The sequence below is a fragment of the Frankia sp. CeD genome (assembly GCF_000732115.1).
Taxonomy (GTDB): Bacteria; Actinomycetota; Actinomycetes; order Frankiales; family Frankiaceae; genus Frankia; species Frankia casuarinae.
The window spans coordinates 24,721-82,391 of the sequence record NZ_JPGU01000006.1 but is presented as its reverse complement, the minus strand read 5'-3'; the positions used below and the strand labels follow the sequence as shown (position 1 = coordinate 82,391).

Here is a 57,671-nt window from a genome sequence, read left to right as displayed (position 1 = left end):
CGGTCTCGTCCTGGATCGAGCGTTTAAAATCGTCGTCGGTGAAGGTCAGCATGCCGCAGTCGGTGTGGTGGATCAGGATGATCTCGCGGGTGCCGAGCAGGCGCTGGCTGATCGCGAGGGAACGGATCTCGTCGTCGGTGACGACGCCGCCGGCGTTGCGGATGACGTGAGCCTCGCCGTCGCCCAGGCCAAGGATCGCGTAGACGTTGAGCCGTGCGTCCATGCAGGCGACGGCGGCGATGTGCTTGGACGGCGGCAGCGGAAGCGGCCCGGCGAAGGTCTTCGCGTAGGCGGCGTTGTTGGTCAGGTAGTCGTCGGTGACGGACATGGGTCCTTCCCGGGGGCGGATCGGTGGTGGAGGCCGGAGGTTCAGGCGGGATCCGCCGGTTCAGGCAGGATCCGCCGTGCCGGTCCAGGAGGCACGGAACGCCGCGGTGGTCGCGGCGACGGTGGTGGCGACCTCGGCCGGGCTGGCCGGGTTCGGGGCATTGTCGAACAGGGCCGCCAAGCCCGCGACGGCCTTCTCCGCGCGGGGGCGCCAGTTTTCTTCCCAGGCGGCGAGAACCGCGGCGTTGTCGGGGCGTCCGGCGATGGCGTGGCGGGCCAGGGCCGCGCTCCACGCCCGGCTGCGGGCGCCGTCGACGCCGGACTCGCGCAGCAGCTGGGCGGTCAGGCCGTCGCCGTTGGCGTCCGCGAGATCGGCGAGGGCGGTCTTGAGCAGGGTGTCGAGCGCCGGCTTGACGACGAGGTTCAGTGCCGTGAAGGCCTCCGCCCAGTCGTAGGCGACCAGCAACCGCTCCAGCGCCTCTCGGGCGGGTTGCCAGGCCGGGTCGTCTTCCCAGAACCGTCGGGTGACCCGGCTGTCGGCGAGGTCGGCGCCGTGGACCAACGACAGCGCCTTGGCCCGGTAGGCGATCCACTGCAGAGCGCGCAGTTCGTCGGCGGCCTGGAAGAACGCGGCGTTGCTGACGTAGGCGCTGGGTCCGAGTTGGCCGACGTACAGGCTGGTGATCTGCAGCACGTGGAACAGGTAGCGGGCGGGCAGGTAAAGCCGCGCGAGGACGCCCACCCAGACCGGGTCCAGGCCGGCATCCGCATCGAGGGCCTCGAAGTGGTCGACGACACCTTCGGCGTAGATCTCCCGGTCGTGCTGCAGGGCGATGTAGCGGCGGTAGTTGAGCTGGGCGGGGNCGCGGAACTCCTCCCAGTCCACGCCCCGCAGCGGCGAGCCCTCGCGGTAGCGCAGGTACCACCGGTTGATCGGACTGTTGGGATCAAGGTCGAACGGGGCCGGCTGCCGCCCGAAGTGGTAGTGGAAGTGGCCGGTGACGGTCTCGTACTCGTTGGGCTTGCGGCGGGCCCCGTCGAACACACTCCAGGNGCGCAGAGGCCTCGCCGTGGGGGNGGNGGNCATCCTCAGTCCTTCCGGTCCAGGTACCAGACGAGTTCGTCGTCGCTCACGTACCGCATCCGCCCGGCAAAGCCGGCGAGGGCGGGTTCGAGGGTGGCGAGCGGGACGGACCGGCCGGCGGCCTCCTCCAGGCTGGTGCGGGTGACCCGCAGGAAGCGGGGCGCGTTGATGCGCACGTAGCCGTTGCGGTCCTCCACGACCAGCGTCTGGTCGGGGTTGTCCTTCTCGATCGCGGCGTGCAGTGCCTCGACGACGTCCGGATCGAATCCGCGGACGATGGGGCCTACCAGGCGGCTGGAGTCGGCGGTCATGAAAATCGTCTCCCCGTCGGGGCCGCGGTCGCATCGCCACGGCAGCGGTGGTAGTGACGTCGGCCGTCGGGTGGGATCCCGACAATGATCCGCTCGCCGTCGGCGCGCACCGGGAAGCTGTACAGCCGGCAGTCGCTCGGGTTGAGGCTCTCGCCGGTCGCCAGGTCGAACTCCCAATGATGCGCGGCGCAGGTGAGCACCCCGTCCTCGACGGCGCCGTTGACCAGCGGGAACCGCGAGTGCGGGCACACCGCCTGGTACGNCCGTAGCGCCCCGCCGGGCAGGTGTGCCAGCAGCACCTGCTCGGCGCCCGCGGTCACCTCGAGCACATCGCCTTCCCACACCTCGTCCAGCGAGGCGACGTCGGTCCACGCCACTGTGGTGCCACCCGCCGACGCACCACCCGCCGACGCACCACCCGCCGACGCACCACCCGCCAACGCGCTACTCATCGAAGAAGGCTTCGACATGGTCGAGCGGGCCGACGCCGGCCTCGCCGATGCGCGCCTCGCGGGCGAGCACCTGACCGTTGTGGCGGATCCCCACCGGCGCGTCGCTGGCCGGCAGACGCCGGCCCACAACGTGGTGAGCGATCTTTTGGCCGACGACCTCGACGGTGTCGGCGTCGTCCACCGCCACCAGCAGCGACACGAAGTCGTGTTCGAAAACCGCGCTCAGCGGCAGCAGAGCCATCGGGCCCCCTCGGAGTGCTCGTGGACGTACTCGTGGACGTACTCGTGGCAGTGCTCCCGCGCTCCGGGGGTCACCTGTGCCCAAGACGTCATCGCCGTGCCGCCCTGGCGCCGGTTGCGCCCGCCGCCGCGGCCTGCGCCCAGGCGTAGCCGGTGGCATCCTGTCCCTGCTCGGCCGGCGACAGCCCCATGTAGGCGAGCACGCCGCCGAGGTCGGGCGGGCTGATCTCGCCGGCGAGGAACCGGTCCACCAGCGACCGGTGCCCGGCGAACCGCTCCGGACGCCGCGCGAAGATCCACTTGCAGGGTTCCGAGCAGAACAGGTAGTCACGGCCCCCGTGGGTGTGGCGCAGCGGAGCGGCCGAGGCCAGCGCGCCGGCCTCCACGCCGGCGGCCCGCACGATCGGCAGCTGGCACAGATTGCACACCAACGGCAGCGTCTCCGGGAAGGTGGCCTCGACCTTCCCCGCGCGGATGTTGTCGCCGATGACATCCCAGTACTTGCCGAACGTGCGGTTCCAGCCCGGGTACTTCTCCTCCAGCCACACCCGCTCGTCCGCCGAGACGCCGGCGTCCGGGTTCCACCAGACCGTCGGCCGCCAGTTCCACACCCCGAGGTGAATCGCGTGGTGGTACCAGGTGAGTTCGTTGACGAACTCCTCCCAGTACCACGGATACTCCAGGCCAAAGTCCCGGAACTGGTCGGAGAACTGCTTGATCACCCACTCTTCGATGAATTCCTTGAACGACATCGTCCGATGCTCGAGCGGGGTGTAGTAGTCCATCGACAGGCCGGTCAGCAGCGCNAACACCCGCCATGACCGCCAGAACATGTGATCGATGAGGAACTGGCCCCAGTCCTTGTGGCCGCCCTCGGCAAGGATCTTGATGGTCGGCTCGCCCTGCTGGGCATGGCGGGCCTCGTCCGTCTGGATACTGGAGATCAGCGATCCGAACTCCAGGTCGCCCACCTTGATCGCGTCGGCCGCCATGCCGAGGAACTGCAGGTTCGTGAAACCGGTCTCAAGGGTGAAGGTGAGCTGCAGCGCGATCGACAGCGCGTCGTTGGCGACGAACATGTCGTCGAACAGCTGCCGGACCGCGAGCACGATCCAGTCGTTCGTGTGGAACGCCTTGAGCGCCCAGTCGGCCCGCGGCTCCTTCCCGATCAACCCATAGGGGAAGAACGCCTGGATCTGGCCGTGCCGGACCTCGTCGAGCGTGCCGAACGTCGCCGTATTGCGCCACGCCGCCGCCCGCCCGAACCGGCCCATCCGCGCCTCACCGATGGAGGCGAGGTACTCCGGCATCGTGATCGCGCCGTAGTGCGCCAGGATCACCGACTTCCATCCCGGGTCGAGCTTCTCGAACAGCGCCGAGCGGGCGATCGCGTTCTTGACCGAGTACGTCGTGGTGTCCTTCGTCACCTGGTTGTGCACGTACTCCCGATAAGTGATCTTGTATGGCTCGTCCCAGGCCAGCCACCCCTCGGCTGGGACCCGGCCCGTCCCCGACAGCTCCTCTGGGAAGACGTCCTGCTCGGACACATAGCCAAACGACCAGTTGGTGTCGCGGGCAAGATCGTACCAGTCACTGCGGGCAAGCTTCGGCATGCTCGCCTCCTTGGTGTTCCCCCACGGACGCGAACCGAACCCGCCCGGTCCGGCGACGCTCCCGCGCCGCACGGCCCAACCCGGCATCGGCCGCTATCTCGACAATTTCAGTCGACAAGGAGAACTATGTGCGGGACGACCTTTGATGTCAAGGACTCCTAACGATCCGGTCCGGGCGGATCGGATTGCTAAGGTCCACTCGCGGGTTCCGACCTTCCCCGTTACGACCCTCGCGGCGGGTCGGCCGTCGCGAACCCGGGAAAGTCCCAACGGCAGGAGGCAGCGGTGCTGGCGATACACGCGGCGTTCGGACCGTGCGCGTGAGACCGCCCGGCACCCCCGAGGAACGCCACCCCGGACTCGACGCGAAGATCGTGGCCGCCCTCGACCGGATCGGCGAGGCCCTGCAGGTGCTCGCCCGCCGCCTGGCCGAGGCGCACGACCTGNCCCCCNCCCAGCTTCGGGTCCTCGCCCGCATCTATGCGGGACCNCCCCCGCCGGCCCGAACCAGCGCGCTGGCACGTGAACTCGACGTGGCCGACCCCACCGTCAGCGACGCCGTGGCGGCCCTGCGCCGCAAAGGGCTCGTAGGCCGCCAGCAGGACCCCGCCGACCGGCGTCACTACCGGCTACACCTCACCGCCGACGGCCAACGGACCGCGCACGCGGTCTCCCGGTGGACCGCCCCGGTCGAGGTAGCGACCTCCAGGATCCCCCGCCCGGACGGCGAGCACCTGCTCGCAACCCTCCTGGACCTGCTGGAATGCCTGCACGCCGAACATCTGATCAGCGTGACGCGCGCGTGCACCACCTGCCGGCACTTCNANCCCGCNCCCCGCCACGCCCGACCCGCCCGCCACGCCCAACCCACTGTTCACCGCTGCGCGTTCTTCGACTACCGCCTCGGACCGTCCGACATCCGGGTCGACTGCCCGGAACNCCNCNCCCAGGAGGAGTTCNCCCGCCGCGGCGCCGCGGGCGGCCGGTAACACCGAACGGGGCCAACCGGGTCATGCACGTCAACGTCCACAGCGCCGCGGTCGGCCTGCCCGACGGCACGCCTGCGGGGTCCGTTGTCGACAGCTCACCGATCAGCTGCGCGAGGAGGGGGCCTGCGGGCCCATCATCACGAGACACTAGTCGGGGTAGGGCACCTCGGCGCGTGCCTTCTGGAGTGCGGCGGCCCACCAGGCAAGCTGGTTGAACAACGTCTTGGCGTAGCCGGGAGCGTCGGGATCAGCTGGCCGGCCAGCATCCCAGTTCACGAAGTAGTTCGGGAATGCCAGCCCGTCGCGAATGGTCACCGCGTGCAGCTCGGTGAGGACGTTCTCCAGGTGCAGGACCGCGTGCCGACCACCCGCCGCGCCGCCGTAGCTGACAAAAGCGACCGGCTTCGCGGTCCACTGGGTGAAGTGCCAGTCGATGGCAGCCTTCAGTGACGCCGGGTAACTATGGTTGTATTCGGGGGTTACTAGGACGAACGCGTCCGCGGCGTCGAGTCGCGCGGTCAGGGGNGCCATGCCCGCCGGGCGCGGGTATGAGTCTCCGGCGTACTTCGGCGACGCGGCGGGCAGGGATAGGGGGATCTCAAAGTCGGCGAGGTCGACGACCTCTACGTCGAAGCTCCCATGCGCGGAGGCCTGTTCGGCGACCCATGAGGCCACGACCGGTCCGAACCTCGCCTCGCGCACGCTGCCGACGACGATGACAAGTTTGCTGGTTTCGCTCATGCGTCACATGTTCGGTCGCGCCGGCAGCGGCAGCCAGACCGAGCGCAGGCTGGCCCTGATAGGGCCAGCCTCGGACGGCGTACCGAGGCCGTGCCGGTCTTACAGTGAAGAGCGTGAGTACGCCGCTGGGTGACTTCCTCCGCGCCAGGCGCGATGCCACCCGGCCCGAGACGCTCGGCCTGCCGGCAGGCCCCCGGCGCCGCGTCCCGGGGCTACGGCGGTCGGAGCTGGCTTCGCTGGCAGGAATCAGCGTTGAGTATCTCGTCCGGATCGAGCAGGGGAGCGACCGCAACCCATCGGCCTCCGTCGTCAACGCGCTCGCCGACGCGCTGCGCCTCGACGTCTCCGAGCGGGAGCACCTGCGCTACCTGGCCAAGATCGCCGCTGGCGTGTGTATCGGCCCGCTCACCCAACCTCGGCTGGAGGTCAGGCAGACAGTGCTCAAGCTGCTCGACCAGCTCGAGCCAGGGATCGCACTGGTCACCAACCGCCTGGGTGACATCCTCGCGTACACCAGTGGCTTCGACCTGGTCGCCCGACCGTCGGGGCTGCTCGATACCGACAGGCCCAACCTCACGCGCTTCGTCTTCACCGACAGGCGCGCCCGCGAGGTCTTCCCGGAATGGGATCAGATCGCCGACGAACGAGCCTTCGACCTGTGGCACGGCCCGTCGGCCGAGCGCTCGGCCCAATTCAGGGCGGAACTCGCTCCGGTCGCCGGCGACGACTTCACCCAGCGACTGAACCGGCACGCGCTACCACGGCGCGGTCCGCTGCGGTGGACACACCCCGTGGTTGGTGAACTGCGGCTTGACCGCGAGGTCCTGGAGCTCCCACCCGCCGATGCTCAGCAGCTGGTGGTATTCCTTCCCGCCGACGACACGACCGCCGACACGTTGAACCGGTTGCGCAGGAGGGGCGGTACCAGCCTGCGTGCCGTCAACTGAGCAAATATGGCGGCACGCCGCCACTCTTATCGAAGTCAAGCAGGTCCAGGTGTCCCCGTGGAGCAGTACCCGCGGGGGCTCGGTGTTCTCCGGCATCTGATCGCCGCGATCGNCCGACCTGCCAGCATGATCGATCCTGGGCTCGCCCGCCACATCCGCGACGACTGTCCGATACGACACTGACGTAACGGTATGGTTGGTTTTCGTGGTACCGGAGCGCCAGGAAGGACCGAGGGACCCGATGGAACGTGCAGCGTGACGGCCCGGCAGCGAGGTCGGGCCGGGTACCGGGCTCGCCCGGGCAGGCCGTTATGGATGCCGCTGACCGCACTGACGATGGTGATGGCTGTTGTGCTGGGCGTGGCGGCCTGCTCGGATCAGCCCGAGCGTCCCCGCGCTCCGCGGCCGTCACCAACCACCACGCCCCCCTCCGCCGTGGAGCCGGCACCGTCCGGGCTGGGCTGGGTATCCGGCGCCAATGGAAACTTCCCGGCAGACGTGACCGCGTGGGCGGCGTGGACCCGCCGTCCCGTCGACCTCGCGATCGTTTTCACGGACCGCGCCAACTGGCCGAGCATCACCACGGCGTCCTGGCCGGTCGGGGCGTTCACCCGGGCAGCCTTTCCCGGGGAGCTGTCGGTGGCGCAACCGCTGTACCCGCAGAACGGCAATGAACAGGCGTGCGCTCGCGGTGAGTACGACGGCTACTGGGCCCAGTTCGGGCAGACTCTGTCGAAGTACGGCCGCGGCGACGCCTACGTGCGCCTCGGCTGGGAGTTCAACGGGGACTGGTTCTGGTGGCACGTCNGGGATCCGCAGGCGTGGAAAAGCTGCTTCCAACACGCCGCCACCGCGATCCGGTCGACCGCTCCGCACGTGAAGATCGACTGGAACATGACCGCGCACCGCGACAGCCTGCCCGGCAGCGGCGCGGACGTCTGGTCCGCCTACCCCGGCGACGCCTACGTCGACGTCGTCAGCATCGACTCCTACGACTCCTATCCGGCGTCCACGACGGAGCAGGTCTGGACCCGGCAATGCCAGCAGCGTTCCGGGCTGTGCACCGTCGCCGCCTTCGCCCGCGCCCACGGCAAGCGGTTCGCCGTCCCCGAATGGGGACTGGTGCGCTCGACCGGCGGTGGCGGCGACAACCCGTTCTACATCGAGAAGATGCACGAGTTCTTCGCGGCGAACGCCGGACTCCTCGCCTACGAGGCCTACTACAACAACGCGGAAGCTGACAACGTGCAATCCTCCCTGCACAACCCGAACCTGAGCCCGAACAGCTCCCGCCGCTATCTCGGCCTGTTCGGAAAGGACTGACGGCGGCGCCGGCGCGGACGTGGCCGTCGGCGACGTGTCCGCCTGCCAGCAAGCCGAGGGTGATCCCCGGGGGCTCTGTTGCGTTACGGGGAAGCTGGGCATGCCAGCGGGCCGGGGCGTCTGTCGGTCAGATAGCGGTAGCGAGTTCGGTGAACGCGGCGGCCAGCCTCAGCTGTGGGTTGCTGTCGATCCCGAGTTCGGAAGTGGCCGCGGCGGACGTTCTGGACTAAGGCGTGTCCGGCGCTGAGAGTTTGGACCGAGCGCAGCCATTTCAGCCCGCGCGGCGTCGTGCTTTGAGTCGGCCGTGGTCGGCTTCGATCCGGTTGTTCTCCCGGGCGGCGTCGACATGGCAGGCATCCCAGGCAGCAGCTCGTCGAGGAGCCTCGGGTAGACAGGTGCCTTATCGGTGGTGATCGCCACCGGCCGCCGACCATGCGTCAGCGCCCGAACGAACGAACCGTCAGGACCGCGACGGCGCCCGCCAACTGCTGGTCGACCACTACTTCACCGCCCCCAGCTGCCGGTTCCTGTTCGTGGACGACGTAGCTGAGGACAGCCTTGACCGGGGCATGCCGGGAAGGGCGGGAGCAGTCCTGACGTACGCGGGTCTTCGCGTCCGAGAGTCGTAGGCCCAACGCTACCGGCCACCGGACAGCCTGCTCACGTTCCTCGACAACCTCTGTCCTGTCTGGTGGCGGGCAGGTTCGTGGCCGGCCGAGGGCCGTGGAGCGGGACGGAGGTCTCGTAGTAGTCCGAGCATACGGCGGGTTCGCCGGCCGGNTCGTGACCTGGGCCGCCACCGTCATGAAGACCACCGTGGAGATCGTCCGGAAGAAGGAAGGACAGAAAGGCTTCCAGCCGCTTCCGAAGCGGTGGGTGGTGGAACCGCACCCTGGCCTGGATCGCCGGCCACCGCCGCCTCGCTCGGGACTACGAACGCGACCCGGCCAGCTCTGCCACCTTCGTCCACTGGGCCATGATCCGCACCATGGCCCGTCGTAAACATTCAGCTTCATTGTTGATGTTGCTGTGAGTGGTTGGCGCTCGTTCCGGGTCCGACTGTTGGCTGATGTGTGGCGCATCGGATCTGGTGCGTGTGGTGATGTGGTGGGGTGCCGCCGCCGGAGGAGATGTCGCGTGAGGANCTGGTTGCTCTCGTGGTGGCGCGGGCGGGGCTGATCGAACAGCTGCGGGCCGGGATCGCCGAGCGGGAGGAGCGGCTGGCTGGGCAGGAACGTCGGGTCGAGGAGCTGGCGGCGGAGGTCGACCGGTTGAGGCGGGCGGGCTCGCGGAACTCGGGGAACCCGTCGTTGCCGCCGTCGTCGGACGGGGTGCTGCCGGGCCGGGTGGGGCCGAACCGGGCTGAGCGCCGTGCCGCCGGGGGCGGGAAGAAGAAACGTGGTAAGCAGCCGGGCAGGACGGGTGGACGCTGGCTTGGCGGGAGGACCCGGACCCCGGGTCGAGGCGCATTTTCCGGTCGGGGTGTGTGACTGCGGGGCGGCGCTGGCCGGGGCGAGGCCGGCGGGGGNCGCCCGTTCGCACCAGTCCCACGATCTCACCCCGGCCCGGGTCGACCGTGACCCAGCATGATCTCTACCGGGTCGTGTGCGGCTGCGGGCGCCGTCATGTGGCCGCCCGGCCCGGCGGGGTGACCGGGCTCGGCGTCGTAGCCCGCCGCCTCGACGATCTTGACCTGCTCCGCGAGGTCCTCGCCTACCTGGTGCTTCTCACGGAGCCGATCGACGGCCTGCCCGGCTGGTGGTGCCCCCACGGCCCAGCCGCACGAAGGCCGGCCCGCCCGGTGGGCATGGCAACCACGGGATCGCCCACGGCATCACGGGCCCCGCCGCGCTTCTGGCCCTCGCCCTGCTCGACGGCGTCCGAGTCGACGGACAGGAACAGGCGCTCAGGACGATCTGCCAGTGGCTCGATACCTGGCGGCGGCCAGCCAGCGAAGGATCGTGGTGGCCGGAGTTCGTCACGCTCGACGACCTCGACCGCGGCGAGCCCCGCCAACGCGGCCCGCTGCGGCCGTCGTGGTGCTACGGCGCTCCGGGTATCGCCCGCACCCAACAGCTCGCCGCCCGCGNCCTCGGCGACACCACCCGCGAGCACCTCGCTGAAACGGCGTTCGCCGCCTGCATCCGCGACCCGGCCCAACTGGCCCGGCTCACTGAACCCGGCCTCTGCCACGGGACCGCCGGGCTACTCGCCACCGCACGCCGGATCGCGGCCGACGCGCGAACCCCTATCGCCCTCGCACCGCTGCTGCGTCTGCACCAGGACACCGCCGCTGCGGCGGACGCATCCCCTGGCTTCCTCGACGGGTCGGCCGGGGCCGAGCTCGCCGTGGCCGGGACCACGACGTCTTGGGACGCCTGCCTCCTGCTTTGCTGACCGGAAGGCCCGACATGCACGAGACCCCATGGAAACAGCTGAACATCCGCTACCCCGGCCCGCAGCCCCGCGGGCGGGAAGACCAAGCCATCGGTCACCTGGCGCGCATCCTGCCCCGCGCCGAGGCGGACGGGCTCATCACCTCCTGGTTCTTCATCCGCAAGGGCGCCTGGCGCATCCGCTACCTGACCGCGCAGGACACGGACGGCCAGTACGACACGACCACCGACCGCCCCCACGCGCTGCTCACCGATGGAGTCCGCTGGACCGCCGACATCTACGAGCCAGAGGTCCACGCCTTCGGCGGCCCCGCCAGCATGAACGCCGCCCACGAGCTGTTCCACCACGACAGCAACCACCTGCTGTCGTTCCTCGCCACCAACCCGACCGACCGGCGCGAACACTCCCTCGTGCTGTGCACGGCGCTCATGCGCACCGCAGGACTCGACTTCAACGAGCAAGGAGATGTCTGGGCACGGATCGCAGAGCAGCGCTCGGTCTTCGCCAACCCGCCGTCGGACCCGCAGGTCTGGGCCTCCTTCACAGGCGACGTCCACCGTCTCCTCGTCGGCGAAGCCCGCGCAGACCTCCTCGGCAGCTGGCTCGACGCGTTCGAGGACGCGGGCGGAACGCTCCGGAAGCTCCGCGAAGAGGGCCAGCTTACCCGTTGGATACGTGCCATCATCGCACTACACGTGATCTTCCACTGGAACCGGCTCGGCCTCCCCGCCCGCGCACAGGCCATCCTCGCGACTGCCGCCCGGCAAGCCGTCCTCGGTCCCGCCCATCACCTTGATCGGCTACGCCCTGACCATCCCCGGCTCCTACGCTCAGGGTCCGCCCTGTGACACCTTCTAGCGTCGCCGTGCGCGCCGCCGTAGGGAGACTTCGTCGATGGGTCCCGGCGTCAGACCTCGCCAGCCTGCGGGGGCCCGAGATGGCCGGTCACTTCCACCCAGTCGGGCTCACGGTCCGTGCCACGGGCCACGACGACCATCAACCGCCGCCCGACGGCAACCTGGAGCCGATCGAAGTCGCGGCTGGCGGCGCCACGCTGCCGGCGGTAGGCGCCCAGCTGCGCGGGTTCCAGCGGCCGGTCGAGGACGCCGAGGAAAAGGCGCAGGTTGGAAGGGCCGACCAGATCCGCGGTCACCCACTCCCCGCGCACGGTCCGGCCGAAGGCACCATGTTCCCGGCCCCGCGTCGGTGGCGGCGCGGTCGCGAACAGCCGATCCTCAAGCGCCGCCGCCCTCGCCATGGCCCGGTTCCGATCCGGCGGGATCTGCCCTGCCCGAGCCGGCCCGCTGGGCGCATCAGGACTCGGCGCGTACGAAGCCGCGCTGGCCGGGGGCCTGATATCGAACAGGTCGACATCGTCGGTGATGACTGCGTTACCGCCGTCCCGGACGAGCTGGTAGCCGTCGACGGCGGAGTCCGCGATGGACGGATCGAATCCGGCGCGGACCAGGTCAGTCCGCTGGCGACCAGCGCCTGTTCGCCGGCACGGTGCCTGGGCGAGGGCAGNTTGTCGGCGTCATCGGNTTTCCCGCCGATGGCGGACAGCTTGACAACCTTCCGGACGCCGTAGGCACGGGCCGCCTGAATCATGGCCAGGTCATGCTCGGCGACCGAGCCGGTGGGGCTCGGAGCGGTCAGCAGGAAGACGCTGTCCACACCAGCGACCGCGCTGTGGAGCGAGTCAGCACGTTCGAAGTCGGCCTGCACGACATCGATCAGCGCGCCATCAGGAAGACGGAGACGGGCTGGTTCTCGCGTCATCGCCCGAATCCGAGCGCCCCGGCCGACTAGGAGGCGCAGCACCTCGCGACCGACGGTGCCGGTCGCACCAGTAATCAAGATCATGGGACCATCGTGGTGGCGACGGACCGCGGTTTCTAGGAAATTCCGGCACACCGGTACAGGAGTTGACCTACGAGAAGCCCCGTCCCCAACGACTACTGTGGTCACCGGCCTCACCCGGGCCGCCTACCACCCGAGCAAGGCCATCCCTCTGTGCATCCAGGTGCGGATCACCATCGGCTTCGTGCCGACGGTGCTCGGGATCGCCGCGGCCTGGGGGCCGGCAGCGACCTGGCCTGCCTGCCGGTCTTCGTGTTCTGCCTGCTCCTGCAGCGCCACATCGTCGGGGGCGTGGCGCGGCGAGGCTCACAGTCGGCTTGTCGACGTCCTGCTCGGCCATGCTCAGCGGGCGCGTCCGCAGCGGCACGATACGTCCCGCGCCCGAGTGGACCACTGCCCCTCGCGGTGCGGAGCTGCCCGCGATGATGAAATGACCGGCCGGCGAGCCGGCGTCGACCGTGTCTCTACTCTACCAATGACAGATACCCTGATCTCCCAATAGCAGCAGGCCGTCAGGTCTGCCAATCCGACCGCCAGCAGGGAGCACCGCACCACGCGGATCGCGATCGTGTTGGACGGCTTGCGCGTGGCGCGTGGCGCGTGGCCGAGGGCCATCTCATGGCCTGGGCGACGGTACTCGGATCGCCGCGGGTAGGCACCGGCCGCCCATGATCCTGTTTACCCGACGGCACGGCGGATGCCGCCGATGACAAGACGCAGGCCGAAGTCGAAGTGCTCCTTCTGGTGCGGAGCAGGGAGATGGTCGAGCGCAGCGAACAGCTGCGGGTGACGTCGTGGACCGACCGGGCCAATGAGCCGTGCGGCGCTCGCGGACGGATCGGGCAGAGCGGCGGCGAGTTGTTCCTCAGTTGTTCCTCAGTGCTGTGACTGACCACGTAGTAAGTGATCGTGTCCGTCGACCACGCGGCATCTCGGCTGGACAGTCCCCCCACGCGGAGAGCGGAGACCAATTGTTCGCCGTACGCCAGCGCGTCGGGCAGGGGAAAGAAGACGCCCGCGAACAGCCGAGCACCGTCGCGGCGAGACAGCCGTGCCTCGTGCAGACGATGAGCGAGTTGGGCGACCTGGTCGTGCCAGGGCTGGCGCTCGTCGAGGTCTGACGTCACTCCGGCCAGCAGCGCGTCGACCATCGCCTCCAGCAGCAATGGCACCGGCAGCGAACCACCGCCGGAACGGCACGACAACACAAACCCCGGATTCACATCAATCAATCACCAGCATTCGACCCGACCGCCAACCGCGACGATGGGCCGGTGAACTCATAGCTGACGCACAGGTGCCGTAAAGGCCAGGTTCAGCTATCCCCGCGATGCTTGCCGCCGTGCAGAATCAGTTGCCATCCGCGAACGGCGGCTCATGATCTCTCCAGTCCGGCTGATCGCGCGCCACCGGTGGGTGGTCGCCACGGTCACGGCAGTCGTCGTCGCCGCGGCGGTCACGACCTACGTGTTCACCCGCGGCGGTTCGTCCGGGCCGGCCGCCTCCTCGTCGCGGACCGTCGCCGCCAGCATCGGGACCATCAAACAGTCGATCACGACGACCGGAACGATCGAACCAGCCACCGAGGCAGCCCTGAACTTCACGGCGGCGGGGAAGGTCACCAGCGTCCTGGTGGGCGAGGGCGACCCGGTTAACGCCGGCCAGCCGCTGGCGACCATCGACTCGGCGTCGTTGACCGCGAGTCTCGTCCAAGCCAAGCTAACGCTGGCGAACAGCCAGGCCAAGCTAGCCTCCGACCAGGACTCCGGGGCGTCCAGCACACAGCTCGCCGTCGATCAGGCCTCGGTGACGACCGCGACCGACGGGGTGTCGACCGCGCAGGCCGCGCTGGACGGCGCGACTCTCACCGCACCGGTCAAGGGTGTCGTGGCGAGCCTGTCCCTGGTGGTCGGCCAGCAGGTGGCGGCATCCTCCGGCGGGAGCGGATCAGGCCAGTCCGGCGGATCCGCGAGCTCGGCAGGCGGGTCCGGATCGGGCGGCGCCGCCTCGTCCGGCCTGGGGNCGGCCGCCGGGNCGGGGNCGGGGNCGGGNTCGGGGNCGGGNTCGTCCGGCTCGTCGTCCGGCGCACAGATCCTGGTGATCAGCACCGACTCGTGGATCGTAAACGCCACCGTGGACTCCAGCGGGGTCGGTCTGATCGCGAAGGGCGACCAGGCGACGATCGTGCCGGGCACGGGTGGCACCGGAGGCGTGCCGATCGGCCGGCTCCCCGGTGGCGGCGGTGGCGGTGGTGGCGGTGGAACTGGCGGTAGCGGCGGGCCGGGAGCCGGTTCCGGTCCCGCGAGCCAGGGCGGTGCGGGCACCTCCGACGCCGGCAGGGACACGGTCTACGGGACGGTGTCGTCGGTCGGCCTCATCGCGTCGAGCTCCGGAGGGACGGCAGCCTTCCCGGTTATGATCAAGGTGACCGGCAGCCCCGGCGGGATGCACGCGGGTGACACCGCGACAGTCTCGTTGACCTACAAGCAGCTCGGCGACGTTCTGGTCGTCCCGACAGCGGCGATCACTCAGGCCGACGGCAAGCCCACGGTCTACGTCCTGTCCAACGGCAGGAAGACCGCCACGACCGTGACGACCGGACCCACCGGAGGCGGCTTCACGCAGGTCGTCTCCGGGCTGTCGGAAGGCGACAAGGNCGTGGTCGACACCCCGCAGGTGGCCACCCGGAGCGGGTCCGGAACCGGCCCGGGCCGGGCCACGGGCCAGGGCGGTACGGGCAGGTTCGGGGGCGGTGCCGGGTTCGGCGGCGGAGGCGGTTTCCCCGGAGGCGGGGGTGGCGGCTCCGCTGGTCGGGGCGGCGGCTTCGGCGGGGGTGGCTGAGGTGGTCGGGACAACGGAAAACGAACTGGCCTGGACGCCGGAGGAACCGGCAGGACAAGAGCAGACAGGACAAGAGCAGGCAGGGCAAGAGCAGGCAGGGCAAGAGCAGGCAAGGTCGGGAGGGACGGCGGGTCCGGCGACGCCGCTCCCGCCGTATTCGGACAACGACACCCTCGTCGTCAACGCCCCTGTCATCGAGCTGGACCAGGTGACCAAGTCCTACCGGGCGGGATCGCTGGACGTCACGGCGCTGCGTGGTGTCTCGGCCCGGATCGGAACCGGCGAGTACGTCGCGATCGTCGGGCCGTCCGGGTCCGGGAAGTCGACGCTGATGCACATCATCGGCTGCCTCGACGTGCTCACCTCGGGCAGCTACCGGCTCTCTGGGGAGGACGTCGGCGGGATGAGCGAGGCCGACCTGGCCGAGATCCGCAACCGCCGGATCGGCTTCGTGTTCCAGCAGTTCAACCTGTTGCCGTCGCTGTCCGCGTGGCGCAACGTCGAGCTGCCCCTGACCTACCGGGGGATGCGCCGCGAGGTCCGCCGGGCGCGGGCCGTCGCGGCACTCGACCGGGTCGGCCTCGCCGACCGGGTTGAGCACCGGCCGGGCGAGCTGTCCGGCGGCCAGCAGCAACGCGTCGCGATGGCCCGGGCGCTGGTCGGCGACCCGTCGCTCATCCTGGCCGACGAGCCGACCGGAAACCTGGACTCCACCGCCACCGGTGACGTGCTGGACCTCCTCGACGAGCTGCACCAGCAGGGCCGGACGATCGTCCTGATCACTCATGAGCTGGACGTGGCGGCCCGGGCGCACCGGGTCGTGCGGATCCGGGACGGCCTGGTCGAGTCCGACACGGCGGCATCCTGATGGGCTGGCTGGAGACGCTGCGCACCGGGTGGGACGCGATCCGCACGCACCGGCTGCGCTCCGGGCTGACTGTGCTGGGCATCCTGATCGGGATCGCCGCGGTGGTGCTCACCGTGGGCCTCGGCGTCGGCACGCAGAACAAGGTCGGATCGCAGATCAGTGCCCTGGGCAGCAACCTGCTCATCGTCTCGCCAGGCAGCTCGACGAGCCCCACCACCGGCCTGCGCGGCGGGTTCGGCTCCGCCTCGACGCTGACCATGACGGACGCGGCCGCATTGTCGTCACCGGTCTCCACACCGGACATCGTCGGGGTCGCCCCGGTCAAGCAGGGCCAACTGACGCTGGTGAACGGGGCCACGAACTGGACGACGACGGTGGTCGGCACGACTGCGGCCTGGCGCCCGGTGCGCAACCGCACCCTCGCCGAGGGCCGTTTCCTCACCACCACGGACGACGCCCAGTCGGCGGCGGTGACCGTCCTCGCCTCGGACACCGCCGAGCAGTTGTTCGGCCGACGCGACCCGGTCGACCAGAGCGTGACGATCAACAACATTCCGTTCACGGTGGTCGGGGTGCTCGATCCGGCCGGTTCGAACACCACGAGCAACCTCGACGACCAGGCGGTCGTGCCGCTGTCCACCGCGGCGAGCCGACTGTTCGGCGGGACGACCCGCACCTCGGTCTCCTCGATCTACATCGAGGCACGTTCGTCGTCCACGCTCTCAGCGGCCTATCAGGAGGCGACCGACCTGCTGCTGAACCAGCACGGCATCGCCAACCCGGCCAGCGCCGACTTCACGATCACCAGCCAGCAGTCGCTGCTGGACACCGCGACCTCGGTGAGCAAGACCCTCACCGTGCTGCTGGCCGGCATCGCGGCACTGTCCCTGCTGGTCGGCGGGATCGGCGTGATGAACATCATGCTGGTCTCGGTGACCGAGCGCACCCGCGAGATCGGGCTGCGCAAGGCGTTGGGCGCACCACCGGCGGCGATCCGACGCCAGTTCCTGGCCGAGGCGTCCGTGCTCAGCTTCGCCGGCGGGGTGGTCGGCGCGCTGTTGGGCATCACCGGCGCCCTGGTGCTGCCGCACTTCATCGACAACCCGGTGGCGATCGTGTGGTGGGCGGTGCTCGGCGCGATCGCCGTGGCCGTCGCCATCGGTATCGCCTTCGGCGTCTACCCCGCTAGCCGGGCCGCCCGGCTGGCTCCCATCGACGCACTCCGCAGCGAGTAGCCATCCCAGGACGAGGATCGAGATCTTGACTGGTCAAGCACCGCTCACCAGGTCCCTGACCGGCGGCCGCCCGACGCGGCTCGCCCTCGCCGCCGCCACGACCATGCTGGTCGCGGCGCTCGCCGGCTGCGGTGGCTCTTCGACCGCGGCGTCGGCACAGGGCAGTCCGAGCACCGGCCAGCCGGGCGGCCCGCCCGGTCAGGGGGGCCGTGGATCCGGCGCCGGCGGCCCGGCCGCGTTCGGCACCATCGCCGAGGTCGACGCCGCCAGCGCCAGCTCCGGCAGCATCGAGGTCCAGAGCCAGCCGTCGGGGCAGGTGACGGTGAAGTTCACCGGGACGACCACGTTCACCCAGATCATCGCCGCGACCCTCGCCGACGTCAGGCCAGGGGTGTGCGTCTTCGCCGCCGACGTGCCGACCGGGAACGGGGCATCCGGTTCGCCGGCCGGCGGCGCGGGCGGCACCGGTGGCACGCCGGACTCGGCGGCGCCCAGCCCCAGGCCGAGGCCCACCTCGTTCACCGCCACGACGGTGCTGATCAGCCAGCCGGTCGGGGACGCCTGCACACAGCCGACCGCCGGGCGACGGCCGACCGGCCAGCCCCGGCCGAGCGGCAGCCCGCGTCCGCGCTCGCTGGGCACCCGAGGGCCGGGAGGCTTCCGAGACGAATTCGGCGCGCGCGCGGAGGGCAAGGTGGCCTCGGTGTCCGGCTCGACCGTCACCGTCACCGGCAGCGGCAGCGGCAGCGGGGCAGCCATCACCTACACTGCGCAGGTCAACGGGGACACCAGGTACACCCAGTCGGTCACCGCGACGGCCAAGGCACTGGCCGTCGGGCAGTGCGCGACCGCGAACGGCCAGACCGACGACACTGGCGCCGTCACGGCGACCCACATCACGCTGAGCCCGAAGACGAACGGCCGCTGCACCGCCGGCTTCGGCGGCGGCGGCTTCGGCGGCGGCGGCTTCGGCGGCCAGGGGGGCGGCAGTGCGGGCTCCGGCGCCACCGGCTTCGGTCGCACCGGGTCCACAAATGCCTGAAGGGGCAGTGTCCGAGAAGGCAGCGCCTGAGGAGAAGCCGCGGCCGTCGCGCCGCCGGTTGGGTCGGCCCCGCAAGGTCGTGGTGGGCGGCACGGCAGCGGTGCTGTTGGCTGGTACCGGCGTCGGAACGGGGCTCGCGGTCACGGCGGGCCCGGGGCCCTCCTACCGGCTGGCCACCGCCAGCATGGCGTCGGTGACCCAGGCCCTCACCTCGGTCGGAACGGTGGCCACAGTCAACAAGGCGACACTGGCGTTTCCGGTCGCCGGAACGGTGACCGCCGTGCCGGTGGCGATCGGTGACCAGGTCACGGCCGGGCAGACGCTGGCCGGCCTGGACCCGGGGCCGCTGCGGCGAGCCCTGGACGCGGCGAACGCGACGCTGGCGAACGCGCGGCTGGCACTGACCGCGGACGAGTCGGGCCAGACCTCGTCGGCGACCGCTTCGGGGACGGGCCCGGGCACGTTCACAGCGGCGGGGGCCGTGGCCACCTCCCTGGCAGACGTGACGGGCAGCTCGTTCCGGGGCGGCTCGTCGTCCGCCGGCATCGAACTGATCAGTTCCTCGACCGGACGCTCCCCGGCGCCGACCCCGGCGGCGGCTCCAGCCGGGACGACGGACAACGGGACGACGGAGCCGGGCACCCTCCTGACGGCGGTCACCACAGCGCAGCAGGACGTCGAGAATGCCCAGTCGTCCCTCGACAGCGTGCTGGCCGGCCTCGGCGCCGATCTCGGGAAGCTGACGTCCCCCGGCGGAGGCTGCGTGGTGGTCGCCGGGCCGCCCCGCGCGCCGATCACGTACACGNCGACGCCGGTCCTCGCCGCCCCGTCGGACGCCACCGGGAAGATCAGCGGGACCGCCGGCGCCGACGACGCGATCACTCTGCTCCGGGACGGCGCCGTGGTCGCCTCCGTGNCCGGTTCCTATGCCTTCACCGGTCTAGACGCGGGCACGCCGTACACGGTGAAGATCGAGGATCCCGACCCGACCGGTTCCGTTGACGCCCTCCAGTGCCAGCACGCGATCGGTGCCCTCGTCGCCAGGTACAGCACATCGCCAGGGCCGTCACAGCCGTCGGACCTGGCCACGCTGGTGTCCCAACTCGCCGCCGCCAAACTGAACCTGGACGCTGCGGTCCGCGACCTCGGCACGGCCGGCGTTCCGACAGCCGACGCTCCGACAGCTCCGGCCGCCTCGGCCATCCCGACCGAACCAGCCCAACCAACCCAACCAACCCAACCAGCCACTTCGAGCGCCCGTCCGCTGAGCGCGCCGGCCCCGTGGGTGCCAGGTGCGACGGGTGGGCCGGCTCCCGCCCCCAGCCACGGTCCCGCCCCCAGCTCCTCCGGTGGAGGATCGACCGTCCGCTCCGGAAGCTCGGCGGGATCGTCCCGCAGCGTGGGCGGCGGTACGTCCAGCGGCGGTACGTCCAGCGGCGGTACGTCCAGCCGGGCGGCCAGGGTCGTCACCGCCGAGCAGCTCGCGGCCGACCAGGCCGCCATCGACGCGGCTGTCGCGCAGGTGGCGCTGGCCCAGCAGAACCTGGCGGAGACGACCCTGACCAGCCCCGTCACCGGGACGGTGGCCGCCGTCTCGATCTCACCCGGGATGACCGTCGGCGCGTTCTCCAGCACCAACGCCATCACCGTGCTCGGCGCCGGTGGCAAGCAGGTCGTCACCACGGTCCCGCTGTCCGCCGTGGACCTGGTGCGGCCCGGCGACCGGGCCGACGTCACCGTCGACGGCGTGTCGACGCCGCTGACCGGCACCGTCTCCTCGATCGGCGTCCTGAACAGCACAACCGGGTCGACCACGACCTACCCCGTCAAGATCGCACTGGCGGCGACGCGGACGAAGCTCTTCGACGGCACCGGCGCGACCGTGTCGATCGTGGTACGGGAGGTCCGGAACATGCTGACCGTGCCGACCTCGGCGGTGCACCGGGTCGGCGGGCTGAGCACGGTCTCGGTCCTGCGGAAGGGCAAGGCGGTGACCGTCCGGGTGACCACCGGGGCGGTGGGGGCCGACCGGACCGAGGTGACGTCCGGCCTCACCGCCGGTAACCAGGTCATCCTCGCCGACCTGCACGCGGCGCTGCCGTCGGCACGCACGAACTCATCGTCCACCAGAGGCGGAGCTCTGAGCGGCGGGGGCGGGCTGTTCGGCGCGGGTGGGGGCGGTGGCGGTGCCGGGGGCCGGGGCGTCCAGCGCGCCCGGGGTGGCTGAGCCAGATCCAGATCCAGTTTTCGGAAACCGTTGACAAGACTCGTGCGTCGGAGCCGACCGCGCGACCGCAGGCATAGTCAGATATCAGGACTTCTCGGCTTGTTGATCTCCGACATAGCAGCACTGGCCCGCCATAGCGATCAAAATCATCTGGTACATCGCCGCGAGCCCGCCTCTCCCGGCGGCCGGGTTCGCCCGCGACGCAGCGCGACAAACGGAGATCGTTTAGCGAGTGACGACACAATGAGCACACATCGAGCACACGCGCGGCCCGACGGACCCGCGTCGGAGGGTCAATTTTTCGAACGATGCAGGCCAAACCAATATCGTTCAAGGTTCGCGGCAGCTGCAGGGCGGGAAACCCGCCGGTTAAAAGCCCGTAGGACAGCCTGCCGTCTAGTATCGCATAGTGCCGTCATGTGTGTGTTCGTGCAGGTCACGGGCACTCTGTGTGTCCCGGGGTGCCGGCGGCTGCCGGGTGCTGGTTCGTCGTCCGGGTTCACGAGGTGCACACCCGAGCGCCTGCGCCGCGTGACCGTGGATCTTGAGTAGCCATCACGCTGGCATGAGTCTCCTACCCACCCTGAGATGGTCCAAGCCAGCGCCCTGCCCCGTCACGGACCAACCACTCTCGGCCGGGCAAGGCGAGCTCGGCCTCGGGCTGAACATGACCGGTTCCGGTGGCGCCCCGCCGAGTACGCCCTTGCTCAGGCACGCATGATCGACGCAGCGCGCCCAGGGCTCGGTGGCCGGTCACGACGGGTGCTGGCGGATCCGGCGCGAGACCCGCGCCTATGGGCTCTGGAGCGCCGCTATACTGGCGCGGTGAGGGACCGGTTTCGGTAGGTCACGGTCTTCGGAGGCAGAGGGCCAGGATCCGGTGATCGGGTTTCTGTAGGCNGCGTTCGGTCATCTCGCGACGGCCATGCCGACGCTTTGGACGCCGTGACCCGACTGATGCCGGTGGCTCGGAGCAGGCCGATTTCCCGAGGGACGAAAGCGCCCCTGACCGGACATTCTGTCAGTCGGTCTCCTGTGACGTGGCGACCTCGTAGAAGGCGTCCGCGAGGGCAAGGATGACGCTGTTGATCCCAGGGCCGTCGCTGAAGAAGTAGTCGGCCATGGTGTTGTGGGCTTCCTGGTTGTCGAGGACGGCCTCGGTGACGACGGCCTTGAAGTCGTCGGAGTCCATGAACTGCTTCTTCGAGTTGACCTGGGTCTGCCTGACGAGGTCGGGGTAGGCGAGGAGTCGCTGGACCAGGCCGTCGACGAACTCGCGGATCTGCGACTCGGTGAAGGACTCGGCGCCGAAGAGGTCGTTCATCTTGTCGATCACGACCTGGAGCGCGACGTACCTGGGCTCCTTGCGGGCGCCGGTTCCGGCGGCGCTGATTCCCTTGAGCTCGCCGTCGCCGGTCAGCGAGATGTCGACGGCGATCCGCTTCTCGTGTCTGACCCCGACCAGGACGACGTCGGAGAGGTCGACCTCGGCGGCCCAGGAGGAGTCGGCGATGACCTTCTCCAGGAGGCGTAGGAAGATGGAGAGCATCTCCAGGTGCGGGTCGCCGTAGTCGACGATCTGGNTCATGAAGTCGTAGAGCCGGACGTAGGTGGAGACGTCCTGACGGAACAGGTCGAGGGTGCTGAGCGTGACCTTGTCGTCGGCCTCGATCGCGGCGGCGTAGCGGCTCGCGAACTCGTGCTTCGCCGGAGCGATCGCGGCCGAGAGCGCGTTGTTACCCTTCCGCTTCACCCACAACTCGGCGACGTTCCGTACCTGGTCGGCGGTGTAGATCCCCGTCTGGGCGAGCTTGGCGGCGAGGTGGGCGACGACGTACGGGTCGGTCTCGGTCTCCAGGGTCGCACCGGTGAAGTACGGCTCGAACGCGGCCCGGATGTCGTCGGGCGTGTTCACGAAGTCGAGGACGAACGTCGTGCGCTTGATCTCCCCGCCCGCGGTGCGGTGGGTGCGGTTGAGCCGGGAGAGCGTCTGCACGGCGGTGACCCCGGAGAGCTTCTTGTCGACGTACATCGCCGAGAGCAGCGGCTGGTCGAAGCCGGTCTGGAACTTGTTGGCCACCAGCATGATCGTGTAGGTCCCGCCCTTGAACGCCGCGGCCAGGTCCGCGCCGGCGCCGGGGTTGAGGTTGGTCTCGGTGAACTCGACGTCCTCCGCCGGCACCGGCCCCCACTCCGAGGTCCACACCTCGTTCTCGTCCATCGTCACCGACCCGGAGAAGGCGACCAGCGTGCGGTAGGTGTACGACGGATCCTCCGCGACCCGGCGAGCGATGTAGGCGTCGATCGCCTTCTTGTACTTCACCGCGGCCTTGCGCGAGTCGGTGACGACCATCGCCTTCGCCCTGCCCTCCAGCAGGTGGGCGACGTTGGCGTGGAAGTGCTCGACGATGATCTGGACTTTCTGGCTGATGTTGGTCGGGTGCAGCTTCACCCACCGCATCAGCCCCTTACGCGCGGCGCTTTCCTCGACTTCGCTGTCGGCGGTGGCCTTACCGGCGATCTTCAGCGCGGTGTCGTACGACTGATNGCCACGCAGAACGTCGAGGATGTACCCCTCCTCGATCGCCTGCCGCATCGAGTACAGGTGGAACTCGACCGGCTTCCCGTCCGGCCCCTTCCGCCCGAACATCTCCAGCGTCTTGGCCTTCGGGGTCGCGGTGAACGCGAAGTAGGAGATGTTCGGCGAGTCGGCCCGCTCGCTCATCCGCGCCGCCAGAAGCGATTCCAGGGCGACCTCGCCGCCGTCGGCGAGGTCCTTGATCTCCTCGGCGGTGAGCACGGCTTTCAGCTGGGAGGAGATCCTGCCGGACTGCGACGAGTGCGCCTCGTCGGCGATCACGGCGAACTTCCTGCCCGTCAGCCCCTTGTCCGCCTGGATCTCGTCCATCGCGAACGGGNACGTCTGCACCGTCACCGCGATGATCAGCTCGCCGTTCCGCAGCGCGGCGGCCAGCAGCCCGGACTTCGACGTCGCGCCGGCCTTGCGGACGTCCTCCGGGCTGATCGTGGCCACGATCCTGCCGGACCCGTCGATCTGCCGGATCGCCTCCTGAAGCTGCCCGTCAAGCACCGTCCGGTCCACGACCACGAGGACCGTGTCGAAGACCTTCTCGTCGTCCACGTGCAGCCGCGCCAGCCGGTGTGCGGTCCAGGCGATCGTGTTCGTCTTCCCCGACCCGGCCGAGTGCTCGATCAGGTACCGGTGGCCGACGCCCTCCTCGCGTACGGCGTCGACGATGGTCGTCACGGCCTCCCACTGGTGGAACCGCGGGAAGAGCATGCTGGTACGTCGCACCGACGTCCCCGTCGCGACGTCCCACTCCTCCCGGGTCTCCACGATCATCAGCCGCCCGACGATGGTGAGCCAGGCGTCCTTCTCCCAGACCCGCTCCCACAGGTACGCCGTCGCCGACCGCCCCTCGGCACCTGGCGGGTTCCCCGCCCCGCCGTCGTGGCCGATGTTGAACGGCAAAAAGTGCGTCTTCTCCCCCTCCAACCTGGTGGTCATCGCCGCCAGGTCGTTGGAGACCGCGAAGTGCACCAGCGCCCGATGCCCGAACGACAGCAACGGCTCCGCCCGGCCGTTGGTGACCGGGCGCCGGTCCTTGCGGTACTGGCTGATCGCCTCGTCCAGCGACTGCGTGAAGTCCGTCTTCAGCTCCACCGTCGCCACCGGCAGCCCGTTGACGAAGAACACCAGGTCGATGCTGCGCTGATCGGCGGTGGAGAAGCGCNCCTGCCGCATCACCCGCACCCGCATCGCCGCATACTGCGCCACCGTCGTCGCGTTCAGGCTGGTCTCCGGCCGGAACTGCGCCAGCTTCAACCGGCCACCACCGATGTAGACGACCCCGTTACGCAGGATGTTCAACGTCCCGCCGCCGTGCTCCAGCGGCCTGTCGAGCGCCGTGGTCAGCACGTCGAGGAACTTCGCCGCCGACCCGGCCGCCTTCAGCGCCTTCCCGTACGCCGCCTGCTGAGTCTCCTCCAACCAGGCGAACACGTCCTTGGGGAAGAGCGCCCGCTCACGGTCATACCCGGTGTCGTTCGCCGAGTACAGCCACCCGTGAGCCTTCAGGTACGCGCAGATCTCGGACTCGAAGACGACCTCGTGGTAGTCGGCCATTCAGACCATCCCCCGCACGTCGACCTGCCCCGTCACCGCCGCCGTGATCAGCGCCGCGCGCCGCTCACGGGCCAGCTCGATGAACTGGTCCGTCTCAGCGGTGAGCGTGTCAATCTTCGCAGTCTGCTCGTCAAGGTAAGCGGCAACGCGACGCTGCTCATCGAGGGGTGGTACAGCAAGCCGATATTGCTTTAGCGCCTGGCAAGTGAGCCCACCCTTCGTACTGCCGTTCTCTTCACTCAAGCGTCGGAGGTCGTCATACGACGCCCTGAGCGACCACAGGAGGTACTCCGGCAACCATGTGCCTCGATCAGGCGCTATGTACGCGACGTGCTGGTTCACCGTCGCCTCGATCTCAAGAAGCGTTGCCATTCCGCGTGTCTTTCCTTGGCCAGTCAGACCCACCAAGACCGAGCCTGGAGCAACGACTGGCAAGTGACATTCATAGAGTGCGATGTCGGTCACGAATTGGTCGGCGTGCGTGACACGAGACTCGTTGACAGCGGAACTGTTCAGCCACGGGAACTCTCCGTCACGCCAATAGCTGGCAGTCTCACGCCTCGGAGTTGACCCGTTGCCGATTCGAGTAGAGCGACCTAGTTTGTCTGTCGTCGCGCCCGCATGGATCTGCTGATCGATCGCGTGCAAAGCGACTGCCCGGCGCCGCTCACGGAGCATTTCGATCAGACGCTGCTGTTCCTCGATAAGCGTGTCGATGCGGGCGGTCTCGCGGTCGAGGTAGTCGGNGATGGCGCGCTGCTCGTTCAGTGGCGGCACAGGGACGGCCATGCTCAGGAACACGTCCGGGTAGAGGCGCAGTCGCGAGGACCAAATGCCCCGTGAGAGACGAGTCATCTCCATCACGTACGGCTCCGACCGGTAGACGTAGTCGTAGAAGCGGGGCTCACACGGCGCGGCTGGACGTGGGCTATACACGCCGTATGCAGGGCTCACAATCCCGGCCTGCTTGGCAATGCCGAGCGCACCCATCCACGCCCACATCGTGTTGATGACGAGGTCCCCAGGCTCCACGATTCGGTAACCCTCAAGGTTCTCTGCAGCCGTCATCGTCACGGTCTTCTCCGACCTCGGAGTGATGCCCGTCAGATGCGATACGCTGAGAAGTTCCTCGTCACCATCGACCGATAGGGCCAGCGACTCGGTCAGAAGCTCCTTGTTCCTGCTCCAGCGCCAGCGAGGTGGGATCCTGCCAGCCCAAGACTGGTCGAAGGTCAACTGCGTCAGTGTCATCCCTCGACCTCTCGCAGCAGGTCGAGGNTCTTGGCGACCTGCTTCTCCAGGTCGGCGTCGATCTCGGCGAGGGGGCGGGGTGGGACGTACTTGTAGAAGTGGCGGGTGAAGGGGATCTCGTAGCCGGTCTTGACCTTGGCCCAGTCGATCCAGGCGTCGGGGACGTGCGGCTTCACCTCGGCGTCGAAGTAGGCGTTGATGACGTCGAGCTTGCCGGCCCGGCCGGCGGTCGAGCCACCGTAGGTGAAGGGGACGTTCTCGGTGTCGCGCTTCTTCGGGTCGGGCTTGCGCTGACCCTTGCGGTCGACGACCGGCTTGCCGTCCTCGCCAAGCAGGGGTCGCTCGACGGTGATGGTCCAGTAGCCGAACTCGTCGTTGCTCAGCACCTTGGAGTAGTCGGGGTCGGCGTCGAGGAAGTCGACGTACAGGCTGACGACCTTCTCGCGGTCGGTGTCGGAGATCTCACGGCCCTTGGAACCGAGGTTCTTGCGCATCTTGGTCCAGAACGAGGTGCCGTCGATGATCTGGACCAGGCCCCTGGCGTCGGGGTGCTTGGTGTTGTCGAGGATCCAGATGTACGTGGCGATGCCGGTGTTGAAGAACATGTTGGTCGGCAGCGCGACGATCGCCTCGACCAGGTCGTTCTCCAGCAGCCACCGGCGGATCTCGGAGGGGCCGGACCCGGCGGCGCCGTTGAAGAGCGGCGAGCCGTTCATGATGATCCCGACCCGGCCGCCGCCGTCCTTGGGCGCCNGCATCTTGTGGGCCGGGTGGAGCAGGAAGAGCATCTGCCCGTCCGAGGTCGCCGGCAGGCCGGGGGCGAACCGGCCGTACGGGCCCGCCTCGTCGCGCTCCTCGGTGACCTTCTTGGCGTACTGCTTCCAGTCGACGCCGTAGGGCGGGTTGGACATGCAGAAGTCGAACTTCCTGCCCTTGAAGGCGTCGTCGGTGAGCGTGTTACCGAAGGCGATGTTGGTCGCGTCGTGGCCCTTGGCGAGCAGGTCGGACTTGCAGATCGCGTACGACTGCGGGTTGTACTCCTGGCCATACAGGCTCAGGTTCGCGTCCGGGTTCTGCGCGAGCAGGTGCTCCTCGGCCAGGGCGAGCATGCCGCCGGTGCCCGCGGTCGGGTCGTAGAGGGTACGCACGATGCCGGCCTCGGACAGGTCGGCCTCCTTCTCGGCGAAGAGCAGGTCGACCAGCAGCCGGATCGCGTCGCGTGGGGTGTAGTGGTCGCCGGAGGTCTCGTTCGCGGCCTCGTTGAACTTGCGGATGATGTACTCGAACGCATCGCCCATGTCGGCGTTCGACACCACATCGGGGTGCAGGTCGATCGCCTTGAACGAGGTGATGATCTCGCGCAGGAGCCCCGCCTTCTCCAGCGCGAGGATCTCCTTCTTGAAGTCGAAGTACTCGAAGACATCCACGTCCGTCGAGAACCGGTCGAGGTAGTCGGCCAGGTTGTCCGCCAGCCCGTCGGCGTCGGCCAGGAGGTTGCTGAATCCGTAGTTGGAAGTGTTGTAGAACGGCCTGCCGGTCGCCTTCTTCACCTCGATCTTCAGCCGGATCGGGTTGTCGAACGTCCGCGCGAGCTCGCGGACCGTCTCCCGGTCGGGCTCGAGGATGCAGTCGAGCCGGCGCAGGATCGTGAGCGGGAGGATCACGTTGCCGTACTGGTTGGGGCGGTAGGGACCCCGAAGCTGGTCGGCGATCGACCAGATGAAACTACCGAGGGTGCTCACAGGGCTCCTTGAGGGGATCTCACGCGAAGACGGGATGCCGGATGCCCGCGTCCGGGCCATGGGCTACCGACGCCGCCGTGCTCGGGGCCGAAGTTCCTGGCCAGCCCGTACCAGCAGCCGAGCGGTCTGGCGGAATCGTCGACTCTGATCTCAGCCGATCCCGATGTCACTCNCCCCGCCACGGCCAGGCCAGGCTGTCCACTGCCAGACCTCGGAGAACCTCTCGGTCCACCCCGGGTCGGCCTCCAGGTACGCCTTGATCAGCGGCTCGCACATGTCGCCCTCGTCCCGCTCCTCCGGCAACGCGGCACGAAGGTNGCCCGGCAACTCGCGAATCTGATCCCCACGGACGATAGTCTGCCGCACAGTTCTGACGATCATGCCAAGACCCTCGTGACACGGTCCGCACCCGGCTACAGACCGCCCTACACTGCGGCGGCCAGGTCCGGAGCAAGGCCCCAGCGAATGGCCGGTTTCCAGCCGGGCCAGAGGCCGGCCAGCAACGCCTTGTCCTTCTCCACCTGGTGGCGGCGGGTTCCCAGCCACGTGGTGAGGCCTGCCGGCTGGTGATCGACCATGACGCCAACGCCGCGTTCGACCTGGGCGGTTCGTCCACCGCGAGTACGCCAGCGACGTCAATCCCGCCCGTGGGAGAGCGTCCGGCGCCGAGGCACAGCGAACATGACCCGACTGACAGTGTGGAGCGGTGCGTGAGGTTATGCCCCGTTGATCCGGTCAGCCCCCGCTGCAGGGCGCGGTCTGTGCGACAGCGATGAGCAGCAGGTGCTGGGCCGCAGCCCCGGTCCGCGTGTTGNCGGCTGCCGTCAGCTTGAGGCGGTCCAGGCGGGCTACTGAGTTTTAATCCGCGAAGTTGTGTGGAAGCACGATTATCCTTCACCTTATTGTGATCTCTGGGTGAGTGGTGCGCGTTCTGTTCNGGTAGCCGGCTGGTACGAGGTACGCGACGGGTGGCGGGCTGACCGCCACGGAACGGGATCGCCGGGAACCGGTCCGGAGGGACGCGGCCGAACGGTTCGCCCGGGACGAGCCGGTCGCACAGGTTGAAGCGGACCGGTGAAACACCGGGGCCGCCGCGACGAGCCGAAGTCGTTCTCCTGGCGGGACTATCCGGGATCTGGTCGTGGCCGTGCACAAGCGGCTGGGNCGGCCGGTCGTGCTGGTCTGGGACAACCTCAACCGGCACCTGTGCGCGGAGATGGCCGCTTNCATCGCTGCGAACACACTGTGGCTGACTGTGGTGGCGCTGCCCTCGTACGCGCCCGACCTGAACCCGGTGGAAGGGCTGTGGTCGGTACTCAAAGGCGGGCAGATCGCCAACCGGGCCTTCGACGACNTCGATCTGACCTTGAAACCATCATGATCCACGAAGTCATGATCCGACGACATCACGCATTAAAAATCAGTATTCCCGTCCACGCGGCCAGCGACCGACCACGCACTGCCGAAACCACACCGCCCGACTCTCAGCCCCGCGAGGGAGCTACCAGAGCCGCCACGCTTCGTAGTCGATCAATGCTGATTTGCTACCTCGCCGCAGCCCTGGGCCCCGGCCCACCCGCGCCAGGGGTCGGCGCGGGGCCCGTCCGGACCGGCGCTACCCGCCGAATGCGGCGAGCNCCTCGTCGATAACCGCATGACGATGGTGCAGCCCCGGCTCGTTGCGTCCGAAGACAAGCTCGGGCCGCACCCCCGACGCCATGTTCTTCTGGATGTCGATCGCCATGCGGTAGTCCTCGTCGCGCACCGTGGCGTGCGCGTACTCGAAGATCTCGTCCGCGGCGGTTNGCGTCGCCTCNTCCGTGAGATCCATCGGCGACGCGTTCTGGTGATAGGTGATCGAATGACCCGGTCCGCTCCCGGGATAGACCCGGAACACCTCGCCGTTGGCGACAGTGACCGACAGGACGATGTTGGGGAACAGTGCGTAGATCACCACGAGGTTGTGCAGTGGTTCCCATTCTTCCTCGGGCTTGTCCGCGAGGTCCGTGATGTGCCGCATCGGGAAGACCAGCCGATGGTGCGGGCCGAAGGAGTCGAACAGCGCGCAGTTGCTCTTGGTGATCAGCGCGAACGTGTCCCGGTGCACCGTGGCAAAATGATAGTTCTCGGCGAACGTGTCGAGCGCGAACTTCCAGTTGATCGGGAAGTCGAGCACCTTCTCGCCCACCGAGGCCCAGCTACCGATGTCCCAGGACGCGAGTTCCGGACCGAGCTCTCCCAGGTGGGCATCGATGTCCAGGGGACCGCTGTCCGGCTGGAGACCGACCCACAGGAATCCGGAATGCTCCGCGGCGGGCAGTTGCGTGAGACGGGGCTTCCCGGCCATCGTCGAGGGGAAACCTTCACGGCCGGGTCCGCCGACGAAGTCACCCTGGGCGTCATACACCCAGGCGTGATACGGGCAGACGAACCGCTCTGCCGCGCCACAGCCCTCCGCGACTGGCGCCTGGCGATGGGCGCAGACGTTCTGGAAAGCCCTGACCGTGCCGTCCTCGCCCCGGGTCAGAAGCACGGGAACGCCCATGACGGTCTTCGTGCAGTAGCTTCCGGGGGCCGGCAACTCAGAGCGGTAGCCGACAAGCTGCGGAGAGCGCAGGACAAGCTCGCGCTCGCGCTCGAAGCGTCCCTGGCCCGTGTACGCCAAGGCCGGCTGGCGGCGCTCCGCGGGCACCATGTCGGTCGTCTTGTCCATCGCGATTTTGAGCGCCCGTCGAGTGAGATCGATGAGCTCGTGGCGGTCGATCTGAGGCCTCCTTGATACGGCAGTCCTGATGCGGCGGTTACGTCATGCCGAGAGCACCGAAGTATCGGCACAAGATCGCATATGACGTGATAGCGGAATCGTATGTGCCTTCGGCCAAACGCCGTTGAGCCGGCATCGTCGAATTTCCAAAAGGAGCGACGGCGTCACTCTATGTGCAATATCTACAGTCATCCCGGAATGAATAGGCACCCTATGTCCTGGATATATCACCCTGCGTAGACGACGTCCGAGCGGGTGGTCAAGCCACGCGGGTGGTCAGGGCGTGCAGGTGCTGCCGGGCTGGCCGAAACCCGGCCGGGAGAGATCGAGGTCGATCCTGCTGTCCGGGCCGAGGACGCGCGGGCGTTCCAGGACGCATTCCCGATGCGTCGCGGTGTCGGTGACGGTGATGCGCTGCGGGCCGGCGTAGAGCGCTCCGCTGCTCCAGTCGGATGACCCGGTGCTGGTGCGGACGGCGAAGGAGGAGATCGGATAGCCGGTGGAGGAACGGGCGTGGCCGCCGAAGATGACGATCCGCACCCGGCCCGGTGCCGGCGGCCGGCCGCGGTCGGTCAGCTGCCCGCTGATCCGAGCGGTTCCGGGGTCGCCGAGGGCGGTGAGGGCGATGCGGCCGATGGCGACGGAGTACGTCCAGCCGTGTGTCCAATGGTCGAACCGGTCGATGTAGAAACGCGAATGGACGATCTCGGCGTCATGCGCCTGATCCGGGTAGAACTCGAACGACAGGCCGGCGGTGCGCGCTCCCCAGCCGGTCCGCAGCAGACCACCCCGGACCAGGTCGGGCTGGCTGTTGCCCATGAAGTAGCCAGCCGGGAAAAGCAGGCCTCCGCCGGGAGGGAAGCGGGAGTAGGTGGTGTAACTTCCCCGTTCCTGGCAGGCGTTGACGAAGGCGTCGCCCGTACGGGCCCGCTGGTCGTAGTTCTGGCAGGGAAGGTACGGTCGGCTGGTCGACCCGAGCACCAGGTCCACACCGACCGCACCGCCGATCGATGTCGGGCCCCCGTTTCGATCCGTGAACCCCTCGAAGGGAACCGCGACGCCCTCGCCGCGGGTGGGACCGCCGGCCGCCCTGACCGGCGACGATGTCGCCATGGAAAGTAAAATGATTACGGCCGCGAGCAGGAAAGCTCTCCTCCCGTCACGTGTCCTCGCGCTCCGGACCCGGGTACGAGCCAGCCCGCGGATCATGTCGACGTCCTCTCACCTGGGGAGCCTCTGCCATCAAGCCGATGACACACGCAGGGAGGGGTCGCGCCGGCGGTGCTTTCCATAACCGACACGCAGTCGTTGCGAAACCGCAAGGAGAATGTCCGCTCGTGATCAGCCTCCTGGAGCCCCTCGATACCCTCTCCGGCACGCGATTACGGCACGCGATTACGGCACCTGGGGAGCCGATCAGATGACGCATATGGGATGAGAGGGTGAAATGACCGGTCGGATTCCGACGGCAGTGCGGCCGCCCAGGTCAGCGGCCGGCGGAGGTCTCCGCAAGCTCCGAGACGAACGGACGGCCCTCCCGCCACGCGGCCACCTGCTCCGGCCGGCCGAAGACCTTCAGGTAGTTCTCGACGTTGGTCTCGTCGATCTCGCCCAGGACAACGGGCTCGAACTCCGTGCCGTCCTCCCCGACGAAGGCCGGCAGCGGTTCCAGCACGGTGTCCAGACTCGGATGGTAGAAGATCCCGGTCGACTGCCGGGTCGCACTGCCGCCGGCCACGACCCGGTGGCGGACGGGCCGGAACAGACCGTTGGTCCAGCGGGTGAGGATTGTCCCCGAGAACACCTGCAACGCCCCGGGCACGACGGGCACCGGAATCCAGGTGCCGTCGGCCTGTTGCGCCTGGAGCCCGGAGTACTCGCCGTGCTGGTGCAGGATGGTCACCGCCGAGCCGTCCGTGTGCTCCAGCAGGAGAAGCTTCTCCTCCTCAGCGACCGTGTCCGGGTAGGTCCAGGTCGGGTAGTCGTTGACGATCATGTTGATGTGGTGCGGCTCGGCGTCCGGGAAGCTGCCTGCCGGTAGTCCGAGCAGCCGCTCGTACAGGCCGAGCACCCGCTGGGCCAGCACCACGGCCGCCTTGGCGTAGGCGAAGGTGACCCCGCGCAGGTCGGGGTCCTCCGGCGGCCAGACGTTGCCGTGTTTGTAGAGCCCGAGCCACCGTTCGGACACGCCTGCGGCGGCGGCATCGGCCGGGTTGTCGAACTGGCCCACGGAATACCGTTCGAGTTCGAGGCGGCCGAGGTCGTCGGGCCACTGCCGCCAGCCCCGGAAGGGGTGTCCGGTGGGGCTGGCCAACTTCGCCTTCTCCGGCCGCGGCAGACGCAGGACGCGCTCGACCCGACGCTCGAAATCCTCGATCAGCTCCAGCGGAACGCCGTGGTTGACCACCTGGATCAGGCCGATCCGCTCGGCCGCCTCGCGCACGCGCAGCAGCAGGTCCGCGGGCGCGTCCTCGGCCAGCGCCGCTTCCAGGTCGATGGCGGGAATCTCGTCGGTCATGGCAGGGGCGTCCTCTCCGGTTTCTCCGACATCAGACATTCTCCTTCTCCGCCATCACCCCGGTGCCCGCCGCCGGCAGTGGCGGGAGCACAGGCAGATCGGCGGCGTCCAGATGGCAGTGCACCGCGCGGCCGCCGGGGGAGTCGGCGACGGGGGCGAGCGGCGGCTCGGACGCATGGCACACCTCGTCGGCGAGCGCACACCGGTCGGCGAAGGTGCAGCCCACCGGCCGGTCGGTCGGCGGCGGCGGTTGCCCGGGCACCGCCGGCATCCTGCGTTCCCGCCTGCTCACCCCCACCCGCGGGACGGCGGCGACAAGGCCGGTGGTCGGCTCGTCCAGGACGAGCAGGCGGGGGCTGCCCGAGGGCCGCTGCGATGCCGACCCGCTGCTGCTGGCCCCCGGAGAGTTCGTGCGGCCAGCGTCGCGCGATCGTCGCGGGCGCTGGCAGCCGCACCGCGCCGAGCAGCTCGACGGCCCGGGACCGGGCCTCGGCCCGGGATAGCCCCGCCAGCCGGCAGGCCTCCGCCACCTGCGCGCCGACCCGCACGGTGGGGTCCAGGCTGCTGCTCGTGCCCTGGTGGACCATAGCGAAGGCGTCGGCCCGCCACCGCCTGCGCTCCCGGGCGGACAGGGCCCGCACGTCCATCCCGTCGAGCACGATGCGGCCGGCGTCGATGGCACCCCCGCCGGGCAGCACGTCCGCGAGCGCTGCGGCCAGCGTGCTCTTGCCGCACCCCGACTCTCCGACCAGGCCGTAGGTCTCGCCGGGTCGGACCCGCAGGCTGACGCCGTCGACCGCAACGGCCGGTCCGCCGGACGATGGGTAGCTCACCGTCAGTCCATCGACGACAAGCCCCCCGGCGGCCACGGCCTCGCCCACCACCGGGCCGCCCACCGCCTGGCCATTCATCGCCTGGCCATTCATCGCCGCGTCGCTCATCGCCGGGTCTCCTGTTCCCGCAGGGTGTCGGCGATCAGCGCGACACCGATGACGAGACTTCCGACGGCGAGCGCCGGGAACAGCACCGTCCACCAGCCCTGCTGGAGGAAGACCCGGTTGTCGGCCACGGAGGCCCCCCACTCCGGGGATCCCGGTGGCTGGCCGAGTCCGAGAAAGGACAGGGTCGAGGCGGCGAAGACCGCGTCGCCCAGCCGCGACGGCGCCTCGACCAGCACGGTTCCGGTCACGTTGGGCAGCNCCTCCCGCCACAGCAGCGACCAGAACGGCTCGCCGCGCAGCCGGGCGGCCTCGACATAGGGCTTCTCCCACTCGACCAGCACGGCCGCCCGCACACTGCGGGTCACGATCGGGACGAAGAACGTTCCGATGACCAGGACGAGGGTGGTCGTCGAGCGGCCCACGAGCGCCACCACCACCACGGCCGCGACCAGATTCGGGAAGACCGCGAGCACGTCGACGACCGCGAACGACGGCCGGCGGACGAGCCGCCGCTGGTCTAGCGATCCGCGCCGTCGGCGGTGCGTCGGATCCGCCGCCGACCGGCCCGGCGCACCGCCGACCGCGGGGCCAGCCGCGACGCTCGCCGCGGAATCCACCGTGATGTCGTTCACCGCGCCCTCCCCACCCGCACGCGCGGATCGAGCGGCGCGTACACCAGGTCGGCGACGACGTAGATGCCCATTCCCACCGCGCCGAGCACGATCGCGCCGGCCTGCAGGGTCGGCACGTCCTTGCTGGTCGCCAACGACAGCAGCTGGTCGCCGACGACAGCAGCAGGTCGCCGACGACAGCAGCAGGTCGCCGATGCCCTGGTAACCGAACAGCAGCTCGACGGTCACCAGTCCCGCGATCCGGCATCTGCTGCTGCACGGCGAGCGCGCTCGTCGCCGGCACCAGCGAGTTGCGCAGCACGTGCCCTCGCACGAGCTGCGCCTCGGACATGCCACGCACCCGCATCGCCCGGATGAACGGGCTAGCGAGGACCGCGGCTGTACTCGCCCGCACGTGCCTGGCGACATAGCCGGTGCACAGCAGGACCAGGCAGACCGCGGGCAGCAGCAGATGCCGGATCGAGGTCAGCGGATCAGCCCCCGGCGGTGCCTGCGCCGACGAGGGCAGCCAGTGCAGCTTCACGCTGAAGACCACCAGCAGGACGAAGGCGAGCAGGGCAAGCGTCGCGCTGTCGAGCAGACGTTCGATCACCAGCGGGCGAACGTCGACCCCGAGCGTGTAGGAGCGCCCCCAGTCACCGGTGACGAACCCACCCAGCCAGTGCAGGTAGCGGGGCATCAGCGGCTCGTCGAGACGCAGCTGGTGGCGCAGCGCGTCCACCGACGCCTGGCTGGCCTCCCGACCCAGCACGACGCGCGCCACGTCGCCGGGGATCAGTTCGGTGGCGATGAACACCAGGAAGCTGACCGCCAGCATGGTGACGGGGATCGCCGCCAACCTCCGGGCCAGGAAACGCACCATGCCGGATCAGGCCCGGCTCACGGTTGTCAGGTCGAGGAAGGCCGACGGGTGGGCGCGTAGCCCCCTGACCCGGTCGGACCGGTAGGCCCGGACGGCCCCGGACCACACGGTGATGATGACCGGCACGTCCTCGTGAAGGGCCCGCGCGATGATCTCGGCCTGCTTCTTCCGCTCGGCGGGGTCGGTCGCGGCGTCGTAGGCGTCGGCCGCGGCGTCCAAGGCNGGGNTGGCGNATTTCGAACCGTTCCAGACCCCGTGGCTCTTCACCATCGGGATGATGAACTGGCTCGGCGTCGGGCGGCCCACCCAGCCGACGAGGTTCGCGGTGGTGAACAGCCAGGGGGTGTCGGTCTCCTGATTGCCGCCGTAGAACACGTCGGAGGTCTGCTGGTCGAGATCGACGGTGATCCCCACCTGCTTGAGCTGGTCCTGGATGACCAGCGCGTAGGCCTTGTTCGGGGCGTCGAAGCTGAGGGTGAACCGCAGATTCTCGACCCCGCGGCGGACAGCAGCGACCGGACCTTCGCCGCGTCCTTCGCGCGTTGCGCGAGGTCCTTCGGTGCGGCCGCGAACGCGGGCGCGAGAAGGTGGTCGTTGCCGATGACGCCGACCCCGTTGTAGACGGCGGTGAGGACACCCGGCCGGTCCAGCGCGTAGGAGATGGCCTGCCGGACCTCCTTCTTCGTGAACGGCGGCCTGTCGACGCGTAGGGTGAACGCGGTCAGGCTGGTACCGCTGGCCTTGTCGACGGCGATGGAGTTGCTTCCGGCGATCGGGACGACGAGGTCGGCCTCGGACAGGATCTGCGCGTNGATGGCGCCGCTCTGCAATGCCAGTAGGTCGGCCTGGGCGTCCTTGTGGAAGGTCACCTTGACGCCGTCGAGGTACGGCTTGCCGGCGTCCCGGTACTTCGGGTTGCGGCGCAGTGAGGCTCCCTGGCCGACGTCGTAGGAGTCGAGCCGGAACGGCCCGGTGCCGATCGCCTTCGTGGCGAACGTGCCGACCTTGTAGTCGCTCTTGAGCACGACCGCGTTGTAGTTGCCCGCGGAGACCAGGTAAGGGAAGTCGGAGAACGGCCGCTCGAGGTGGAAGACCACCGTGTCCGCCCCCGACACCGCCACGCCGCCGGCCTTGAGGACTGACGCGAAGGCGGACAGGGCGGCGGACTTGTTCGCCGGGTCCAGCAGCCGGTCGAACGACNCCTTCACGGTCGGCGCGTCCAGCGGGGTGCCGTCAGAGAAGAGCACGCCCTTGCGCAACGTGAACGACCAGGTGCGTCCCGCGGCGCCTGACGCGCCGGCCGCGCCCGTGTCCGCGCTGGATCCGGAGCTGCCGCAGGCCGCGAGGAACGCGGCGATACCGCCCGCGCCGGTAATAGCCGAGGGTCGGGCACAGTGCAATGACACGTACCCATACAACCTTGAGTACACGAGCGATATACGTTCCGTATGCCATGCTCGACCGATCGCTACGTCGCTACGCTAAGACCGCGGTGTGCGCACTACGATTGACCTACCTGACGATCTTCATCGGCAGGCGATGTCGATCGCGCGAGACACATCGCGGACCTTGAGCGAGACCGCCGCCGATCTCATGCGCCGCGGGCTGGGGCAGGGCCGGCCCACCCATGCCTACCTGCCCTTCGATCTGACCGTTCCCCCNGACACGCCACCGCGCGAGGNGCTCCAGGTCATCACCGCGTGCGGTGGACTGCTCAGCAGCGCGCTGGCCACCGCCGACCCCGCAACGCAGGCCTGGCATTGGGGGCCATGCGATCCCGAAGGCTTCGCGGCGATGGGCGTCGCCGAAATCCTCCTCCATACCTGGGACATCGCCGCGGGGCTGACGGTCCCCTGCCGGTTCCCAGCACCCCTGGGCATACGGGTGCTTCGCCGTCTGTTCCCCGATGCACCGGACGGAGACCCGGCTCAGGTGCTGCTGTGGTGCACCGGCCGGAGTGAGCTCGACGGCCGGCCTCGACGCACTTCTTGGAGGTNGGAGGCGACCACCAGCGCACGGCCGTTCCAGCAGCCCGCTCCACAGGTCTGACCCGGTTCAGCGTCCTGTGAGCGGTCCACCGGCCTGCCCGCGAGGTGGGCGGATCCGCTCCACTCGGCCAACGGTTTNCGGCGGCCGGGTCTGGTCGCTCGGCCGGCTGGCGGAGTTCCGTGCCATCGCCGACTCCGCCGGCGTGACGCTGCACTGCGACGGCGCGCGGCTGTGGAACGCCGCGGTCGCAAGCGCCGTCCCGCCGCGTCGCCTCGCGGCCGCTTTCACGACCCTGTCGGTGTGCCTGTCCAAGGGGCTGGGCGCGCCGGTCGGCTCCCTGGTCGTCTGTGATGCCGGCCGCGTCGGCACCGTCCGGGAGTGGCGCCGCCGGCTCGGCGGCGGGATGCGCCAAGCCGGCGTGTTGGCCGCGGCCGGCCTGCACGCGCCGCACCACCATGTCGACCGGCNCGCGGAGGACCATCAACGCGCTGCCGAGCTCGCCGCGCTGCTGGCCGACGCCGCACCCGGCCGCGTCGACCCGAAGGCGGTGGAGAGCAACATGGTGCTGGTCCAGGTCACCGACGCCGGGGCCGACAGTAACGGGCCAGCCCTCGGTTCCCGCAACGACAGTGCCGCGCCCCAGGCACATCCGCGGCGGGAACCAGGCCGGGCGGGTCAGCTCGCGGCGGCGGGGGCGGGCTCAGACTTGGTCGGGCCGACCAGCTTGAACACGGCGCCGGTTGGGTCGGCGGCGACCGCGAGGCGGCCGTAGGGGGTGTCCTCGGCGGGCAGCACCACCGACCCACCGAGTTCGGCGGTCTTCGCGAGCGCCGCGTCGGTGTCCCGCACGGCGAAGTACACCGACCAGTGCGCCGGGACGCCCTCGGCCAGGAAGCCCGCCGCGTCCATGATGCCGGCAAGCGCGCCCTCGTCCTTGCCGAAGGTCGCGTAGCGGAACTCCGGGGTGTCGCTGACGACGTGAACGTCCCAGCCGAACACGTCCCGGTAGAAGCCGACAGCCGCGGCGTAGTCGCGGGTGAGCAGTTCGAACCAGCCGGGGGCGCCCGGCTCGGCAAACACCCCGAAACCACGGTGCAGCCCCGGCTGCCACATGCCGATCGCCGCGCCGGCAGCGTCGGTCACGACGGCCATGACGCCGAGCTCTCCGACGACCATCGCCGGGACGATCACCTGACCCCCGTGGTCCACGGCGGCGGCGACGGTCTTCTCGGCATCCGGCGTGGCCAGGTAGACCGACCAGCCATCCGGGACGGCCTCGTCCGGCTTGGGCATACAGCCGGCGACCTGGACNCCGTCCTTCGTGAAGGTGAAGTACCCGCCGAACTCCTCAGCGGGATCCTCCGCCGTCCAGCCGAACAGCTCGCTGTAGAACGTCCGAGCCCGGGCCGGGTCGGAGGTCATCAGGTCGACCCAGCAGGGCGCTCCGGCCGGGGCGGTCTCTCGAGTGGGCATGATGTGCTCCTTCGTGTCGTGCGGACCCGTATCAGGCGGACCGTGCCACATCACCTTGGACCCCGGCACCGACAAAAATTCCTCGGCGGCCCGCGGCGCTTCTCCGAGCTCCAAGTGCTGCCGCGTGGCATCACGCCCAGGGTGCTCACCGAGTCCCTGCGCGGCCTGGGACGCGATGGCCTCCCCACCGGTCCACATATGTGGAGGTACCCCCGCTGTGGAGGTACCCCCGCGGATCGAGTACACACTGACCCCCCGCGGGCACTCGGTCGTCTTCGGCGGGTTCGCCCCCNCGCCCGGCGCCCGGCTCAGTGGTGGAACGATGACTCGCCGGGCCGGTCGCCCGCGGTGCGCCGGCCCGGATGGGCCAGCCGGTTCACCACCCGGCGCAGGTCGGCGATGAGCAGCCCGGCGAGGTCCCGGCTGAACTCGTGACGCACGACGACCCGCAACACCGCAAGATCGGTCAGCCCCGGCGGGAACCGGTAGGCGGGCACCAGCCAGCCACGGGTGCGCAGCAGCTCGGAGACGTCGAAGACGGTGTAGTCCGTGATGTCGTCACGGAGCTTGAACGCGAACGCCGGAATGCCGCTACCGTCGGAGACCAGTTCGAACGGCCCCATCGCCGCCACCTCGGCGGCCAGCCAGCGGGCGTTGTCCCGACACGCCTGGGCCACCCGGCGGTAGCCCTTATAGCCCAGTTGCAGCAGGGTGTAGTACTGCGCGACGACCTGTGCGCCCGGCCGGGAGAAGTTCAGCGCGAAGGTCGGCATCGTCCCGCCCAGATAGTCCACCTGGAAGACGAGTTCGGCCGGTAGATGCGCCCGGTCGCGCCACAGCACCCAGCCCACCCCCGGATAGACCAGGCCGTACTTGTGCCCGGAGGTGTTGATGGACACCACCCGGTCGAGCTGAAAGTCCCAGACCAGATCGGGGTCGCAGAACGGGGCGATGAACCCGCCGGACGCGGCATCCACGTGTACCGGAACATCGGGCCCTCCGGAGGCGGCGAGGTGGTCCAGCGCGGCCACGATCCCGGCGACCGGCTCGTAGCTGCCGTCGAACGTCGAGCCGAGGATCGCCACCACGCCGATGGTGTTCTCGTCGCAGTGCGCCACGGCCTCGTCGGCGGTCAGATGCGTGCGCCCCGGCGCCATCGGCACCAGCCGTGCCTCCACGTCCCAGTACCGGGCGAACTTCTCCCAGCACACCTGCACGTTGACACCCATGACGATGTTCGGCCGGTCGGCCGGGGCGCCGGCGGACCGGCGACGCGCCCGCCAGCGGCGGATCATGGCAAGCCCGGCGAGCATGCACGCCTCGGACGACCCCGTGGTCGAGCAGCCGACCGCGTGCTCGGCGTCGGGGGCGTGCCACAGGTCGGCGAGGATGTTGACGCAGCGTTCCTCCAGCGCCGCCGTCTGCGGATACTCATCCTTGTCGATCATGTTCTTCGGGGCGCACTCGGCCATCAGCCGGTCGGCGTACGAGTCCATCCAGGTGGTCACGAACGTGGCCATGTTCAGCCGCGCCTTGCCGTCGAGCATCAGCTCGTCGTGGACGATCTGGTAGGCCGTCTCCGGCGCAGTCGACTCCTGCGGCATCCGGAACCGCGGGACTACGACCTCCTCGCCCAGCGGGGCCAGGTGCGGCCGTACGTCGACCGTCTCCTCCGCCCGATCACCACTCGCCTGACGATGTAGAGCCATCCTGGATAAACCTCCTAGCCGCGCCGCTGCGATACCGGTTTCAGGCCATGGCCCCCGAGCGGCGCAGCGAGCGGAGCACCTGCTCCTGCTGATGCGGGAGCAGCGTCGGATCGCGTGCGCCGAGCGCGCGCCGCAGCAGGTCGTCCGCTCGAGTGTCCTCGCCGGCGGCCGCGCCACATCAGCGGCACGCCACCGGACCGGACCACTATCCGGCCCGTCCGGCAAGGCGACCGTACCGGCCGCGACCGGCACAAAGTAGCTCGACGGGCACGCTCGATGTTGCCAGCGGTGGACCACTTTCGACTTCTCTCCGCTGCCGACCAATCCGAAGGTTCCCCACGGTGTGTTTCTCGTATGGATCACCTACACCGATGGGGCGGTGAATCTCAGCGGCGAACGCTGGATCAACCACCCGGACGGCTATGCCATGACGAATCTCTCCGTGCGGCCCCGCGCCGGCCATCCCGATCAACTGATGGGCCGGGTTCATCTGCAGGGATGCAGCGGTTACGCCGTCGACCCGATCTTAAAACCCGGCCGGTGACCGAACCACCGAACGCCAGGATGGGTGACTGCCGCGGGTTCAGCGCTCCAGGCCGTTACCTTCCGGCCCGGTGAACAGGCAGGATCGATCTGTGCGGACACGGCGGGCATCAGAGGAGGACTGGGGCGCGATCTGGCCGATCTGGCGGGCCGTTGTGGTCGAGGGCGAGACTTGCGCCTGGACACCGGACNCCGACGAGGAGGTCGCGAAAAGCGCGTGGATGCTGCCCCCGCCGGCCGAGGTTCTGGTGATGGAGGAGGACGGCCCGGGCGACACCTCGATCGTCGCGACCGCGCTGCTCACACCGAGTCAGCCGGGTCTGGGAGATCATGTCGTCCAGGCGATGCTGCTCGTTGATCCTAAGCGGGTGGATCACGGGGCTCCGCGCGGCGGGGCCGGAATGTACCGGGGCTACGGGCCGTACGGGGGACGTAGCTACTACGGCGGCCGGGGAGCCGAAGGCGACCGCTGGGAGAGCGTCAGCCGGCAGGCCGCGGAGCAGATGATCGAGTACGCGGCCGATCTCGGCTACCGGGCGATGCAGCTCAACGCCGTCGTCGCAGCCAATCCACGGTTGGTCGCGCTGTGGCGCTCGCTGGCGTTCCGCCTCGTCGGGACCCTTCCGGCGGCCTTCCGCCATCCTTGGCTCGGCGACGTCGACCTCCACGTGATGTACCGCTTCCTGCCCCCCCGGGAACATTGATCTAGCGACAACTGCTACGAACACCGGCGTCTCCACGTAGGCGGGGCGATACCCCAGGTCCGCCAGCGACACACTCCCATACCCCTTCCGCACCTGGACGAACGATTCTACAGCAGGAGCATCGCCTCCAGTCCCACTTTCGTCGCCGTGAATGGGTGGCGGTCGCATTCTGGTCCGCGTCGAACTCGACGTGTTCCACCACGGCCGGCTCGGCGCCGAGCAGTTGACACCATATCTTGCAGACCCGCGTACCTTTCTTCCCTGCCAGGTAGCTATTTTCAACGAGACACAATCTGGCGACGGAGGACGGCGTGTTTCCGCGAAGGACCCGTTCGTGTCACGATCACACCTATGGCGACGCCGGTAGAACCACGTTTTTCTTGTCCGCACCACACGTCTATATTCGTGAACGAAGTCGGATGGGGACCCACCGCAATCGTCCGCCCCACCCTTCAGGCAGACGTGATTCGGATCACTTCATTGGATCTGAATGNTCCGGGCAGACCAACCCCATGCATGTGACTGCTACGCCCTCGCTGCGACTGCCATCGGAGCCCTGCGCTGGGCCCCGGCGCGGGGAACGGCAACCGGGCACACTGTGACCCGGACCCGTATCCCAGGCCGACATCGAGCCTTTTCATCCCTGACCATGGCCCAGGACGAGGAGCCTGTCTGTGCGTCTGAGCGCCGCGCCCGATCTGTCCTTCTCCGACATGCAATCGACCGTCGCCGTCCTGACGATCCTGGGCGGTGCGGTCCTGCTGGCCCTGGCCGTCTCCGTATTGCTGCACNGCATGGCCAGACGGATCGGCCGCCATTCGGAGATCGTCGCCGATCTCGCACAGCGCGGTAAGCGGCCGACGCGACTCACGCTCGTGCTGGTGGCCCTGCTCGTCGGCCTCACCTCCACGGCTGAACAGACCTGGACCGGGGCAGCCCTGCGAGTGTCTAATGTCGCCCTTATCGCTGGAATCGCCTGGTGCGTCACGGTGCTCGCGTTCGCCTTCGAGGACCTCGCGCTCGCCCGCTACCGAATGGATATCGTCGACAACCGGCATGCCCGCCGGGTGCGCACCCAGGTCACCCTGCTCCGACGGATCACGGTGGCCATCATCTCGATCATCGCGGGCGCCTCGATGCTCATGACGTTCCCGAGCGTCCGCGTCGCCGGCGCCAGCATCTTCGCCTCGGCCGGCGTGGTCGGCATCGTCGCGGGGTTGGCCGCCCAGACCTCACTGTCCAACGTCTTCGCCGGACTCCAACTGGCCTTCACCGACGCCATCCGGGTCGACGATGTGGTGGTGGTCGAGAAGGAGTGGGGCAGGATCGAGGAGATCACTCTCACCTACGTCGTCGTCCACATCTGGGATGACCGGCGGATGGTCCTTCCGTCGACCTACTTCACCACGACACCGTTCCAGAACTGGACCCGCAAGGAGTCCGCGGTCCTCGGTGCCGTCGAGCTGGACCTGGACTGGGCAATCCCGATCGACGAGATGCGGGCCGAGATGCACCGGGTCCTGGACGCCACGGACCTGTGGGACAAGCGAGTCTGCGTCCTGCAGGTCACCGACGCCATCGATGATCACATCCGCATCCGCGTCCTGGTCAGCGGCAAGGACGGACCGACCGTGTTCGACCTGCGCTGCCACATGCGCGAGGCACTCGTCCGATGGGTCCAGCACAACCATCCGACAGCTCTGCCCCGGACCCGCATCGAGTTCGACGCCTCCGCGCACCTGCTCGGTCTGCGCATCCCGGATCAGGGCCGGGCCGATGACCGCGACGGCCGCCACCCCGATCCGTCCGGCAACGGCCGGCACAACTATCTCCACGGCCGCGACCATCCCCACGGCGACCATCCCGATGGAGACCATCCCGACGGCAGGTCCGACCGGCTCCGCAAGACGAACGGCATCCGCCGCGGCGAAGAACCAGCGCGGGCGGTTCCCGTCCCAGTGCAAGGTCTCCTCTCCCCCACGATCATGGATGCCACGAACTCGGCCGCGGTTACCGCCGCCGGCAGCGCGAGCCGGGAGGCGGAGACCGGTACGGACGGCGGGACGAGCACCGCGCCCACGGGTGCGCCTGCCGACGCCGCCGANGACGCCCGGCTGTTCTCCGGCGCGAGTGCCGACGCCGCGGAACGGGCGCGGAACTTCAGCGAGACCAGCGAGACCAGCGAGCATGACAGCTCCGCTTCTTCTCCACCGCCCCGCGACGACGACGACGATGACGACGCGGCGCAGCCAGGGGAATCGACCCGACGCCAAACGACACCGCAGGCGCCAAACGACACCACAGGCGCATAACGACACCACCGAAGGCTCCGGCCCAGCTCCTCCGCAGGTGGAGGACCCAGGCCGAAGCAGGCGTCGGGTCAGAGCAGGTGCTCTGTGTGCTGCTGACCGGATCGCGGTCACCCGGTCGCCGGCGGGTATCGCGATTACCGGCGGGCGTAACGACGGCTGCGGGTCGACCCCGACCGGCCGCCGTGGCCCCCCACGTTCCGCCACACCAGGAGAACCAGGATGGCACCGATGATGGACCCGAGAATGCCGGACGGCTGCAGAGCGCCTTCGCCGACATCCTTATTGAACAGGACGTAGCCGAGGAATCCTCCGACGAAAGATCCGATGATTCCCACCACAATGGTGCCGAGAATCCCGATGGGATCCCGGCCGGGCAGCAACACGCGTGCGACGGCCCCGGCGACAAGTCCGAGCAGAATCATGACGACGATGAAGGTGATCATTAGTTTTCTCCCTACGAGGTGGTTGGATTACTCATCCCCGGCGCCGCCGTCCCCGCCGGACCACCAGCAGCAGCACCACCGTGCCGGCCAGGACCCCACCCGTGGCCTTCGGGTTGCTCCGCATCCGCTGCCCGACGGACCGCGCGGCTTTCCCGCTGGTGGCGAGGGTCTTCTCGGCCGCCCCCTTCGTCTTCTCGGTGGCGACCGACACATGGGGAGCAAGGGTCTGGACGGCCTCGTTGACCTTCTGGCGCACCTCGGCGGCTCCGCCGGCCACTCTGGCCCTGGCGCCCGGGGTGGTCATGTCCGGGCCGGCCAGGTCCGGGCCGCTGACGTTTCCCGGCTCCCTGACGTTTCCCGGGCCGGTGACGTTTCCCGGGCCGGTGACGTTTCCCGGGCCGGTGACACGTGAGGCGGAGGTGGTCGCGGCGATGACGTCGGGGCTCGGCGCCGGGGAAGCGTGACCGTTCAGGCCGGGTGCCGGGCCGGCACCTACCCTCTCGGTACCGGTCGGGACCGGGGGGACCGGAGGGCACGCGAACGGAGCCGTGGTCGTGTCGTCGGCGGGAAGCGACGCGGTCCGTGCGGGCTCCGGCATCACTGAACTCGGGTCCATTGGCATCGTTCGGTTCCTCCCTGGAAGGTGTCGGTGTCTGACCTGGAGACCGGGTCCGATCTGGAATCAACGGCTGAGCTGGTCAACGGCTGAGCTGGTCAACGGCTGAGCTGGTCAACGGCTGAGCTGGTCAACGGCTGAGCTGGCATCACGCTCGGCCCGTCCGACCGGGACCGACGCGGACCACCTCGCCGAGCCACATCTGCGATCAGGCCACATCTGCGATCAGACCTGCCGCCGGCTCCCCGTGACTCGCGGAGAAAGCCGACCGGGCGGGATGTTCACTAGCCGTACTTCTCATCGTCATACCCGGAATCAATGCGGATAACCCGATGTAGACGCCCTGACAGGACACGGGGCCGCGTCACCGATGCCCAACACTATCCACAAACACATAAATGCCACATAACGGCTAATATATCGATCATGGCTCATCTCTCCCCAACCTGCCCACAGCAGGGGACAATGGGAGGTATCAGGCGATCGACGGTGCGGACGACCCGGCGTCGGCTACGGTTCGGACAGCAGCCATGAGCGTCAGGGGGTGGCTGATGTCGGATGTGCCCACAATGCCCTCCGCAGCCGACCGGAACGGTCCGCTCGAAGGCATCCGCACACTGGCCGCACGCCTCGCCTCCGGCGAGATGACGTCCCGCGAGCTCGTCGAAGCCGCGTTGGCCCGGACAGCGGCGACCCAGGCCACCCTTAACGCCTTCCGCTGGGTACGGGCCGAGGCGGCCCTGACAGAGGCCGAGGCGGCGGACGTCGCGCTCGCCGCCCGCCGCGGCCGTCCCGGCCGGGACGGCCGCGGCGGCTGGTGGAGCACGCCGGGATGGCGACCGCTACTCGGCGTGCCCATTGCGATCAAGGATGACACCGACCTGACCGGTACCCCCACGGCCTTCGGCGCCATGGGGGAGTTCCCCCCCGCGGTCCGGGACAGCGAGATGGTGCGACGGCTGAAGGCGGCCGGTGCCATCATCATCGGCAAGACCAACACCCCCGAGTTCGGGCAGTGGCCGTTCACCGAGGGCCAGGCGTTCGGGGTGACCCGCAACCCGTGGGATCTCGACTACTCTCCCGGCGGTTCCTCCGGAGGCGCGGCGGCCGCGGTGGCCGCGGGGCTGGTACCGGCTGCGATCGGTTCGGACGGGGCGGGCTCCGTGCGCATCCCCGCCGCCTGGACCCACCTGGTCGGGATCAAACCGCAGCGGGGGCGCATCTCGAGCGCCCCGGTCCGCGAGCAGTTCAACGGGCTCACTGTCTACGGCCCGCTAACCCGAACCGTCGCCGACGGGGCCCTGCTGCTCGACGTCCTGTCCGGCAGCCTNCCCATCGNCCGCGCTCGNCCGCCGGCGCCGGCCGAGCCGTTCCTCACCGCCGCCGGCCATCCCCCNCCCCGCCTGCGGATCGGGCTCTCCCTGCACCACCCGTACAGCGGGATGCCGGTGGCCCTCGATCCGGCCGTCCGGGCCGCCGTGGAACGGATGGCCGAGATCCTGGCCCGCTGCGGGCATGACATCGTGCCGGTNGAGCCGCCCTACGGCCTGCTTGGCACGATTTTCCTGCCGCGGTCCATGGACGGCATCCGCGACTGGGCNGGGCGGGTGCCCGATCCCACCCTGCTTGACCCGCGGACCATGGCCAACGCGCGGACCGGACGGATGCTGCGCCCGTTCCTCCCGCTGACACGCGCCGCGGAACCACTGGCCCGGCTCAACATCGGCCGCGTCTTCCGGNGGGTGGACGTCATNCNCNCCCCGACGACCGCCACTCCGCCGCCCCGGGTGGGCGAGCTCAACCGGGAGAGCAACTGGGCCACCGACCAGGCGATCGTGGCGGCGTGTCCCTACACCTGGCCGTGGAACGTCCTCGGTTGGCCGGCCGTCAACGTACCGGCCGGACGCACCGCGGCGGGACTGCCCGTCGGCGCCCAGTTGATGGGGCCGGCGAACAGCGAGACCCTGCTGATCTCCCTCGCGGCGCAGGTGGAGGACAGCGAGCGCTGGCACCTCCATCAGCCGGGAGAACGCTCGGCCCACGCGATCTGACGATCTGACCCGACGGGCACCCGATCCGACCTGGTCCACGGCCCGACCTGGTCCACGGCCCGATCTGACCTTACGGGTAGCGGGATGTTACCGAATAGCCGAAATGCGAGGCCCTCTCACGGGATCCCGATCCGGCCGGGACAATGACCCATGCGAAGACGTCGTTCAGGCGCTGGCGGACTCGGCGGACTCGGCGGACTCGGCAGGGTGGAGGGGCCCGGCGGATTAGAGGGGCTCGGCGGGGNGGAGGACGTCCGTCCCCTCATAGCCGGAACGCTCGTCCTCGTCACGGTCGTCATCCTCGACGCGACGCCCGGGCTGATCCTGGTCGGGTACTTCGGTCTCGGGCCACTGATCATCGCGGCGGCCAGTCCACCCCGGGTCACCGCCGCGGTCGGAGCGCTGGCAGTGATCGCGGCGCTCCTCTCCGGCTTCTGGGATCATTGGTTCGGGACCGGTCCGCATCTCGCCGCAACCACGCTGGTCGCCCTCCAGTCCGTGATCGCGGTCTGCATCTGCGTGTGCCGGGAACGGCAACGCTCACAACTGCACCAGGTCAAAGCGGTCGCCGAGGTCGCGCAGCGGGCACTGCTACCGGCGGTCCCGAGCCGGCTCAACGGGGCCGGTTTCGCGGCTCGGTACCTCTCCGCCGCCCAGGAGGCGTCGGTGGGTGGCGATCTCTACGAGGTCGTCTCCACCTCGCAGAGCATCCGGATGATCATCGGCGATGTCCGCGGCAAGGGCCTGCCCGCGGTCCGGCTGGCCTCGATAGTGCTCGGTGCCTTCCGCGAGGCGGCAGTGACCTGGCTCGACCCGGAACAGGTGGCCGCCGCCTGCGCCCGCGCGGTGGGTCGGGAGGCCGAACCCGAGGACTTCGTGACGGCGCTCATCGTCGACATCCACCCGGACGGTCGGCTGGGCCTGTGCTCGGCCGGGCATCACCCGCCACGACTGGTCTCGGCGGACGAGTGCACCACGCTGGAACTGAAGTCGCCGAGTCCGCCGCTCGGGCTGGCCGAGCGTTTCNCCGTCACGATGGCGAGCTGGGCGGTCGGCGATCGGATGCTGCTGTTCACCGACGGTCTCACCGAGGCCCGGGACGGCCGGGGGCGGTTCTTCCCTCTGGACGATCATCTGGACCTGCTGCGGGGCGGCAGCCAGGACGACGCGCTCGACCGTCTCGCCGGGGCTCTGCGCGCCCACGTGGATGGCAGGCTGCAGGACGACCTCGCGGTGCTGCTGGCCGAGCGGGAGGCGGGACCGAGTGGCGGGATGGGNGCCGGGNCAGGAGCCGGGNCAGGAGTCGGCGTCCTGAGCTCTTGAGCCCGGCGGGACCCGGCGGCCCCTCGACCCGAGATCCGACTCCCATCCGGCGTGCCGCTGTCCCTTGGAGCCCGTCGCGATCCGCTACGGTCACCCAATGCGGAGGGATTCCGTGGCCGCCGCCCGATACCGACGCCTACAGTTGTGCTCACGGGTATTCACTCCAGGTATCGATATACCGGACGGTCGGAGACGGTCGTGAGCGTTCCGGTGGATTCCGGTGACCGTCGCACCGTGCGGCTGCTCTTGGCCCTACTCGTCGTCGTGAGCGCCGTGGCCGCGTTCGCCGTCGGCGGTCTGATCGCGACGTCCGGGTTACGGGTGAGCTGGGGACGCGCCGAGGGCGCCGCGGCAGCGGCCGACCTCGCCATCGCCAAGGACGGCTCGCTGCCAGCGGCGATCGGCAGGCTGGGCATCGGCGGCGGCTCGGATCCCTCGTCACTCACGGATCCCTCGTCACTGACGGCGGGCCCCTCCCTGAAGAGCGGGCCTTCGTCGGCCACCGCGTCACCGACGCCGACGGAGGTGGGCGGGGCGAAACACCCGGTGCCAAGCCCGGTGCCGAGTGGCGAGTATCCGCCTACACCCACGGCACCGAGCCCGCGACACAGCTGCACGGCCCCGGCCACCTCCGCACCCGGGGGGTCGGGCGCCCCCATCCTCATCTACCCATTGTGCTGATATCCGTTGTGTCGATATCCCTTGTGCTCTTGTGCTGATATCCGTCGTGCCGAGCTATCCGCCGGATCCGGGCCGCCAGTCGGGCGAGCGGCCGATGAGGGCCAGCAACCTCGTCCACTCGTCGGCGTCATCCGGGACCGGCACCGGGCGGGCGAAGATGCCGGCCGCCCGCCAGGCGTCGATCTGCGACGCCAGCTGCTCGTGGACCCGGTGCACGAGGTCCCGGTCAGAGCCGACACCCGCCACCGACGAGGTGTCACCGGCCCGCCGGCCGTGCATGTCGATCGCCCGCGCCAGATCCCAGCCGTGGATCAGTAGATCGGCGGTCAACTGGAAGGCGTACTCGCTCGCCGGCGTGGGGCNGAAGGAGAGGACCGGCACCGACGCCCAGGCTCCCGGGCGGTTCCAGGAGTCCCGTGCCCCACGGGCCGCCGCCGTCCAGCTCGCCACGGGATGCGCCCCTGGCGCGGACGCTCGTCACGATCGCAGGTCTCATTAGCGCCACATCGTGAGGCTGCAATCATCTCCCTTCATGAAGGGTCACCCCCTGCCGTCGCATCCCGTCAACCGGGACGCCACACGCCCGATGCCGCTCGTTCAGCCCTGTCGCCGGCCGGACGACGCGTGAGGGAACTTCCCCTCCCGCCGGGCCCCACCGATGATCCGAACGCGCCGATCCGCCCTGCGAGGAGCGGACCGGCCTCAGGTACCGATCCTGCCGGGGCCGGTACCGCCGGGGCCGGTACCGGCCTGGTCGACGTGCCAAGCATGCTGGTGGTCGCCGACAAGTTCCCCCCGGTGCTCGGCGGCATCCAGACGTTCGCCTACCATCTCGCGGCCGGGCTTCCGGCTGACCGGGTGGTGGTCGTGGCGCCGGCAGCCCCCAGCGCCGCCGCCTTCGACCGGACGCTGCCCTTCCCGGTGATCCGCATGGACGAGAGGATCCTCACCTCCCCCGGATCCCGGCGCCTCCTGCGATCGGTCGTGCGGTCCGAGCACTGCGAGGCGGCCTGGTTTCCCACCGCGGCGCCGCTCGGCCTGCTCGCCCCGACGCTGCGAACGGCCGGGANCTCCCGGGTGGTGTCGTCGAGCCACGGGCACGAGGTCGCCTGGTCCCGGCTGCCCGGCGGGTGGTCGCTCGTCCGAGCGGTCGCCGCCCGGGCCGACGTCCTGACCTATCTGACGGCGTTCACCCGGCGCCGGCTGCTCGCCGTCGCCCCGCCGGGCACGACACTCGCGCGGCTGACCGGCGGGGNGGATACCGGACGGTTCCGGCCGCGGGTCGGGGGCGAGGAGATCCGCCGGCAACACGGCTGGTCGGACCGACCGGTCGTGATCTGCGTGGCCCGCCTGGTGGCGCGCAAGGGGCAGGACATGCTCATCCGAGGCTGGCCGGTGGTCCTGCGACGTCATCCCGCCGCACGGCTGCTGCTGGTCGGGCAGGGTCCCGCCGCGGACCGGTTGCGACGGCTCGCCACCCAGGTGGGCGTCGCCGACGCGGTGCATTTCGCCGGCGCGGTCACGGAGCAGGATCTTCCGGCCTATCTCGACGCCGCCGACGTCTTCGCAATGCCGNCCCGCACCCGCCTGCTCGGCCTGGACCTCGAAGGTCTCGGACTGTCCGCCCTGGAAGCGGCGGCGAGCGGCCTGCCGGTCGTCACCGGTGCCCAGGGCGGGGCNCCCGACGTCGTCCTGCCCGGTNGCACCGGCGTCGTCGTGGACGGCCGCGACCGGCACGCCGTGGCGACGGCCGTCGCCGACCTGCTCGACGACCCCGAGAGATCCGCCCGGATGGGCCTCGCCGGACGGGACTGGATGTGCCGGAACTGGAACTGGGGTGAGTTGAGCCGGCGGCTCGCCGGACTGCTCGCGGGCGGGCCAGATTCCGATCTTGAGGGTGTCGCGGGACACTCTTTCGGATCCTCGGCGGCGCATCGGGAGGTCCCGGATGGCGTCGTCTCGAGCAACATCGGGCCCAGCGGCATGATTTCGGACGACATCGTTCCAGACCGGATCGATGTGAGCCAAGGCGGTTGAATTCCATGGCGAGACGGCGGATGGGATACATCCGGGCGAAGGGGGTTGCAGCCGTGGCCGCGCCGCTGCTGGCGGTGGTCTGGCTCGCGCGTTCGTGGACAACGGTCGAGAGCGGTGTCGACGCGTTGACGCGCGCCCACCCGTCCTGGCTGGTGGGCGCGGTCGCTGTCGCCCAGTTGACCTGGATCGCGGGAGCGGCCTGCCAGCAGGGCACGGTGGCCCGGCCCCTGCCAGTGGGTCCGCTGCTCGCGGTCCAGGTCGCCGGCAGCGTCGCCAACCACGTGCTGCCGGCGGGCTTCGGGGTCGGCGCGGTGAAGCTTCGTTTCCTGCATCGTGCGGGGCTGACCCTGCGGGAGGCGGTGACGGCGGTGGGCCTCGACACCGCCGCCGGTGTCACCACGCACCTGGCCGTGCTGATCATGCTCCTGGCGGGGGGNTTCCTGCCGGTGGACGTGGCACGCCTACCCCGCGGCGAGCCGGTGGCCATGGTGGTCCCGGCGGTGCTCGCCGGGCTCGCTCTGCTCGGCCTGCTCGGCTGGCTGATCGCCCCGGTCCGCCGGGCGGCCCGCCGGGCATGGGCGGGCGTCGTCGACCACCTACGGTCGATGAAGACCACCCTGCAGTCGCCGAGCCGGGCGGCCCTGCTGTGGGGCGGCTCGGCCGCCATCCCGATGCTGCACGCCGCGACCCTGTGGGCGATCATGCGTGCGCTGCACCTTCCGCTCGGGGTCGGCGCGGTATTCGCGATCTACTTCGCGGCGAGCGCGGCCTCGGCCCTGGTGCCCTCNCCGGGCGGCTTCGGCTCGCTCGACGCGGCCCTGACAACAGCGATCATGGCTGCCGGCCAGTCCGCCGCCATCGCGCTCGCGGCGGTCCTCGGCTACCGGATGATCACGGTATGGCTGCCGATGGCCCCGTCGGCCTGCGTCCTGGCCCTGCTGGTCCGCCGCGGCCACCTCTGACCCGCGCACTCACCCCCGCACCTCTGACCCGCGCCACTCACCCCCGTCGGGGGATGGTCCCGCACCACGTCAGGCCCACTCGTCCCGTCCGGGTGGACCCGCGGGCACCGAACCCAATGGTGATTACTCTTCGAATCAATGGGAATGCACAACGTCAGGATGCACAACGTACAGCTAGTTCTCGTGCGTGCACCGTCATCTACCCATGCCATCCACCCGTCGGTCAGGGCCGCACCCGCGGTCCTCAGAGGGGGGAGACTTCATGAACTGGTCCCGTACATCACGTCGGTGCGCCTCGCGCGCCTTCGTCCTGACCGCCACGCTGGCAGCAGCCCTGGCCGCGCCGGGGCTGCTCAGCTCGGTGGCCGAGGCGGCAGCACCGACCGGCAGCCCGACGAGCAGATGCCCGTCGCTGCCCCAGATCGCCGGCCCACTGCAAAGCTGGGAGACGGTTACCGCCCTGCCGACTCCCCGTGTCCATCTCGCGGCCACCACGGGATGTGACGGACGAATCTATGCGATCGGCGGCCAGGCCGCCGAGACGGGCGCCGGCGGCGGCGCCCCGGGATCGCCTACGGGGACGCCCGGCCCGACCGCGTCACCGACTACACCCACTTCACCAACCACCACACCCACTTCGCCAACCGCACCCGCATCACCGACGCAGTCGCCGGCCCCCACCGGGACGCCCGGAAGTTCCGCGACGACGACNTCGACGGTGGGTCCGGCGAGCCTGACCCGGAAGCCACTGGCCGGTCCGCTCGGCCCGTCAACCGATGACCCGACCACCAGCCCGACCACCGACCTGCCCACCGCGACGTTGACCGGATCACCCGGCGCGAGTCCGACCGGTTCACCGACCACGCCCGGGACACCGACGGGCACCGGCTCACCCACGTCACCGCCGGGCGTCGCACCCCTGACGCCGGTGGGGACGGTCCAGGTCTACGACCCGCGGAAGAACGCCTGGACGGACGCGCCCGATCTGCCGACCGCGCGTACCCACCTCGCCGCCGCGACCGACCTCGATGGCCGGATCTACGCGATCGGCGGCCGGTCCGGCAGCTCGAACCAGCCCACGGACATCGTCGAGGTGTACACCCCGTCCAGCGGAAGCTGGTCGACGGGGAAGCCCCTGCCGAGCGCCATGGGNGACCCGAGCGCGGCCCGCGGCACCGACGGCAGGATCTACGTTCTCGACGCGAAGACCCTGGCGATCTACGACCCCGGCTCGGACAGCTGGTCGACGGCCGGGGCGCCGCCATCCGGGAACAGGGCTCCGGTCCTGACGGCCCTGCCGGACGGCCGGATCCTGGCCGCCGGCGGCATCGGGGCTGGCGGCGGCTCCGCAGCGCGGGCAGCCACCGACGTCTTCGCCTATACACCGGGTTCGAAAGCGGCCGAGAAGGGTTCGTGGGCCCAGATGTCCGACCTGCCGGACGGCGTCGCGGGTGCCGCCGGGGCGACCGGCCCCGACGGCCGGGTCTACATCATCGGCGGGCGGGACAGCGCCGGGAACGTCACCGGGGCGGNGCAGGNATACACCCCGAAGGACGACCGGTGGGCCGCCGGACCGACCAGCTCCCCCTCGACCCGGGCCGGGCATGCCGCGGCGACCGGTGGTGACGGCCGGGTGTACGTGCTGGGTGGAACGTCCAGCTCCGGCAAGACGCTGAACACCGTCGCCGCACTAAGCAAATAGCGAATAGCGAATAGCGAATAGCGAAACAAGTAACGAACAACGCCGTCAGCCGGGCGCCGGCCGTCCTGTCCCATGAGGCCGGCCCCGGCTGCTGGCCGCGTTTACTGAGGTCAGTCCCGCTTGAATGCCTCCCGGCGCAACATCTGAAATAGCGTCGGGGCGCCTTCGCGGGTCGTCACGGCGACCGCCTTGTGTACGAACCGTACCTCGATCGCCTGTTCGAGCAGGCTCGCGGCCAGGTCCGCGCGGCTGGTGAAGATACCCGGCGCCTGGTCCTCGTGAAGCTCGTAGCTCGTCACGGCGGGCGCGNCGAACAGACCCGAGGGACGCATGATCGTCCAATCTAGGTTGCTATCGCGCAGAAGTTCCTCCATGCGGCGCATATCGCGGTAGGTCGTCTTGCCGATCGTCGCGGTGATCAGCGGCTGGAGGACCCGATTGAGCAGGAAACCGCCATCGGCATGATGATGCGGCTCGGTGGCACTCGAGCTCACCACGACCACTCGCTTGACCCCGTGCCGGAACATCGCCGCAGTGATGTTCCGGATTCCGTCGCTGTAGATGTTGATCGGTTCGCGCGTAAACGGCACGCCAAGCGTCGACAGCACCACGTCGGCTCCTTCGACGGCCCGATCGACGGCCTGGGCGTCGTGCACGTCGGCCCCCACGACGTCGAGCCGTTCGTGCGTGATCGGGAATTCCGCCGGGCGCCTGGTCACCGCGACGACGTCGTAACCGGCGGCCAGCGCCTGCTCGGTCAGCAGCCGGCCAGTCGGCCCGTTCGCTCCGAACACGACAATCCTCATTGCTGCGCTCCTCCTGACCCGCGGGTACGCGGATCACCTGCCTGTCGGATGTCCGTCGGATGTCTGTCGGATCCCGCCGGACAGATGTGACCGCCGTGCCCACCGGCCACCGGCCACCAGCCACCAGCCGTCCCCCGGACCCGGACGGGTGGCGTCGTCACATCGGCGGTGCCGCGTTCGTCAACTGCTCAGGAGAGGCTGGTTCGGCGGGGTGCAAGCGAGAGGTGCAGGCAATGGAGGATGCGACGTGGCAGGCCGAGCAGTTCGAGCGCCAGCGCCCGCGGCTGCAGGCGGTCGCGTACCGCATGCTCGGTTCGCTCAGCGAGGCCGAGGACGCCGTCCAGGAGGCATGGCTGCGGCTGAGCCGCTCCGGCGACGAGGCGATCAACAACCTCGGCGGTTGGCTGACGACGGTCGTGGGTCGGGTATGCATCGACATGCTGCGTGCCCGCCAGGCGCGCCGGGAGGACTTCGTGGGCACCTGGCTGCCCGAGCCGATCGTCAGCGCCGAGGACGGTGACGGCCCGGAGCAGCAGACCGTGCTCGCCGACTCCGTCGGCCTGGCGCTGCTCGTCGTGCTCGAGACGCTCACCCCGTCCGAGCGGCTCGCGTTCGTCCTGCACGACATGTTCGCCGTGCCGTTCGAGGAGATCGCCCCGATAGTCGACCGGNCCCCCGCCGCGGCCCGCCAGCTCGCCAGCCGCGCCCGACGGCGGGTGCGAGGCGCCCCGACGGTCCCGGACCCCGACCTCGCCGCACAGCGCAAGGTCGTCGCCGCGTTCCTGGCCGCAGCCCGGGCCGGCGACTTCGACGCCCTCGTCGCGGTGCTCGATCCCGACGTCGTGTTCCGCGTCGACACCGGCTCACGCACCCGGCTCATGCCCACGCTGCTCACCGGCTCCGCGGACGTCGCACAGCACACCGCCATCCAAGGCCCCCGCTTCGCGCGGCACTGCCAGCCAGCCCTGGTCAACGGCACCGCCGGGATCGTCGCGCGCGCATCGACCGGTGTCATCGCCGTCGCCGGCCTCACCGTGCGCGACGGCCGGATCGCCACCATCGACCTGATCCTCGACCCTGACAAACTCCACCGCCTGGTTCTCGCCGACTAGGGGTGTTTTTGACCGGGGTGTTTTTGACCGACCCGGAGACAGTCTCGGATGTGTCAGTCTCGGATGTGTCAACCTCGAATGATGTCAACCTCGAATGATGTCAACGGCCGGTGGGAAGATAGGCGGCGGTGATCGCGGTGGCCAGCGCACGCTGCCCCTGGCCGTTGGGGTGGAACGCGGCGGAGAACGGCGTTCCGAGGAGGTCGACGTCGGGAGGGCTGCCTGTACTGCTGCAGAACTCGTGCCCGGCGAAGGCGTTTTCGGTGTCCACGTAGGTCACGCCGGCCGCCCTCGCGGCGGCGCGGATCGTGTTGTCGAGGTCGTGGACGGTCTGGTTGAACCAGGCCGCGTCGGCCGGCTGGATGCGTACCCCCAGCTTCCCGAGGACGCTGACCGGGCAGGGTGCGTCCAGAGCGTCGGGGAACAGCCGGGGATAGCCCAGGACGAGGATCCGTGCCCCGGGGGCGAGGCTGCGGGCCCGTCGGACAGCCCGGTAGGTCGCGGTGAGTTGTGGCTGCAGGGTGTTCAGAGCGGCCCCCACGGCCGGTGCGGAGTGGTCCCGACAGGACGGGAGAAGTGTGGTCACGTGCAGTGCCGCACAGTAGACCGCGATGTCGGCGAAACCGATGTCGTTGCCGCCGACGGTGAGGGTGACCAGTCCGACGGTGTCGGCCGACCCGTCCAGATAGGTGTCNTGTGGTGGGGTGCCAGGCCCCTGCGACGTGGAGAAGTCCCGAGTGCGTGCGCCCGCGCAGGCCCCGAAGGTGAACAGTGGATCAGACGTCGCGGACGGCGGCGGGTCCTTGGTGGCCAGGGCGGCGTGGACGAGAGCCGGGTAGGCATCGGTCGAGCGTCGGCAGCCACCGAATGGCCGGTAGCTGCCCGGGAGGTAGTCGGCGACGGGGCCGGCTCCGTCCCCGGNGGAATACGAGTCACCCAGCGCGACGTAGCGCAGCGCGGTCAGCCTGGTCCGCGAGGATCGTGAACGGCCGGACCGGTCGGTCGCGGTCAGTTGGAACACGTAGTTGCCCGGAGCCGGGAGGGTCACCGTCGTGTCCGGCGCGTCACCGGCGAATCGGGCCGGGGCCGGTCCCGACAGCATCGTCCACGCTGTGGATGCCGCGGGCCCGGTGACCCTGCCGTGCAGGGCCACCGCGCTCAGCCCGACGACTGTGCGCGAGCGTCCCGCCTGCACGGTCACCATCGCCTGCCGCGAACGTGTCACCGTCGTCACAGAAGGTTGCGATGTCGCTGCCGCGACGTTCTGCCGGCTACGGGATACCTCCGCTGCGCCCGTGTCACGGCAACCCGCGACCACCACGGCCGCCACCAGACCCACCACGAGCATGCTCCACCGGCATCGCCCGAGATCGCTACCCGTCATACCGTCATGATGACAGGCCGTGGAGTGGAGTCCACGGATGTGATGCACGTGGAGTAGCAGTCCTGCGACACCCCAGAACAGTCCTGCGCCACCCCAGAACAGTCCTGCGCCACTCCGCGACGGTCCTACGACACCCCAGAGTGGCGGTCTGTAAAGGGGACGGCCACCGCATGATCCCTTCGAGAAACATACGAAGCAACTCGACAAGGAAGAACCGCGATTACACNCACCGATGGTAAAGCGTAATCATATGTCCGTTAATGTCGGTCTATGGATCGACGGATGCTCCTTTCCCTACTGGGCATCGGCGCCGCGCAGGCGCTGATCGGATGCTCGGCCGGCACGGCGCCCGCCAAGCCCGACACCCACGCCACCGACACCGTGCGCGGCCCTGGCCCCGTCCCAGCGGTCGCACCCGTACCCACGCCCGGGAATTCCGTAGCCACGCCCGGGGATGGAGTGGTCACAGG

Annotated in this window: 51 protein-coding genes and 7 pseudogenes (1 of these 58 running past the window's edge); 27 read left to right on the top strand and 31 right to left on the bottom strand. The window is 69.5% G+C overall.

Features of this window, described 5'->3' with window-relative positions; all coding sequences use genetic code 11:
- The 6 genes from CED_RS06220 to CED_RS06195 all read right to left on the bottom strand — a co-directional run.
- Positions 1–328, bottom strand: partial view of a carbonic anhydrase gene (locus CED_RS06220; protein ID WP_011434685.1) — the 5' portion only. 161 nt of this gene lie to the left of the window's left edge; only the first 328 of its 489 coding nucleotides appear in the window; the start codon lies at positions 326–328; its stop codon lies beyond the left edge, outside the window.
- Positions 329–388: 60 nt separating this feature from the next.
- Positions 389–1,372 carry an aromatic/alkene monooxygenase hydroxylase subunit beta gene (locus CED_RS06215; protein WP_235186929.1) on the bottom strand — a complete coding sequence of 328 codons (984 nt, stop codon included), beginning with the start codon at positions 1,370–1,372 and terminating at the stop codon, positions 389–391.
- 44 nt (positions 1,373–1,416) lie between these two features.
- Positions 1,417–1,722 carry an MmoB/DmpM family protein gene (locus tag CED_RS06210; RefSeq protein WP_011434683.1) on the bottom strand — a complete coding sequence of 102 codons (306 nt, stop codon included), beginning with the start codon at positions 1,720–1,722 and terminating at the stop codon, positions 1,417–1,419.
- On the bottom strand, positions 1,719–2,174 hold the full coding sequence (locus CED_RS06205; RefSeq protein WP_235186928.1) for a Rieske 2Fe-2S domain-containing protein: 456 nt from the start codon (positions 2,172–2,174) through the stop codon (positions 1,719–1,721). The genes CED_RS06210 and CED_RS06205 overlap by 4 nt, the downstream gene beginning before the upstream one ends.
- Positions 2,167–2,415: a toluene-4-monooxygenase system B family protein gene (locus tag CED_RS06200; protein WP_011434681.1), complete on the bottom strand. Its 249-nt coding sequence runs from the start codon at positions 2,413–2,415 to the stop codon at positions 2,167–2,169. Before CED_RS06200 ends, CED_RS06205 begins: the two co-directional genes overlap by 8 nt.
- An 88-nt stretch (positions 2,416–2,503) precedes the next feature.
- A complete protein-coding gene (locus CED_RS06195; RefSeq protein ID WP_035909224.1) occupies positions 2,504–4,027 on the bottom strand; it encodes an aromatic/alkene/methane monooxygenase hydroxylase/oxygenase subunit alpha in 1,524 nt (507 codons plus the stop codon).
- A gap of 314 nt (positions 4,028–4,341) precedes the next feature.
- On the opposite strand from CED_RS06195, the gene CED_RS21385 reads away from it, so the two are divergent.
- Positions 4,342–5,016, top strand: coding sequence for a MarR family winged helix-turn-helix transcriptional regulator (locus tag CED_RS21385; protein WP_051868692.1), 675 nt, complete (start codon positions 4,342–4,344; stop codon positions 5,014–5,016).
- A gap of 147 nt (positions 5,017–5,163) precedes the next feature.
- On the opposite strand, the gene CED_RS06185 is transcribed toward CED_RS21385, so the two are convergent.
- On the bottom strand, positions 5,164–5,757 hold the full coding sequence (locus CED_RS06185) for an NADPH-dependent FMN reductase (RefSeq protein ID WP_011434678.1): 594 nt from the start codon (positions 5,755–5,757) through the stop codon (positions 5,164–5,166).
- Between the two features lie 113 nt (positions 5,758–5,870).
- Between CED_RS06185 and CED_RS06180 the strand changes: the two genes are divergently transcribed.
- The gene (locus CED_RS06180) at positions 5,871–6,704 is read left to right on the top strand and encodes a helix-turn-helix domain-containing protein (protein WP_011434677.1); all 834 of its coding nucleotides are present in this window, start codon (positions 5,871–5,873) and stop codon (positions 6,702–6,704) included.
- Positions 6,705–7,046: 342 nt separating this feature from the next.
- Positions 7,047–8,027 (top strand): glycoside hydrolase family 26 protein, encoded by a 981-nt coding sequence (locus CED_RS06175; RefSeq protein WP_369807796.1) that lies wholly within the window; start codon positions 7,047–7,049, stop codon positions 8,025–8,027.
- A 127-nt stretch (positions 8,028–8,154) separates the two neighbouring features.
- Here the strand turns inward: CED_RS06175 and CED_RS22220 are convergent.
- Positions 8,155–8,480 (bottom strand): annotated as a pseudogene (locus tag CED_RS22220) (DDE-type integrase/transposase/recombinase); the annotation flags it as partial.
- A gap of 303 nt (positions 8,481–8,783) precedes the next feature.
- Here CED_RS22220 and CED_RS26055 point away from each other — a divergent pair.
- From CED_RS26055 to CED_RS06160, 3 genes and pseudogenes are all read left to right on the top strand, one after another.
- Positions 8,784–8,955, top strand: a pseudogene (locus tag CED_RS26055) (IS5/IS1182 family transposase); the annotation flags it as partial.
- A gap of 717 nt (positions 8,956–9,672) precedes the next feature.
- Positions 9,673–10,424 (top strand): annotated as a pseudogene (locus CED_RS06165) (lanthionine synthetase C family protein); the annotation flags it as partial.
- Positions 10,425–10,438: 14 nt separating this feature from the next.
- Positions 10,439–11,272, top strand: a complete 834-nt coding sequence (locus CED_RS06160) for a thiopeptide-type bacteriocin biosynthesis protein (RefSeq protein ID WP_083282336.1) — start codon at positions 10,439–10,441, stop codon at positions 11,270–11,272.
- A 59-nt stretch (positions 11,273–11,331) separates the two neighbouring features.
- Here CED_RS06160 and CED_RS06155 read toward each other — a convergent pair whose 3' ends face one another.
- Together CED_RS06155 and CED_RS26050 are read right to left on the bottom strand one after the other, a co-directional pair.
- Positions 11,332–11,682, bottom strand: a complete 351-nt coding sequence (locus tag CED_RS06155) for a hypothetical protein (RefSeq protein WP_023840158.1) — start codon at positions 11,680–11,682, stop codon at positions 11,332–11,334.
- The gene (locus tag CED_RS26050) at positions 11,574–12,287 is read right to left on the bottom strand and encodes an NAD(P)H-binding protein (RefSeq protein WP_084680709.1); all 714 of its coding nucleotides are present in this window, start codon (positions 12,285–12,287) and stop codon (positions 11,574–11,576) included. The genes CED_RS06155 and CED_RS26050 overlap by 109 nt, the downstream gene beginning before the upstream one ends.
- Before the next feature lie 756 nt (positions 12,288–13,043).
- Between CED_RS26050 and CED_RS25740 the strand changes: the two genes are divergently transcribed.
- Positions 13,044–13,172 (top strand): hypothetical protein, encoded by a 129-nt coding sequence (locus CED_RS25740; RefSeq protein WP_255361092.1) that lies wholly within the window; start codon positions 13,044–13,046, stop codon positions 13,170–13,172.
- Between the two features lie 29 nt (positions 13,173–13,201).
- Here the strand turns inward: CED_RS25740 and CED_RS26045 are convergent.
- Positions 13,202–13,435: pseudogene (locus CED_RS26045) on the bottom strand (TetR/AcrR family transcriptional regulator C-terminal domain-containing protein); the annotation flags it as partial.
- A gap of 226 nt (positions 13,436–13,661) precedes the next feature.
- On the opposite strand from CED_RS26045, the gene CED_RS06145 reads away from it, so the two are divergent.
- Genes CED_RS06145 through CED_RS06125 form a run of 5 tightly spaced genes read left to right on the top strand, consistent with a single transcriptional unit; the run spans position 13,662 to position 20,497 of the window.
- Entirely contained in the window at positions 13,662–15,125 is a 1,464-nt protein-coding gene (locus tag CED_RS06145) for an efflux RND transporter periplasmic adaptor subunit (protein WP_035909107.1), read from the top strand.
- Entirely contained in the window at positions 15,118–15,993 is an 876-nt protein-coding gene (locus CED_RS06140) for an ABC transporter ATP-binding protein (protein ID WP_011434669.1), read from the top strand. The genes CED_RS06145 and CED_RS06140 overlap by 8 nt, the downstream gene beginning before the upstream one ends.
- On the top strand, positions 15,993–17,228 hold the full coding sequence (locus tag CED_RS06135; RefSeq protein ID WP_023840163.1) for an ABC transporter permease: 1,236 nt from the start codon (positions 15,993–15,995) through the stop codon (positions 17,226–17,228). Before CED_RS06140 ends, CED_RS06135 begins: the two co-directional genes overlap by 1 nt.
- A gap of 25 nt (positions 17,229–17,253) precedes the next feature.
- Positions 17,254–18,270, top strand: a complete 1,017-nt coding sequence (locus CED_RS06130) for a hypothetical protein (RefSeq protein WP_235186925.1) — start codon at positions 17,254–17,256, stop codon at positions 18,268–18,270.
- A gap of 7 nt (positions 18,271–18,277) precedes the next feature.
- Complete coding sequence (locus tag CED_RS06125) at positions 18,278–20,497, top strand: biotin/lipoyl-binding protein (RefSeq protein ID WP_235186924.1); 2,220 nt, start codon at positions 18,278–18,280, stop codon at positions 20,495–20,497.
- A gap of 1,021 nt (positions 20,498–21,518) precedes the next feature.
- Here CED_RS06125 and CED_RS06120 read toward each other — a convergent pair.
- The 4 genes from CED_RS06120 to CED_RS24200 form a co-directional block, all read right to left on the bottom strand.
- Positions 21,519–24,644 carry a type I restriction endonuclease subunit R gene (locus CED_RS06120; protein ID WP_035909103.1) on the bottom strand — a complete coding sequence of 1,042 codons (3,126 nt, stop codon included), beginning with the start codon at positions 24,642–24,644 and terminating at the stop codon, positions 21,519–21,521.
- Positions 24,645–25,895 (bottom strand): restriction endonuclease subunit S, encoded by a 1,251-nt coding sequence (locus CED_RS06115; RefSeq protein ID WP_051868691.1) that lies wholly within the window; start codon positions 25,893–25,895, stop codon positions 24,645–24,647.
- Complete coding sequence (locus CED_RS06110; protein ID WP_035909101.1) at positions 25,892–27,637, bottom strand: class I SAM-dependent DNA methyltransferase; 1,746 nt, start codon at positions 27,635–27,637, stop codon at positions 25,892–25,894. The genes CED_RS06115 and CED_RS06110 overlap by 4 nt, the downstream gene beginning before the upstream one ends.
- A 425-nt stretch (positions 27,638–28,062) precedes the next feature.
- Positions 28,063–28,215 (bottom strand): hypothetical protein, encoded by a 153-nt coding sequence (locus CED_RS24200; protein ID WP_157493328.1) that lies wholly within the window; start codon positions 28,213–28,215, stop codon positions 28,063–28,065.
- Positions 28,216–28,778: 563 nt separating this feature from the next.
- Between CED_RS24200 and CED_RS06100 the strand changes: the two genes are divergently transcribed.
- Entirely contained in the window at positions 28,779–29,018 is a 240-nt protein-coding gene (locus tag CED_RS06100; RefSeq protein ID WP_051868690.1) for a transposase, read from the top strand.
- A gap of 234 nt (positions 29,019–29,252) precedes the next feature.
- On the opposite strand, the gene CED_RS06095 is transcribed toward CED_RS06100, so the two are convergent.
- The 4 genes from CED_RS06095 to CED_RS25060 form a co-directional block, all read right to left on the bottom strand.
- Positions 29,253–30,401 (bottom strand): SRPBCC family protein, encoded by a 1,149-nt coding sequence (locus CED_RS06095; RefSeq protein ID WP_035909098.1) that lies wholly within the window; start codon positions 30,399–30,401, stop codon positions 29,253–29,255.
- 276 nt (positions 30,402–30,677) lie between these two features.
- Positions 30,678–31,610 carry a hypothetical protein gene (locus CED_RS06090; RefSeq protein ID WP_035909096.1) on the bottom strand — a complete coding sequence of 311 codons (933 nt, stop codon included), beginning with the start codon at positions 31,608–31,610 and terminating at the stop codon, positions 30,678–30,680.
- Positions 31,611–31,887: 277 nt separating this feature from the next.
- Entirely contained in the window at positions 31,888–32,919 is a 1,032-nt protein-coding gene (locus CED_RS06085) for a 2OG-Fe(II) oxygenase family protein (protein WP_011434659.1), read from the bottom strand.
- A 31-nt stretch (positions 32,920–32,950) separates the two neighbouring features.
- Complete coding sequence (locus CED_RS25060) at positions 32,951–33,190, bottom strand: hypothetical protein (protein ID WP_035941046.1); 240 nt, start codon at positions 33,188–33,190, stop codon at positions 32,951–32,953.
- Between the two features lie 52 nt (positions 33,191–33,242).
- On the opposite strand from CED_RS25060, the gene CED_RS25055 reads away from it, so the two are divergent.
- Positions 33,243–33,422: a hypothetical protein gene (locus tag CED_RS25055; protein ID WP_235186922.1), complete on the top strand. Its 180-nt coding sequence runs from the start codon at positions 33,243–33,245 to the stop codon at positions 33,420–33,422.
- Here the strand turns inward: CED_RS25055 and CED_RS26040 are convergent.
- From CED_RS26040 to CED_RS06055, 6 genes and pseudogenes are all read right to left on the bottom strand, one after another.
- A pseudogene (locus tag CED_RS26040) lies at positions 33,333–33,653 on the bottom strand (ABC transporter ATP-binding protein); the annotation flags it as partial. The gene CED_RS25055 and the pseudogene CED_RS26040 sit on opposite strands and share 90 nt — an antisense overlap.
- 203 nt (positions 33,654–33,856) lie before the next feature.
- Positions 33,857–34,492, bottom strand: a complete 636-nt coding sequence (locus tag CED_RS06070) for an ABC transporter permease (protein ID WP_235186921.1) — start codon at positions 34,490–34,492, stop codon at positions 33,857–33,859.
- Entirely contained in the window at positions 34,489–34,626 is a 138-nt protein-coding gene (locus CED_RS25045; RefSeq protein ID WP_235186920.1) for a hypothetical protein, read from the bottom strand. The genes CED_RS06070 and CED_RS25045 overlap by 4 nt, the downstream gene beginning before the upstream one ends.
- Positions 34,627–34,808: 182 nt before the next feature.
- Positions 34,809–35,309: pseudogene (locus CED_RS25040) on the bottom strand (ABC transporter permease); the annotation flags it as partial.
- Positions 35,310–35,360: 51 nt separating this feature from the next.
- Entirely contained in the window at positions 35,361–35,573 is a 213-nt protein-coding gene (locus CED_RS06060; RefSeq protein WP_152569705.1) for a hypothetical protein, read from the bottom strand.
- Positions 35,574–35,617: 44 nt separating this feature from the next.
- Complete coding sequence (locus tag CED_RS06055) at positions 35,618–36,760, bottom strand: ABC transporter substrate-binding protein (protein ID WP_160172368.1); 1,143 nt, start codon at positions 36,758–36,760, stop codon at positions 35,618–35,620.
- Positions 36,761–36,923: 163 nt separating this feature from the next.
- Here CED_RS06055 and CED_RS26035 point away from each other — a divergent pair, with 163 nt between their 5' ends.
- Entirely contained in the window at positions 36,924–37,403 is a 480-nt protein-coding gene (locus CED_RS26035; RefSeq protein ID WP_200875370.1) for a hypothetical protein, read from the top strand.
- A 16-nt stretch (positions 37,404–37,419) separates the two neighbouring features.
- On the top strand, positions 37,420–38,115 hold the full coding sequence (locus CED_RS06045) for a beta-eliminating lyase-related protein (protein ID WP_369807795.1): 696 nt from the start codon (positions 37,420–37,422) through the stop codon (positions 38,113–38,115).
- On the opposite strand, the gene CED_RS06040 is transcribed toward CED_RS06045, so the two are convergent.
- Positions 38,019–38,816, bottom strand: a complete 798-nt coding sequence (locus tag CED_RS06040; RefSeq protein ID WP_035909209.1) for a VOC family protein — start codon at positions 38,814–38,816, stop codon at positions 38,019–38,021. The genes CED_RS06045 and CED_RS06040 overlap by 97 nt on opposite strands.
- A 308-nt stretch (positions 38,817–39,124) precedes the next feature.
- Complete coding sequence (locus CED_RS06035) at positions 39,125–40,525, bottom strand: glutamate decarboxylase (RefSeq protein WP_011434653.1); 1,401 nt, start codon at positions 40,523–40,525, stop codon at positions 39,125–39,127.
- Between the two features lie 343 nt (positions 40,526–40,868).
- Between CED_RS06035 and CED_RS06030 the strand changes: the two genes are divergently transcribed.
- The 3 genes from CED_RS06030 (at position 40,869) to CED_RS06020 (ending at position 44,084) form a co-directional block, all read left to right on the top strand.
- Positions 40,869–41,069, top strand: a complete 201-nt coding sequence (locus CED_RS06030) for a hypothetical protein (protein ID WP_011434652.1) — start codon at positions 40,869–40,871, stop codon at positions 41,067–41,069.
- A 91-nt stretch (positions 41,070–41,160) separates the two neighbouring features.
- On the top strand, positions 41,161–41,772 hold the full coding sequence (locus CED_RS06025; protein WP_035909087.1) for a GNAT family N-acetyltransferase: 612 nt from the start codon (positions 41,161–41,163) through the stop codon (positions 41,770–41,772).
- A 674-nt stretch (positions 41,773–42,446) separates the two neighbouring features.
- The gene (locus CED_RS06020) at positions 42,447–44,084 is read left to right on the top strand and encodes a mechanosensitive ion channel family protein (protein ID WP_035909085.1); all 1,638 of its coding nucleotides are present in this window, start codon (positions 42,447–42,449) and stop codon (positions 44,082–44,084) included.
- A gap of 134 nt (positions 44,085–44,218) precedes the next feature.
- Here CED_RS06020 and CED_RS06015 read toward each other — a convergent pair whose 3' ends face one another.
- Entirely contained in the window at positions 44,219–44,527 is a 309-nt protein-coding gene (locus tag CED_RS06015) for a GlsB/YeaQ/YmgE family stress response membrane protein (protein ID WP_011434649.1), read from the bottom strand.
- Between the two features lie 31 nt (positions 44,528–44,558).
- A complete protein-coding gene (locus CED_RS21380; protein WP_049760808.1) occupies positions 44,559–45,125 on the bottom strand; it encodes a hypothetical protein in 567 nt (188 codons plus the stop codon).
- 569 nt (positions 45,126–45,694) lie between these two features.
- Between CED_RS21380 and CED_RS06005 the strand changes: the two genes are divergently transcribed.
- The 6 genes from CED_RS06005 to CED_RS05975 all read left to right on the top strand — a co-directional run bounded on the left by CED_RS06005 (position 45,695) and on the right by CED_RS05975 (position 53,899).
- Positions 45,695–47,194 (top strand): amidase, encoded by a 1,500-nt coding sequence (locus tag CED_RS06005; protein WP_035731229.1) that lies wholly within the window; start codon positions 45,695–45,697, stop codon positions 47,192–47,194.
- Between the two features lie 150 nt (positions 47,195–47,344).
- Complete coding sequence (locus CED_RS06000) at positions 47,345–48,517, top strand: PP2C family protein-serine/threonine phosphatase (protein WP_035909084.1); 1,173 nt, start codon at positions 47,345–47,347, stop codon at positions 48,515–48,517.
- 198 nt (positions 48,518–48,715) lie between these two features.
- Positions 48,716–49,198 carry a hypothetical protein gene (locus CED_RS22195; RefSeq protein WP_011434645.1) on the top strand — a complete coding sequence of 161 codons (483 nt, stop codon included), beginning with the start codon at positions 48,716–48,718 and terminating at the stop codon, positions 49,196–49,198.
- Between the two features lie 768 nt (positions 49,199–49,966).
- On the top strand, positions 49,967–51,235 hold the full coding sequence (locus tag CED_RS05985) for a glycosyltransferase family 4 protein (protein ID WP_035909082.1): 1,269 nt from the start codon (positions 49,967–49,969) through the stop codon (positions 51,233–51,235).
- A 53-nt stretch (positions 51,236–51,288) separates the two neighbouring features.
- A complete protein-coding gene (locus CED_RS05980) occupies positions 51,289–52,197 on the top strand; it encodes a lysylphosphatidylglycerol synthase transmembrane domain-containing protein (protein WP_235186919.1) in 909 nt (302 codons plus the stop codon).
- Positions 52,198–52,459: 262 nt separating this feature from the next.
- Complete coding sequence (locus tag CED_RS05975) at positions 52,460–53,899, top strand: kelch repeat-containing protein (protein ID WP_035731147.1); 1,440 nt, start codon at positions 52,460–52,462, stop codon at positions 53,897–53,899.
- A 110-nt stretch (positions 53,900–54,009) separates the two neighbouring features.
- Here the strand turns inward: CED_RS05975 and CED_RS05970 are convergent, their stop codons facing one another.
- Positions 54,010–54,705, bottom strand: a complete 696-nt coding sequence (locus CED_RS05970; protein ID WP_035909080.1) for an NAD(P)-dependent oxidoreductase — start codon at positions 54,703–54,705, stop codon at positions 54,010–54,012.
- A 233-nt stretch (positions 54,706–54,938) separates the two neighbouring features.
- Here CED_RS05970 and sigJ point away from each other — a divergent pair, with 233 nt between their 5' ends.
- Positions 54,939–55,817 carry an RNA polymerase sigma factor SigJ gene (sigJ, locus tag CED_RS05965; RefSeq protein WP_035909079.1) on the top strand — a complete coding sequence of 293 codons (879 nt, stop codon included), beginning with the start codon at positions 54,939–54,941 and terminating at the stop codon, positions 55,815–55,817.
- 100 nt (positions 55,818–55,917) lie between these two features.
- On the opposite strand, the gene CED_RS21375 is transcribed toward sigJ, so the two are convergent.
- A complete protein-coding gene (locus tag CED_RS21375; RefSeq protein ID WP_160172367.1) occupies positions 55,918–57,042 on the bottom strand; it encodes an SGNH/GDSL hydrolase family protein in 1,125 nt (374 codons plus the stop codon).
- 441 nt (positions 57,043–57,483) lie between these two features.
- Between CED_RS21375 and CED_RS25035 the strand changes: the two are divergent.
- Positions 57,484–57,671, top strand: a pseudogene (locus CED_RS25035) (polysaccharide deacetylase family protein); the annotation flags it as partial.

Coding starts and splice junctions, on each gene's coding strand:
- CED_RS06210 (WP_011434683.1), bottom strand. CDS start 1,722: ATGACCGCCGACTCCAGCCGCCTGGTAGGCCCCATCGTCCGCGGATTC.
- CED_RS06200 (WP_011434681.1), bottom strand. CDS start 2,415: ATGGCTCTGCTGCCGCTGAGCGCGGTTTTCGAACACGACTTCGTGTCG.
- CED_RS06160 (WP_083282336.1), top strand. CDS start 10,439: ATGCACGAGACCCCATGGAAACAGCTGAACATCCGCTACCCCGGCCCG.
- CED_RS06155 (WP_023840158.1), bottom strand. CDS start 11,682: ATGGCGAGGGCGGCGGCGCTTGAGGATCGGCTGTTCGCGACCGCGCCG.
- CED_RS25740 (WP_255361092.1), top strand. CDS start 13,044: ATGGTCGAGCGCAGCGAACAGCTGCGGGTGACGTCGTGGACCGACCGG.
- CED_RS06135 (WP_023840163.1), top strand. CDS start 15,993: ATGGGCTGGCTGGAGACGCTGCGCACCGGGTGGGACGCGATCCGCACG.
- CED_RS24200 (WP_157493328.1), bottom strand. CDS start 28,215: ATGGTCGATCACCAGCCGGCAGGCCTCACCACGTGGCTGGGAACCCGC.
- CED_RS06090 (WP_035909096.1), bottom strand. CDS start 31,610: ATGATCCGCGGGCTGGCTCGTACCCGGGTCCGGAGCGCGAGGACACGT.
- CED_RS06085 (WP_011434659.1), bottom strand. CDS start 32,919: ATGACCGACGAGATTCCCGCCATCGACCTGGAAGCGGCGCTGGCCGAG.
- CED_RS25060 (WP_035941046.1), bottom strand. CDS start 33,190: ATGCCGGCGGTGCCCGGGCAACCGCCGCCGCCGACCGACCGGCCGGTG.
- CED_RS06035 (WP_011434653.1), bottom strand. CDS start 40,525: ATGGCTCTACATCGTCAGGCGAGTGGTGATCGGGCGGAGGAGACGGTC.
- CED_RS06015 (WP_011434649.1), bottom strand. CDS start 44,527: ATGATCACCTTCATCGTCGTCATGATTCTGCTCGGACTTGTCGCCGGG.
- CED_RS21380 (WP_049760808.1), bottom strand. CDS start 45,125: ATGCCGGAGCCCGCACGGACCGCGTCGCTTCCCGCCGACGACACGACC.